Source organism: Pseudomonas reinekei (genome assembly GCF_001945365.1).
In the GTDB taxonomy this organism is placed as follows: Bacteria; Pseudomonadota; Gammaproteobacteria; order Pseudomonadales; family Pseudomonadaceae; genus Aquipseudomonas; species Aquipseudomonas reinekei.
The window spans coordinates 55,878-106,377 of record NZ_MSTQ01000019.1 but is presented as its reverse complement, the minus strand read 5'-3'; the positions used below and the strand labels follow the sequence as shown (position 1 = coordinate 106,377).

53 protein-coding genes (1 of these 53 running past the window's edge) are annotated in these 50,500 nt (G+C 59.2%); 13 read left to right on the top strand and 40 right to left on the bottom strand.

Features of this window, described 5'->3' with window-relative positions:
• Both BVK86_RS24195 and BVK86_RS24190 read right to left on the bottom strand, forming a co-directional pair.
• Positions 1-1,682: bifunctional diguanylate cyclase/phosphodiesterase (locus tag BVK86_RS24195; RefSeq protein ID WP_075948779.1), on the bottom strand; the 1,682-nt coding region annotated here is incomplete at its 3' end.
• Between the two features lie 146 nt (positions 1,683-1,828).
• Positions 1,829-3,910: a carboxy terminal-processing peptidase gene (locus tag BVK86_RS24190; protein ID WP_162279052.1), complete on the bottom strand. Its 2,082-nt coding sequence runs from the start codon at positions 3,908-3,910 to the stop codon at positions 1,829-1,831.
• A 138-nt stretch (positions 3,911-4,048) separates the two neighbouring features.
• Between BVK86_RS24190 and BVK86_RS24185 the strand changes: the two genes are divergently transcribed.
• A complete protein-coding gene (locus tag BVK86_RS24185) occupies positions 4,049-5,011 on the top strand; it encodes a zinc-binding dehydrogenase (protein WP_075948777.1) in 963 nt (320 codons plus the stop codon).
• Between the two features lie 64 nt (positions 5,012-5,075).
• Here BVK86_RS24185 and BVK86_RS24180 read toward each other — a convergent pair whose 3' ends face one another.
• The 6 genes from BVK86_RS24180 to BVK86_RS24155 form a co-directional block, all read right to left on the bottom strand.
• Entirely contained in the window at positions 5,076-5,729 is a 654-nt protein-coding gene (locus BVK86_RS24180; RefSeq protein WP_075948776.1) for an HAD family hydrolase, read from the bottom strand.
• Between the two features lie 34 nt (positions 5,730-5,763).
• Positions 5,764-6,753 (bottom strand): ABC transporter ATP-binding protein, encoded by a 990-nt coding sequence (locus BVK86_RS24175; protein WP_075948775.1) that lies wholly within the window; start codon positions 6,751-6,753, stop codon positions 5,764-5,766.
• Positions 6,750-7,550 (bottom strand): ABC transporter permease, encoded by an 801-nt coding sequence (locus BVK86_RS24170; protein ID WP_075948774.1) that lies wholly within the window; start codon positions 7,548-7,550, stop codon positions 6,750-6,752. The genes BVK86_RS24175 and BVK86_RS24170 overlap by 4 nt, the downstream gene beginning before the upstream one ends.
• Positions 7,537-8,400, bottom strand: coding sequence for an ABC transporter permease (locus BVK86_RS24165; RefSeq protein ID WP_167371519.1), 864 nt, complete (start codon positions 8,398-8,400; stop codon positions 7,537-7,539). The genes BVK86_RS24170 and BVK86_RS24165 overlap by 14 nt, the downstream gene beginning before the upstream one ends.
• Positions 8,379-9,185, bottom strand: coding sequence for an alkaline phosphatase family protein (locus tag BVK86_RS24160; RefSeq protein WP_075948772.1), 807 nt, complete (start codon positions 9,183-9,185; stop codon positions 8,379-8,381). Before BVK86_RS24160 ends, BVK86_RS24165 begins: the two co-directional genes overlap by 22 nt.
• Before the next feature lie 126 nt (positions 9,186-9,311).
• Complete coding sequence (locus BVK86_RS24155; protein ID WP_075948771.1) at positions 9,312-10,376, bottom strand: ABC transporter substrate-binding protein; 1,065 nt, start codon at positions 10,374-10,376, stop codon at positions 9,312-9,314.
• 362 nt (positions 10,377-10,738) lie between these two features.
• Here BVK86_RS24155 and BVK86_RS24150 point away from each other — a divergent pair, with 362 nt between their 5' ends.
• Positions 10,739-11,452 carry a UTRA domain-containing protein gene (locus BVK86_RS24150; protein ID WP_075948770.1) on the top strand — a complete coding sequence of 238 codons (714 nt, stop codon included), beginning with the start codon at positions 10,739-10,741 and terminating at the stop codon, positions 11,450-11,452.
• A 711-nt stretch (positions 11,453-12,163) separates the two neighbouring features.
• Here the strand turns inward: BVK86_RS24150 and BVK86_RS24140 are convergent.
• The 8 genes from BVK86_RS24140 to minC all read right to left on the bottom strand — a co-directional run bounded on the left by BVK86_RS24140 (position 12,164) and on the right by minC (position 19,847).
• Entirely contained in the window at positions 12,164-14,320 is a 2,157-nt protein-coding gene (locus tag BVK86_RS24140; RefSeq protein WP_075948769.1) for a mechanosensitive ion channel family protein, read from the bottom strand.
• Between the two features lie 78 nt (positions 14,321-14,398).
• Positions 14,399-14,575 carry a hypothetical protein gene (locus BVK86_RS29870; protein WP_167371518.1) on the bottom strand — a complete coding sequence of 59 codons (177 nt, stop codon included), beginning with the start codon at positions 14,573-14,575 and terminating at the stop codon, positions 14,399-14,401.
• Between the two features lie 164 nt (positions 14,576-14,739).
• Positions 14,740-16,029: a M18 family aminopeptidase gene (locus BVK86_RS24135; RefSeq protein ID WP_075948768.1), complete on the bottom strand. Its 1,290-nt coding sequence runs from the start codon at positions 16,027-16,029 to the stop codon at positions 14,740-14,742.
• An 85-nt stretch (positions 16,030-16,114) separates the two neighbouring features.
• Positions 16,115-16,957: a lipopolysaccharide kinase InaA family protein gene (locus tag BVK86_RS24130; protein ID WP_075948767.1), complete on the bottom strand. Its 843-nt coding sequence runs from the start codon at positions 16,955-16,957 to the stop codon at positions 16,115-16,117.
• Positions 16,958-17,111: 154 nt separating this feature from the next.
• Positions 17,112-17,747, bottom strand: coding sequence for an RluA family pseudouridine synthase (locus BVK86_RS24125; RefSeq protein WP_060541534.1), 636 nt, complete (start codon positions 17,745-17,747; stop codon positions 17,112-17,114).
• A gap of 91 nt (positions 17,748-17,838) precedes the next feature.
• Positions 17,839-18,093: a cell division topological specificity factor MinE gene (minE, locus tag BVK86_RS24120; protein WP_007974947.1), complete on the bottom strand. Its 255-nt coding sequence runs from the start codon at positions 18,091-18,093 to the stop codon at positions 17,839-17,841.
• 3 nt (positions 18,094-18,096) lie between these two features.
• A complete protein-coding gene (gene minD, locus BVK86_RS24115) occupies positions 18,097-18,909 on the bottom strand; it encodes a septum site-determining protein MinD (protein WP_060541535.1) in 813 nt (270 codons plus the stop codon).
• Positions 18,910-19,109: 200 nt separating this feature from the next.
• Positions 19,110-19,847, bottom strand: a complete 738-nt coding sequence (minC, locus tag BVK86_RS24110) for a septum site-determining protein MinC (protein WP_075948782.1) — start codon at positions 19,845-19,847, stop codon at positions 19,110-19,112.
• A gap of 118 nt (positions 19,848-19,965) precedes the next feature.
• Between minC and BVK86_RS24105 the strand changes: the two genes are divergently transcribed.
• Positions 19,966-20,898 carry a lipid A biosynthesis lauroyl acyltransferase gene (locus BVK86_RS24105; protein ID WP_075948766.1) on the top strand — a complete coding sequence of 311 codons (933 nt, stop codon included), beginning with the start codon at positions 19,966-19,968 and terminating at the stop codon, positions 20,896-20,898.
• 35 nt (positions 20,899-20,933) lie between these two features.
• Entirely contained in the window at positions 20,934-22,088 is a 1,155-nt protein-coding gene (locus tag BVK86_RS24100; protein ID WP_075948765.1) for a patatin-like phospholipase family protein, read from the top strand.
• A 98-nt stretch (positions 22,089-22,186) separates the two neighbouring features.
• Here the strand turns inward: BVK86_RS24100 and BVK86_RS24095 are convergent, their stop codons facing one another.
• The 8 genes from BVK86_RS24095 to puuE form a co-directional block, all read right to left on the bottom strand.
• On the bottom strand, positions 22,187-22,972 hold the full coding sequence (locus tag BVK86_RS24095) for an outer membrane protein OmpK (protein WP_075948764.1): 786 nt from the start codon (positions 22,970-22,972) through the stop codon (positions 22,187-22,189).
• A 372-nt stretch (positions 22,973-23,344) separates the two neighbouring features.
• Positions 23,345-24,130, bottom strand: coding sequence for an outer membrane protein OmpK (locus BVK86_RS24090; protein WP_075948763.1), 786 nt, complete (start codon positions 24,128-24,130; stop codon positions 23,345-23,347).
• 160 nt (positions 24,131-24,290) lie between these two features.
• A complete protein-coding gene (locus BVK86_RS24085) occupies positions 24,291-25,643 on the bottom strand; it encodes a nucleobase:cation symporter-2 family protein (protein WP_075948762.1) in 1,353 nt (450 codons plus the stop codon).
• Between the two features lie 150 nt (positions 25,644-25,793).
• Positions 25,794-27,098, bottom strand: coding sequence for a urate hydroxylase PuuD (locus tag BVK86_RS24080; protein ID WP_075948761.1), 1,305 nt, complete (start codon positions 27,096-27,098; stop codon positions 25,794-25,796).
• A 50-nt stretch (positions 27,099-27,148) separates the two neighbouring features.
• On the bottom strand, positions 27,149-27,652 hold the full coding sequence (locus tag BVK86_RS24075; RefSeq protein ID WP_075948760.1) for an ureidoglycolate lyase: 504 nt from the start codon (positions 27,650-27,652) through the stop codon (positions 27,149-27,151).
• A 122-nt stretch (positions 27,653-27,774) separates the two neighbouring features.
• Entirely contained in the window at positions 27,775-28,770 is a 996-nt protein-coding gene (gene alc, locus BVK86_RS24070) for an allantoicase (RefSeq protein ID WP_075948759.1), read from the bottom strand.
• 88 nt (positions 28,771-28,858) lie between these two features.
• Entirely contained in the window at positions 28,859-29,374 is a 516-nt protein-coding gene (gene uraD / locus BVK86_RS24065) for a 2-oxo-4-hydroxy-4-carboxy-5-ureidoimidazoline decarboxylase (RefSeq protein WP_075948758.1), read from the bottom strand.
• Positions 29,371-30,297, bottom strand: a complete 927-nt coding sequence (puuE, locus tag BVK86_RS24060) for an allantoinase PuuE (protein ID WP_075948757.1) — start codon at positions 30,295-30,297, stop codon at positions 29,371-29,373. Before puuE ends, uraD begins: the two co-directional genes overlap by 4 nt.
• A gap of 435 nt (positions 30,298-30,732) precedes the next feature.
• Here puuE and uraH point away from each other — a divergent pair, with 435 nt between their 5' ends.
• The gene (gene uraH / locus BVK86_RS24055) at positions 30,733-31,086 is read left to right on the top strand and encodes a hydroxyisourate hydrolase (protein WP_075948756.1); all 354 of its coding nucleotides are present in this window, start codon (positions 30,733-30,735) and stop codon (positions 31,084-31,086) included.
• A gap of 212 nt (positions 31,087-31,298) precedes the next feature.
• Here the strand turns inward: uraH and BVK86_RS24050 are convergent, their stop codons facing one another.
• The 3 genes from BVK86_RS24050 to BVK86_RS24040 form a co-directional block, all read right to left on the bottom strand.
• Positions 31,299-31,925, bottom strand: a complete 627-nt coding sequence (locus BVK86_RS24050; protein WP_075948755.1) for a LysE family translocator — start codon at positions 31,923-31,925, stop codon at positions 31,299-31,301.
• Positions 31,926-31,997: 72 nt separating this feature from the next.
• Entirely contained in the window at positions 31,998-33,347 is a 1,350-nt protein-coding gene (locus BVK86_RS24045; RefSeq protein ID WP_075948754.1) for an NCS2 family permease, read from the bottom strand.
• 256 nt (positions 33,348-33,603) lie between these two features.
• Positions 33,604-34,038 carry a MarR family winged helix-turn-helix transcriptional regulator gene (locus BVK86_RS24040; protein WP_075948753.1) on the bottom strand — a complete coding sequence of 145 codons (435 nt, stop codon included), beginning with the start codon at positions 34,036-34,038 and terminating at the stop codon, positions 33,604-33,606.
• A gap of 82 nt (positions 34,039-34,120) precedes the next feature.
• On the opposite strand from BVK86_RS24040, the gene BVK86_RS24035 reads away from it, so the two are divergent.
• A complete protein-coding gene (locus BVK86_RS24035) occupies positions 34,121-35,287 on the top strand; it encodes an aminotransferase-like domain-containing protein (protein ID WP_075948752.1) in 1,167 nt (388 codons plus the stop codon).
• A gap of 182 nt (positions 35,288-35,469) precedes the next feature.
• On the opposite strand, the gene BVK86_RS24030 is transcribed toward BVK86_RS24035, so the two are convergent.
• The 10 genes from BVK86_RS24030 to BVK86_RS23985 all read right to left on the bottom strand — a co-directional run bounded on the left by BVK86_RS24030 (position 35,470) and on the right by BVK86_RS23985 (position 41,042).
• Positions 35,470-35,841 (bottom strand): glutathione S-transferase N-terminal domain-containing protein, encoded by a 372-nt coding sequence (locus tag BVK86_RS24030; protein ID WP_075948751.1) that lies wholly within the window; start codon positions 35,839-35,841, stop codon positions 35,470-35,472.
• Between the two features lie 104 nt (positions 35,842-35,945).
• Complete coding sequence (gene folE / locus BVK86_RS24025) at positions 35,946-36,491, bottom strand: GTP cyclohydrolase I FolE (RefSeq protein WP_010456659.1); 546 nt, start codon at positions 36,489-36,491, stop codon at positions 35,946-35,948.
• Between the two features lie 22 nt (positions 36,492-36,513).
• Positions 36,514-37,662, bottom strand: coding sequence for a tyrosine-type recombinase/integrase (locus BVK86_RS24020; RefSeq protein WP_231977986.1), 1,149 nt, complete (start codon positions 37,660-37,662; stop codon positions 36,514-36,516).
• Positions 37,563-38,204: a hypothetical protein gene (locus BVK86_RS30220; protein WP_231977856.1), complete on the bottom strand. Its 642-nt coding sequence runs from the start codon at positions 38,202-38,204 to the stop codon at positions 37,563-37,565. The genes BVK86_RS24020 and BVK86_RS30220 overlap by 100 nt, the downstream gene beginning before the upstream one ends.
• Positions 38,201-38,623 carry a hypothetical protein gene (locus tag BVK86_RS24015; protein ID WP_075948749.1) on the bottom strand — a complete coding sequence of 141 codons (423 nt, stop codon included), beginning with the start codon at positions 38,621-38,623 and terminating at the stop codon, positions 38,201-38,203. Before BVK86_RS24015 ends, BVK86_RS30220 begins: the two co-directional genes overlap by 4 nt.
• Positions 38,624-38,642: 19 nt before the next feature.
• On the bottom strand, positions 38,643-38,999 hold the full coding sequence (locus BVK86_RS24010) for a pyocin activator PrtN family protein (protein ID WP_075948748.1): 357 nt from the start codon (positions 38,997-38,999) through the stop codon (positions 38,643-38,645).
• Positions 38,992-39,171, bottom strand: coding sequence for a hypothetical protein (locus BVK86_RS24005; RefSeq protein WP_139315800.1), 180 nt, complete (start codon positions 39,169-39,171; stop codon positions 38,992-38,994). The genes BVK86_RS24010 and BVK86_RS24005 overlap by 8 nt, the downstream gene beginning before the upstream one ends.
• Positions 39,158-39,439, bottom strand: a complete 282-nt coding sequence (locus BVK86_RS24000) for a phage antirepressor KilAC domain-containing protein (RefSeq protein WP_075948746.1) — start codon at positions 39,437-39,439, stop codon at positions 39,158-39,160. Before BVK86_RS24000 ends, BVK86_RS24005 begins: the two co-directional genes overlap by 14 nt.
• A gap of 9 nt (positions 39,440-39,448) precedes the next feature.
• The gene (locus tag BVK86_RS23995) at positions 39,449-40,039 is read right to left on the bottom strand and encodes a hypothetical protein (protein WP_075948745.1); all 591 of its coding nucleotides are present in this window, start codon (positions 40,037-40,039) and stop codon (positions 39,449-39,451) included.
• A gap of 253 nt (positions 40,040-40,292) precedes the next feature.
• Positions 40,293-41,042 carry an XRE family transcriptional regulator gene (locus tag BVK86_RS23985; protein ID WP_075948743.1) on the bottom strand — a complete coding sequence of 250 codons (750 nt, stop codon included), beginning with the start codon at positions 41,040-41,042 and terminating at the stop codon, positions 40,293-40,295.
• A gap of 100 nt (positions 41,043-41,142) precedes the next feature.
• On the opposite strand from BVK86_RS23985, the gene BVK86_RS23980 reads away from it, so the two are divergent.
• The 7 genes from BVK86_RS23980 to BVK86_RS23950 all read left to right on the top strand — a co-directional run bounded on the left by BVK86_RS23980 (position 41,143) and on the right by BVK86_RS23950 (position 46,765).
• Positions 41,143-41,367: a helix-turn-helix transcriptional regulator gene (locus BVK86_RS23980; RefSeq protein ID WP_045123078.1), complete on the top strand. Its 225-nt coding sequence runs from the start codon at positions 41,143-41,145 to the stop codon at positions 41,365-41,367.
• Positions 41,368-41,686: 319 nt separating this feature from the next.
• Entirely contained in the window at positions 41,687-42,205 is a 519-nt protein-coding gene (locus BVK86_RS23975; RefSeq protein WP_019649393.1) for a phage regulatory CII family protein, read from the top strand.
• The gene (locus BVK86_RS23970; RefSeq protein WP_075948742.1) at positions 42,198-42,422 is read left to right on the top strand and encodes a TraR/DksA family transcriptional regulator; all 225 of its coding nucleotides are present in this window, start codon (positions 42,198-42,200) and stop codon (positions 42,420-42,422) included. The genes BVK86_RS23975 and BVK86_RS23970 overlap by 8 nt, the downstream gene beginning before the upstream one ends.
• Positions 42,412-44,631, top strand: coding sequence for a VapE domain-containing protein (locus tag BVK86_RS23965; protein WP_075948741.1), 2,220 nt, complete (start codon positions 42,412-42,414; stop codon positions 44,629-44,631). The genes BVK86_RS23970 and BVK86_RS23965 overlap by 11 nt, the downstream gene beginning before the upstream one ends.
• Positions 44,624-44,983: a PA0613 family protein gene (locus BVK86_RS23960; RefSeq protein ID WP_075948740.1), complete on the top strand. Its 360-nt coding sequence runs from the start codon at positions 44,624-44,626 to the stop codon at positions 44,981-44,983. Before BVK86_RS23965 ends, BVK86_RS23960 begins: the two co-directional genes overlap by 8 nt.
• Before the next feature lie 529 nt (positions 44,984-45,512).
• On the top strand, positions 45,513-45,845 hold the full coding sequence (locus BVK86_RS23955) for a phage holin family protein (protein WP_008080174.1): 333 nt from the start codon (positions 45,513-45,515) through the stop codon (positions 45,843-45,845).
• A 317-nt stretch (positions 45,846-46,162) separates the two neighbouring features.
• On the top strand, positions 46,163-46,765 hold the full coding sequence (locus BVK86_RS23950) for a terminase small subunit (protein WP_075948739.1): 603 nt from the start codon (positions 46,163-46,165) through the stop codon (positions 46,763-46,765).
• Between the two features lie 36 nt (positions 46,766-46,801).
• Here the strand turns inward: BVK86_RS23950 and BVK86_RS23945 are convergent, their stop codons facing one another.
• The 3 genes in view from BVK86_RS23945 to BVK86_RS23935 are tightly spaced (at most 17 nt apart) and all read right to left on the bottom strand, a layout consistent with a single transcriptional unit that may run on beyond the window.
• Positions 46,802-47,824, bottom strand: coding sequence for an XdhC family protein (locus BVK86_RS23945; protein ID WP_075948738.1), 1,023 nt, complete (start codon positions 47,822-47,824; stop codon positions 46,802-46,804).
• Positions 47,825-47,835: 11 nt separating this feature from the next.
• Complete coding sequence (locus BVK86_RS23940) at positions 47,836-49,188, bottom strand: c-type cytochrome (RefSeq protein WP_075948737.1); 1,353 nt, start codon at positions 49,186-49,188, stop codon at positions 47,836-47,838.
• A gap of 17 nt (positions 49,189-49,205) precedes the next feature.
• Positions 49,206-50,500, bottom strand: the 3' portion of a protein-coding gene (locus BVK86_RS23935) for a xanthine dehydrogenase family protein molybdopterin-binding subunit (RefSeq protein ID WP_075948736.1). The gene runs 949 nt beyond the window's last position; only the last 1,295 of its 2,244 coding nucleotides appear in the window; the start codon falls outside the window, past its right edge; the stop codon is at positions 49,206-49,208.

The window sequence follows — 50,500 nt, the reverse complement described above, 5'->3', positions numbered from 1 at the left end:
GCCATTTCCGCCAACTGGCTGGCATCGATTTCCCCGCAGGCTTCTGGATGCAGGTGCACCACGCCGATGGACAGCGAAAGCAACGGGAATTCCTGGCGCACGCCCTGGCGATTGGGGGCGATGAAGCAGCCGGCTTCGAGGTGTTCGGGGCGATAGAAGCGGCGGCACTGGCTCTGGAAGTCGTCCAATAGCTGATTCAGACGTTTACCCCAGTCTTCCGGGCCGAGTACCAGCAGGAAGTCATCACCACCGATGTGGCCAACGAAGTCGCGGGACGGATCGACGCGGTCGTTCAGGCATTGCGCCAGACACAGCAGGACTTCGTCGCCGCGGCCGTAGCCGTAGATGTCGTTGAAGGGTTTGAAGCTGTCGATGTCGACGTAGCAGATCACCGATTCGCGCTTCTGCTGCAACAGCCGCGTGAGGCATTGCTGGATCGGCACGTTGCCCGGTAACAGGGTCAGCGGGTTGGCGTAGCGAGCCTGCTGAATCTTCAACTCGGTAATCAGCTTGAGCACATCGATCACCCGTCCCAGGCCCAGATAGCCGCCGTTGAGGGTGATGATGAAATCTTCTTCGATACGTTGCCGGGCCCGGCTGGTGATCAGGCGGCTGACCTGTTGCAGCGACTGGCTCATCTCGACGGCCAGGAAGTCATCGTTCATCAAGCGGCTGATGGGTTTGCGGGCGAACAGATCAGTTGCAAACGGCTTGAGCAGCGCGTCGGAGAGGGAGTGCCGATGGACAATGCCGCAGGGCTGGCCCTGTTCGTCCAGCACCGCCAGCGAGTTGAGATTGGCCTGGCGCCGGAAGGCTTCCAATACCGTGGCGGTGGGCGTGTTGCGGCCCACTGCAGGCTGGTCGTTGAGCAGGGCGCTGAGGTCGCTGACTTCATCATTCAACACCACAGCGGAACTGTCCTGTCTTGGCATCAAGGTCCGCGCATCCCTGGGTGGATGCTCCTGTGGGCGGCACAGCAGATAGCCCTGAACCAGATCGACGCCCATTTCGGTCAATACCGCCAGTTCTTCCGCCAATTCGATACCTTCGGCGATCACCTTCGCCCGCGAGGCCTTGGCGATTTGCAGGATCGAACCGACGAACTCGCGTTTGAGCGCATCCTGATGAATGCCGTCGATGAAGTGCCGGTCGATCTTGACGTAATCGGGCCGCAATTCCGACCACAGGCGCAAACTCGAATAGCCCGCCCCCAGGTCATCCAGGGCGATCGAAAAGCCCATCGCCCGATAGTGATGCAGGGCGGTTTGCAGCAACTGGAAGTCGTCGATGGGTGTTTGCTCGGTGAGTTCGATCACCACCTGACTCGGCGGGATACCGAAGTCCTGCAGCAATTGCAGGGTGCGTCCCGGTTGATGTGCGGCTTCGAGCAGGGATTCGGGGGAGACGTTGAGGAACAGCTTGCCGGGCAATTGCTGTTCATTGAAACGTCGGCAGGCACTCTGCCGGCAGGCGATTTCCAGTTCGCTCAAACGACCCGCCTGGCGGGCGACGGCAAACAGCGCGATGGGGGAGTGCAGCGGGCTGTTCGAGGGGCCACGGCTTAGGGCTTCATAGCCGAGTATTCGACGCTCAGAGAGGCTGATGATGGGCTGGAACAGGCTGTGCAGGCCGCCTTGAGTCAGAATTGAGCTCAACGCACTCAGCTGTTCGGTTGTGGTCATGGCGATCTCTGGCGATAAAAAAGGGCTGGGCATGTTCTCGGTAAAAGAGAGCACGCCCAGCCCTGTATTTCACGACAGATTGATGACTGTATGATGACGCTCCGGGGAGCGTCAGCATTAAATTGCCATCAGTTGCGGATAAAGTCTCAGTGCTTGGCCACCGCCGTGTTGAGCTTGAGGTAATCCAGCAGGATGCGCCCGGTTTCACTCAGGTAGGCATCGTCTTCCGGTTTGGTCTTGTCTTGCTCGGCCGCGATAGCGTCTTCGTCCTCTTTCTTCAGCTCTTTGAGCGGTTCTTCGCCCTTGGCCTTGCGACGGATGTTTTCCATGGTCAGTTGCTTGGCTTCGATGTCGGCGTGTTGGGCGCGACGCTCGGCTTCGTTGAGGCTGACGGTTTTTTCGTTCATCAGCTTCTGGGCGAGCGCCAGCTTGTCACGGATGAACACGAACTCGGCGTCTTTGGCCGTACGCACGTCATGATCGGACTTGAGCTGGGAGATGTACGGCTTGAACGGGTCGACCGCAGGCTTGATCGCCGCACGGATGGTGTCCCACGGCATGGCTTCGGGCAGGGCGCTCTCGCCGATTTCCTTGGTGTCGATGATCGACGGGTAATCGATGTCCGGCAGTACGCCCTGATGCTGGGTGCTCTGGCCGGAAACCCGGTAGAACTTGGCCAGCGTCAGCTTCAGCTCGCCATGATTCAGCGGCTGAATGGTCTGCACGGTGCCTTTACCGAAGGTCTGGCCGCCAATGATCAGCGCGCGGTGGTAGTCCTGCATGGCGCCGGCAAAAATCTCCGAAGCCGAGGCGGACAAGCGGTTGACCAGCAACGCCATCGGGCCTTTGTAGAACGCACCCGGGTTTTCATCTTCCAATACGTCAACGCGGCCGTCGGCATTACGCACGAGCACGGTCGGGCCTTTGTCGATGAACAGGCTGGTCAGCTCGGTAGCCTCTTGCAAGGAGCCACCGCCGTTGTTACGCAGGTCGATAACCACGCCGTCGACTTTGTCTTTCTGCAACTCGGTCAGCAGTTTCTTGACGTCGCGAGTGGTGCTCTTGTAGTCCGGGTCACCGGCGCGGAACGCCTTGAAGTCCAGGTAGAAGGCCGGAATTTCGATGACGCCGAGCTTGTAGTCCTTGCCATCCTGCTTGAGGTTGAGAACCGATTTTTTCACGGCCTGATCTTCAAGCTTCACCGCTTCACGGGTGATCGGCACGATCTTGCTGGTCTGGTCGTTCGGCGCATTGCTGGCCGGAATCACTTCCAGGCGCACCACGGTGCCTTTCGGACCACGGATCAGCTTGACCACTTCATCCAGGCGCCAGCCGACCACGTCGACCATTTCCTTGTTGCCTTGGGCGACGCCGATGATCTTGTCGGCCGGTGCCACCAGCTTGGTCTTGTCGGCAGGGCCTGCCGGCACCAGGCGCACGACTTTTACCTGGTCGTTATCGCTCTGCAACACGGCGCCGATGCCCTCGAGGGACAGGCTCATGTTGATGTCGAAGTTTTCCGCGTTATCCGGTGACAGATAATTGGTGTGCGGGTCGTAGGACATGGCGAAGGTGTTGATGTACGCCTGGAAGATGTCTTCCGCGCGGGTCTGGTCCAGACGCGCCAGCTGGTTCTTGTAGCGCTTGGTCAGGGTTTCCTGGATCTGCTTGGAATCCTTGCCGGCGATCTTTTGGCGCAGGACCTCGTCCTTGACGCGCTTGCGCCACAGGTCGTCGAGTTCTGCGGTGGACTTGAGCCAAGGGGCGTCCTTGCGGTCGATCAGCAAGGTTTCCTTGGTGGTGAAGTCCATTTTGTCGACACCCTTGTTCAACTCGGCAAGGGCAAAGTCCAGACGCGCTTTGACGCGGTCCAGATAGCGCTTGTAGATGGTGAACCCGGCGTTGAGGTCGCCGCTCTTGAGGAAGTCGTCGAACTGGGTCTTCCACTTGTCGAATTCGGTAATGTCGCTGGCCATGAAATAGCTGCGCGATGGGTCAAGCAATTTCAGGTAGCTGTCGTAGATGATCACCGAGCGCGCATCATCGAGCGGCGGTTTGCTGTAGTGGTGGCGCTTGAGCAGTTCCACGACATTCAGACTGGCGATGACTTCGTCACGATCAGGTTGAAGTTTGTCCCAGCTATTGGCTGCGAAAGTAGTGCCGGACATCGGCAGCAGGCCGATACCGATGAAAAGGGCGAGGGCGGTGCTGGGGAACAAACGCTTCATGTTGATTCGACGCGGGGACAATTGATAACGCATATTAGGCCGTCTTTGAAGTCGCCGGTTCCACAAGGGCCGGTCGCATAATGCAAAAAGCCCGGCGCTACAGCTTCGGGCTCAGTCCAGACTCACTATGGAGGCACTGTGAAAGCATTGCAAGGCGTTGACGGTCAAGTGGAGTGGGTTGAAGAGTCGAGTCCTACGTGTGATGTAGGACAAGTGCGCATTCGAGTGGCGGCAGCGGGTCTCAATCGCGCCGATTTATTACAGAAGGCAGGGCTGTATCCACCACCGCCAGGGGCCAGCCAGGTGCTCGGTCTAGAGTGTTCAGGGGTGATCAGCGAGGTCGGCGCCGGTTCGTCCTGGCACGTCGGCGATCGGGTTTGCGCCTTGCTGGCCGGGGGCGGGATGGCCGAGGAAGTGGTTGTCGACGGACGGCACGTGCTGCCAGTACCCGACGAAATGTCGCTCGCGGAAGCGGCTGCGTTGCCGGAAGTCTATGCAACGGTCTGGTTGAATTTGTTTCAACTCGCTGCGCTAAAACCGGGTGAGAAAGTTCTTCTGCACGCTGGAGCAAGTGGAATTGGTTCAGCTGCCATTCAGCTGTGCAAAGCGTTCGGTAATCCGTGCTGGGTCAGTGTCGGGTCCGCCGAACGGTTGGCCTATTGCGAAAAGCTTGGCGCTCAGGGTGGTGTGGTTCGCACTGGCGATTTGGAAAGCCTGAGGGATCTAGGGCCGTTCGATGTCATCCTCGACCCGGTAGGGGGCAACTACTCGGCGCTGAACCTCAAGTTGATGGCGCTCGATGGTCGTTGGGTGCTGATCGGGTTGATGGGCGGCCGTGAGGCCACGCTGGACCTGGCGCAGGTGTTGGCCAAGCGCGTGCAGCTGTTGGGTTCGACCTTGCGCAGCCGCGATGATCAGTTCAAGGCCGATCTGTTCAGCGATCTGAGCCAGCACGTATGGCCGTTATTTGCTGAAGGTCGATTGAGCCCGCAACTGGCCAGGACCTTCCCGATCAAGGATGCCGAAGCGGCGTTTGCGACGTTGGCGAGTAACACGGTGGCGGGGAAGTTGGTGTTGGTGATCGACGAGAACCTCACCTGACAACATTGAAACCTGCGATCCCCTGTGGCGAGGGAACTTGCTCCCTCGCCACAGGGGATCGCGGTTATTTCCAGATGTGGATCGGCCAGCCGGCTTTTTCGGCCTGCTCAAGCAGCACCGGGTCCGGGTTTACCACATGCGGGAAATCGACTTTCAGCAATAACGGCAGGTCGTTGCGTGAGTCGGAATAGAAACTTGCGCCCTCGAGATTTTCCTCTTGCGCATCCAGCCACTCCAGCAGGCGGGTGATCTTGCCTTCGCGGTAGGTCAGGGTGCCGACGGTTTTGCCGGTGTAAGCGCCGTGGGCCACTTCCAGTTCGATCCCGAGAATTTCGTCGATGCCCAGACGCTCGGCAATCGGTGCGACCAGGTGCGTGCCCGACGCGGAGATCACCAGAATACGATCACCGGCCTTGCGATGGGCGGCGATGGTTTTGGTCGCGTCGCTGAAGATGATCGGTTCGATGAAGTCTTCCACCCACGGGCCGACCAGATGCGCGACTTCTTCAGGCGTACGACCAATCAACGGCTCCAGGCTGAAGGCCATGTAGTCTTCCATCGCCAGATGGCCTCGGCCGTAGGCGTCCATCAATTCCTTGTCACGACGCAGGAAGGATTCGCCGTCGACCCAGCCGAGGCGGACCATTTGTTCGCTCCACAGCGAGGCGCAGTCGCCGTGGATCAGGGTTTCGTCCAGATCAAAAATTGCCAGGGCCATCAGTGCAGTTCTCTCTTCAACGTCAGCAAGGTCATCAGGCTACCTCACACAGGGCCGTCGGATCGATGGAAAGTGCCAAGCGCTGGCCATCGGGGTGTAGGTCGGAGGCTGAGCGGTTGAGCACATCCACCACCAGTTCCACGCCGCGGGCTTCGATGCGGTAGCGAATCACGTTGCCCAGCAGGCTGTGGCTGCGAATCTGTGCGTCGAGTTCACCGTTGAGGCTCAGTTCGATGGCTTCCGGGCGAATCGCAATTCGATGATTGATCGGCCGCTGCAACAATTTGCTCGCGCTCTCGGCGTCCAGCAGGTTGTAGTTACCGATGAAACCGGCAGCGAACACATCGACAGGCGCGGTGTAGAGGGTTTCGGCGTCGCCGCTTTGCACGATTTTTCCCTGATTCATCAGGAAAATCCGGTCGGACATGGTCAGGGCTTCTTCCTGATCGTGTGTGACGAAAATCGTGGTCAGGCCCAGTTCGCGCTGGATCTGACGAATCTGATCCCGCAGGTGCTTGCGAATTCGCGCATCCAGCGCCGACAGCGGTTCATCCAGCAGCAGCAGGCGAGGCCGGGTCACCAGCGAGCGGGCGAGGGCCACCCGCTGGCATTGGCCGCCGGACAGTTGATGCGGATAGCGGGCTGCAAAATCATGCAGCTCTACCAGTTTTAATACTTCGGCGACGCGTTTTTGGCTGTCGTCGGCGTTGACCTTCTGCATGCGCAATCCGAAGGCGACGTTCTGTTCCACGGTCATGTTGGGGAACAGTGCGTAACTCTGGAACACCATGCCGATCCCGCGTTTTTGTGGGCTCAGCGGTACGATGTCGATCCCGTCGAGCAGGATCTTGCCGCCATCCACCGGCGTCAGTCCGGCGATGCAGCGCAGCAGCGTGGATTTGCCACACCCGGATGGACCGAGCAGGGTGACGAATTCGCCTTTCTGGATTTCGCAGTTGATGTCGCTGAACACCGTGGTGCCCGCGTAGTTTTTTTGAAGATGTTGGACGCTGACATAGCTCATTCGCTTTTGTCCCTGTTCAAGATATTGGCGATCCAGGTCAAGACCAGCACAAAGAAGAAGTAGGAAATCACCAGCGCACTGGTGAAGTGACCGCTGCTGTTGCGCATGTTGTTGAGGTAGACCTGCAGGGTTTCGTAACGGGTGCCGACGAGGATGTTGGCGAACACGAACTCGCCGAACAGGAACGAGAACGACAGCAGCAACGCTACCATCAAGCCCTTGCGCAGGTTCGGCAGCACCACCAGGAACGCAGCCTGAAAGGTACTGGCGCCGAGCAGTTGGGCGGCGTCCATCAGGTCGCGCAAGTTGATCGCTTGCAGGTTGTTGGTGATCGCCCGGTACATGAAGGGCAGCGCCACGGTGAAGTAGCAACCGATCAGGATCCACGGTGTACCGACCATCGCGAACGGTCCGGAACCATAGAGCTGCAAGAGCCCCACCGACGACACCACGGGCGGCACTGCGAAGGGCAGCAAGATCAGGATGTTCATCAACGCGTCGAGTTTCGGGAAATGGTAATGCACCACGAACAGCAGCGGCAGAATCAGCACTACCGCCAATACCAGCGCGCCGACGCACACCAGCAACGATTGACCGAATGCGCTCAGAAAGCGTGGATCGCTCCATAGCTGCGCATACCACTTGATGCTGAAGCCGCTGGGCAAAATGGTTGCCGACCAACTGCTGGAAATCGAGTAGATAAACGTGCCGAGCAGCGGCATCAACATAATGGCAAACAGCAGGTAAACCACCACGCGATGGTAGATGCCGGCAGGCCCCAATTCAGCGCGAGACATGGTAGCTCCTCTTCAACAGCAGTTGATGGACGATGGTCACCAGGGTCATCAACGCCACCAGGACCACGGCCAGGGCACTGGCCAGGTTCGGGTCGAGGGAAATGTCCCCTGAGACCATCGCCGCGATACGGATCGGCAGCACGTTGAAGTTGCCGGTGGTCAGGGCGTACACCGTAGCGTAGGCGCCAAGGGCGTTGGCCAGCAGGATTACAAAAGTACCGAGCAGTGCCGGGGTCAGCACCGGCAACCCGATGTGCCGCCAGAACTGCCAACCGTTGGCGCCGAGCAGCGCGGCGGACTCGCGCCAGTCTTCGCGCAGGGCATCGAAAGCGGGGTAGAGCAGCAGCACGCCCAGTGGAATCTGGAAGTAGGTGTAGAGAATGATCAGCCCGGTTTTCGAGTACAGGTTGAAATCCTCAATGATCCCGGCCTGCTTGAGCATGATGGTGAAGCTGCCGTTGAAGCCCAGCAAAATGATGAAGGCAAAGGCCAGGGGCACGCCGGAGAAGTTGCTGGTCATGTTGGCGAATGCGTTGACGAAGTTGCGCAGCTTCGAGTCCACCCGACGCAGGGAATAGGCGCCGAGTACCGCGATGATGATGCCGAAGAAGCTGGACCAGAAACTGATCTCGAGGCTGTACTGGATCGCTTGCAAGTAGAACTTCGAATTGAAGATCCTGATGAAGTTGGCCACGCCCCAGCCGAACTCTTCAGACTCCAGGCTGTTGATCATCACCCACATCAGCGGGGCGATTTCGAACACGATAAAAAACAGTGCGAAGGGCACCAGGCACAAAGCCGCCAGCCATTTGCCGCGAGTGATGGAATTCACTTGAGCAGCTCCCGGCATACAGGTTTGTCGTGGGGGACGCCCAGCAGTTGGCACACGGTGCCGCAAATGTCCGTCTGTTTCGGTGCGGCATGGGCATCGAAACTGAAGGCGTCGCCAAGCACGAACAGCGGTACTTCGCGTTCTTCGGGCAGCAGGCCGTTGTGCGAGCGGTCGTTATTCATGCCGTGATCGGCAGTCACCAGCACCTGATAACCGGCATCCAGCCAGCGTTGCAGATAGTCGGCGAGGTAAATATCGGCAAAGCGTGCGCTGTTGCGGTACTGCGGGGTATCCAGGCCATGCTTGTGCCCGGCGTCATCGATGTTCATCGGGTGGATCAGCAAGAAATTCGGCGCATGGCGCAGACGCAGGTTTTCGGCGTCGGCGAACAGATGCGAATCCGGGTAGTGATCGCTCCAGTAGAAATGCCCGTACTGGATGGGTAGGTCGGGGTTGTCGGTGTGACGATCGCGGGCGTCCACGAACGGCGAACGGTTGTACAGCTCGCTGACCCAGTGATAGGCCGCCGCGGCGGTTTTCAGACCGGCATCCCTGGCGTAGTGGTAGATGCTGCGCTGGTTCGACAGGCGTGAAACGTTGTTGTGAACGATGCCGCTGTCGATCGGGGTGACGCCGGTCAGGATGCATTCGTAGAGTGGGCGGGACAGGGCGGGTAACTCGCACTCCAGTTTGTAGAGCGCTGCGCGTCCTGCGCCGACGTACGCCTGCAGGTGCCCCATGGCGTGTCGGGCGACTTCGTAGTTGAGGCCGTCGAGCACGACAAGGATGACGTTGTGTTTCATAGAGGAGGAACTCCGTGGGTTCTCTCAAACCTGCAGGAGCCGGCTTGCTGGCGATCCAGACACCTCGGTCTTTCCGAGCACCGTGGAGATCCAGTCGCCAGCGAGCCGGCTGCTACAGAACCAGCATCACTTCATTTCGACGAGGACTTCTTCGTTCCACTTCTGCGGCAAGGCCTTGGAAGTTTTCTCCCACGCATCCGCATCCTTGATCGGCGTGACCTTTTTGTACTGCTCGTTCGGCAACAACTTGGCTTTCACGTCATCTGGCAGCGTGATGTGTTCGGCGCGGATTGGACGGGCGTTACCTTTGGCCAGGTTGATCTGGCCGGCGTCGCTGAAGATGTACTCGCGGGTCAGCTTCGCAGCGTTCGGGTTCTTGGCGTATTTATTGATGATGGTGGTGTAGCCGGAGATCACCGAGCCATCAGACGGGATCAGCACTACGTAGTCATCCGGATTGGCCATCTTCGCTTTGTAGCTCAAGCCGTTGAAGTCCCAAACCACACCGACTTCGATCTCGCCTTTTTCCATGGTGGCGATGGTCGGGTTAGCCATCGACAGACGACCCTGCTTGGCGATATCGGCAAACAACAGCAACGCGGGTTGCAGGTTTTTCTCGTCACCGCCATTGGCCAGTGCTGCCGCCAGGACACCGTTGGCCGCCTGGGCCGCAGTGCTCACGTCACCGATGGACACTTTGTACTTGCCGGACTTGAGGTCAGCCCACTTGGTTGGCACTTCGGAGCCGTGCAGCAGCTTCTTGTTGACGATAAAGGCGATGGTGCCGGTGTAGGCCAGCGCCCAATTGCCGTCCTTGTCTTTCGCCCAGTCCGGTACTTGATCCCAGGTGGACGGTTTGTACGGTTGCACCACGCCTTGCTTGACCGCGATCGGGCCGAAAGCGGCACCGACGTCGCCGATGTCGGCGCTGGCGTTGTCTTTTTCCGCGGCGAACTTGGCGATTTCCTGAGCGGAGCTCATGTCGGTGTCGATGTGCTTCAGGCCGTATTTCTTGGCCAGGTCTTCCCACGTACCTTTCCAGTTGGCCCAATCATCGGGCATGCCGACGCTGTTGACTGCGCCTTCCGCTTTGGCCGCGGCTTCCAGGGTTTTCAAATCATCAGCCGCCATGGCGGTGGTGCACATGGCAATGGTCGAGCCTAACAGTGATGCCAGGAAAAACTGTTTCATTCCGAAGCTCCTTGGGTCGTGTTCAACGCTGCGATTGCGGTTTGTGTTGGTCTAGGTCAGCAATACCTGAGCCAATTTAAGAGGGCTGGATGACACTTTGATGTCGTTCGTCGCCCGACAGGCGTTTTATTTGCCCGGTACTGACGGCTGCCAACTAAGCGTAGACCATACTAAAAGGCCCGCTGCGTAAGGACTTGGCCGGTGTATTGCAGCGTTTTTGATGCACGGCCGAGATGACCGTCTGGAGACTTGTCATCTATCAGTCATCTGCACTGCCTACGCTTGTAGAACGTAGATTGAGCCGATTTTCAGTGCGGTTCTGCCCCGAAACAGTGCTGGTCTAGTCCAGATAGGTAACGCTGATGCGCGACGAGGCAACAAAAGCGGTGACAGCGATTGGTCAGGTGCTTCAGGAACAGCTTGACCATGGGCTGCTGGCCCCAGGGAGCAAGCTGCCGGCCGAGCGCAAGCTCAGTGAGTTGTTTGGAACAACGCGCATCACTGTGCGCGAGGCGTTATTGCAGTTGGAGGCTCAGGGGCAGATTTATCGCGAGGAGCGCCGGGGCTGGTTTGTCTCGCCACCGCGCCTGGCCTACAACCTGATGCAGCGCAGCCACTTTCACGCGATGGTCAGTGCCCAGGGGCGAGTGCCTTCTACCGAAGTGATTTCGGCGCGTTTGCAGCCGGCGTCGGCGGCGGTCTGTGCCTGGTTGCAGTTGCCGGCGCTGTCGAGCGTGATTCAGATCTGCCGGTCGCGGCGTATCGACGGGCGCCTGGTCTTGTACGTGGAGCATTATCTGAATCCGCAGTACTTTCCGGGGATTCTGGAGTTTGATCTGAACCAGTCGATCACCGAGCTTTATGCCCGGCATTACGATTTGCACTACGGGCGGGTGCGCTTCGAAATCGTGCCGACGGCATTGTCGGCGGATGCCGCGGCGGCTTTGCGGGTGTCGGTGGGGAGTCCGGGGTTACGGATTGCTCGGGTTAATTATGATCAGTATGAGCGGTTGATTGACTGTGATTTGGAGTTTTGGCGGCATGATGCGATTCATGTCGGGGTTGATGTGGTTTGAGCTTTTGAGCTTTTGAGCTTTTGAGCTTTTGAGCTTTTGAGCTTTTGAGCTTTTGACCTTGGCGGCCTCTGGGCCGACCATGCGCTGGGGTGGTTGAGTACATATCCGTTGCTGCGGTAACGGCGGCTTATGGTTTCGCCCTTACGGCGACTCACTTTTTTACAAGCGCCTAAAAAAGTAAGCAAAAAACGCTCGCCCCTTTCGTACGGCCCCTCGCTGGGGCTCGGGGTTCCTTCGCTCCGGCATTCATCCGGGGGCATCGCCTCCGGTCTGCTTCGCGACGACCTCCTCTCGATGTGTGCGGCTTCGCCGCACGGCGCTGCGCGCCCACCCCCGGATAAACGCCTCCACTCAGCCTGCCGAGGGGGCGGGTGAATCAAGATCAAAAGCTGCAGGCGAGCTAACGCTCGGCCTGTTGAGTGGGGGAAAGCGGTGGGTGTGCGCCGATCATCTGTGGGAACCGGCTTGCTGGCGATGGCGGCCTGATAGCCGACCAATTTCCGGGGTGTATGTATTCCAGCTGTAGGAGCCGGCTTGCTGGCGATGGCGGCCTGACAGCCGACCAATTTCCCGGGTGTATGTATTCCTGTTGTAGGAGCTGGCTTGCTGGCGATTACGCTCTCCCAAGCAACCAATCTCTATCGAATGTACCCACCCCTTTAGGAACTGCCGAAGGCTGCGAAAGCTCCTACAGGTAACCAGGCCGGCCGCTTATTCCTTCGGCTCCCCACCCCCGGCGGTTATCACCTGCACACTCATTCGCGGCATTGCTAAATCCATCCCGGCCTCATCCAGATGCCGTTTCAGCGACAGGTTGAACGCCCGTGAAACCTCCCACTGTTTGATCGGTGCTGTCTTGAAGCGCGCGCGCAGGATCGCATTGCCTGACTCGAAACTTTCAACGCCCTGAAACTCCAGCGGCGACCAGATATTGCGTCGTTGCAGTGGGTCGGTGCGCATTTTCTGGCCGACTTCGCGCATCAACTTGATCGCGCTGTCGATGTCCATGCTCGCGGGCACCGCCACCCGGAAGATCGCGTAGCCGAATTCCCGGGAGTAGTTCTTGATGCTTTTTATTTCACTGAACGGGATGGTGTGGACGATGCCGTCGATGTCCCGCAGGCGCACGGTACGGATGGTCAGGCCTTCGACGGTGCCGAGGTGGCCGCCGACGTCGACGTAGTCGTCGATGGCCAGGGAGTCTTCGATGATGATGAACAACCCGGTAATCAGATCGGCCACCAGCGATTGCGCGCCGAAGCCGATGGCCAGGCCGATCACGCCGGCACCGGCCAGCAGTGGCGTGACGTTCATGCCCATGTTCGCCAGCGCGACGATCAGCGCGATGATGAAAATCGCCACGAACAGCACGTTGCGGATCAGCGGCATCATTGTTTGCGCGCGGGCGTTGGCCAGGCCTTTGCGGGAGCGGGTGAGGGCGTGGTGTACGGCGGTGTCGCTGAGGATCCAGATCAGCCAGGCAAAGATCAGTGTCCCCGCGAGGCTGAACAGTTTGACGCTGACTTCATGGCCTTCGCCTTCGGTGAACGCAATCAGCGACATGCCCCAGACCCGCAGGCCGAGCTCGATGAAGGCCAGCCATACCAGCAGATGGGCGAGGGTGTAGAAGAAGCTCTTCAGGCGTTCGGAATACAGCGCGTGGCGTTTGACTCCGCGTTGCGGTTTGAGTGAATGGCGGCGTACCAGGCCGTTGATCACCATGCACAACACCAACAACACCGTGCAGATCAGCGACTGGCGCAAGGCCGTGCTGGTATCGCCTGCCGAAACAAAAGTGGCGAACAGTGAAATGCCTACCAGCACCAGTGCCGGGACGTACCAGAAGGTGCCGAGGATTTCGATGGTGTCGCTGAGCGCGCGGCGGGTCAGGCGGCGGGACAATGGCTGGTTGCGAATCAGGTGCGCTATCGGGCGACGGAATCGCAGGATGAACAAACCGGTGGACAGCGCCGCCAGGACGTTGGCCACCGTTGCGGCGGTGTGCGCCAGATGTGCACCGAGGCTTTCGATCAGGCGCGGATCGTTCAGGGCTTCACCAAAAGCGGCGAAGCTGCCGATCAGCCACAGTGGACGAAACGCCTGATGCCGCAAGATGTACAAAGCGCGGTGACGGTGCGGGCCGTCGAGCAGGGAGAAGGCGATCACGCAGATTGCGGAGAAACAGGTGCCGACCACCAGCGCATAGGCCAGCACCATGGCCAGGCTTTTGCCTAATGAGGACGGCAGGGCGTAGCTCATGTAGACGGTGATGACCAAGGCAATCAGCCAGGGCCCGAGCTTGCGCAACGCGAAGCGCAACATGTCCAGGGCCCTGGGGTGTTGCGGCAGTTCTTCGGTCAGCCCGAACCGCATGCGCACCCGGTGGCTGATCCAGATCAGCGCCGCTGCCAGCAGGCTCCAGACCATCAGAATCATGGCGAACGCGAAGATGATCGGCAGCCATTCGTTGGCCGGCAATATCAGTGCTGTGAGTTCGTCCTTGGCCTGGTCGAACTCTTTGGACCAGCGCGTAAGCGGGCTGTCAGGGCCGGTAAACTGTTTTTCGAAGCTGGTGAGCGTACCCCCAATCAGGCCGAGTACACCCTCTTCGGTGACGGGTTGCGCTTTTTTCGTGGCGTCGCGCAGCTTCTTCAGGTCCGCCAGCAATTTGGTTCGTTGCTGATCGTTTTCCAGAGACTTGATCACTTCGTCCAGCGATTGCCCCAGTGGCTCTTGCGCCTCTGGTTGGGCTTTAGAGGAGCTGTTGAGCAGGCTCGGCAAACCGACGGCCTGGGCAGACGCCATTGGCAGCAGCGTCATGAGGCAGATAAGTAGGAAGCACGGCAGAGCTAAAAGACGAGCGGACACCAGGCGGTCAACCTCAGAGTGAGCGGGTCGATTGAGTGTACGAGTCCGTCAAAATCAAAGCGAGTCGGGGTGAGGGGTTTATTCGTTGAGTTTGGCGAGGATCTTGAAAATCACCGTGGCGAGGATCAGCAGCATGCCGAGCCACATGGCGAGTACGCCGGCGTTTTTGTCACGAAAGTTGAAGCCGACTGCCAGCATGAGCATCCCGATAAGAATGGGGATCAGCATGGCGTGGAATGAGGACATCGTGATCATGGCGACTGCCTTGTCGAAGGGGATAATTAAAGTCTAGTGCGCTTTTGGGCGACCGGTGGTCGGTGCATGCATGAACCTTATAGGGCAGGCATGCTGGCGATTACATCACCGCGGTGCTCAGCAAGACCGCGGTGCGGATCGCCAGCAAGCCAGCTCCTACAAGTTTATGGCAGCTCGCGGCAGGCGTAGAACGCGCTCAGCACTTTGACCAGATGCGCCAGGTCATGGCTGCCGCACAGTTCGCGGATCGAGTGCATGGCGAACGTCGGCAGGCCGATGTCCACGGTGCGCACACCCAGATGGCTGGCGGTGATCGGGCCGATGGTCGAGCCGCAGCCCATGTCGCTGCGCACCACGAAGCTCTGCACCGGCACTTCTTCGGCCATGCACAGGTGACGGAAGAACCCGGCGGTTTCGCTGTTGGTGGCGTAGCGCTGGTTGCTGTTGACCTTGATCACCGGGCCGGCGTTGAGTTTCGGCCCGTGGTTGGCATCGTGCTTGTCGGCGTAGTTCGGGTGTACGCCGTGGGCATTGTCAGCCGAAACCAGCAGGGATTTCTGAATGGTGCGTACGAATTCATCACCCTCGGGCAGCAGGCGACGCAGGGTTTGTTCCAGCATCGGGCCGTCGGCGCCGCAGGCCGAGCACGAACCGACTTCTTCGTGATCGTTGCAAACCAATACGCAGGTTTCGTCGGTGTCGGCAGTCAGCAGTGCTTGCAGGCCGGCATAGCACGACAGCAGGTTGTCCAGGCGAGCACCGGCGATGAAGTCACCGTGCAGACCGATGACGGCGGCGCTTTGGGTGTCATAGAAGCTCAGCTCGTAGTCGAGCACCACATCGGCGTTCAAACCGTGCTCGCGGGCGAGTTGGTCGGTGATCACGGCGCGGAAGTCCACGCGCTCGTCACCGGCAAATTGTGCCAGGACGGGCGGCAACTCGGTCTGGGCGTTGATTGCCCAACCCATGTTGGCTTCGCGATTGAGGTGGATGGCCAGGTTTGGAATGATCGCGATGGGGGCCTTGAAGTCGATCAGCTGGCTCTCGACCTTGCCGTCGCGGCGGAAGGTCACGCGGCCGGCCAGGGACAGGTCACGGTCGAACCACGGTGCCAGCAGCGCGCCGCCATAGACTTCGACGCCCAACTGCCAGAATCCCTGGCGTTGCAGTTCCGGTTGCGGCTTGACCCGCAGGCACGGGCTGTCGGTGTGGGCGCCGACCAGACGGATGCCGCCGTGCAGCGGCGAGTGGCGGCCCATTTTGATGGCGACGATCGATGAGTCGTTACGGGTGACGTAGTAGCGTCCGTTGGCTTCGGTGGTCCAGGGCTCGCGCTCGTCGAGGCGCTGATAGCCCGCCGCTTCCAGTCGCTGAACAAGGCTGGCGGTGGCATGGAACGGGGTAGGGGAGGCCTTGAGGAAGTCGATCAGGCCTTGGTTCAACTCTTCGCGCATAAGTAGCTCCAGACAGCAATGGCGCCAGTTTAACGTATTGGCCCACAGCATTGCAGACACAATGCCGTTTAGCGCGCGCGTGGAATCAACCGGTGATCAGTGTGCCGCTGAGAAACACCTCGCGACGTTGCTTGCGGCCAACATATTCATGCTTGCTCGCAAAATAGACTGCGTCGAATTTTGCACGGGAGATGCCGCACAGCTGTTCGACATACCCATACACCAGTCGATCGTAATCGGCTTCGGTGATGAGTTTGTAGATGTCCCGGCGGTAGAAGAAACCCAACTGGAATCCGAGGGTTTCGCTCAGGTGAGCGGTTTTCCCGGCGAAGCAGTTTTCGAAGTCGATGGCTTTGAGCGGCTCGTGCGAGGCATGCGGGATCATGATGTTGCCGATCCAGAAATCCATGTGGGTGATGTTCTTGCGGGCCAGTGAGCTCAGCAGTTCGAATGCATCGAGAATGAACGCCTCGACCTTGTCCGGATTGCGTTGGAGCCAGCGAACGCCGTCAATATGATCGTCGAGCAACTGCGTGATGATGAAATACTCCTGGGCGAGCCCGAGCCGATCCCGCGTGTAGCCGAAGCCTTGCAGCGGCGGCATCCGTATGCCTCGACGTTGCGCTTCAAGGGTGTTTTTCAGCTCTTCGAGTGGCCAGTCGTATCGACCGTTGCGCTGGGGTTTGCCCAGGGTAACCCGCACTTTTGCCTTGAATGTATCCAGTGGCTGGACTTTGGCAAACAGTGGGGTAGAACCCGAGGCCAAGGGTGCGCTGGCCCGTGTGAGTTTGCTTGAGCGGCGTTTCTCAATCAGCTGTTCCAGGGCCCGACGCGCTTCGACGCTAGGCTGTTCCGTCAGGTACAGGGTGGTGTTGCCGACAACAAAGGTGATGGGGTAATCGCATTGGAGCGCTTTACTGCTGAGCACGAGGGCATCCTGCCTACTATCAAAGTGCTAGCATTTTACGGTTTTTTACAAATTTATGACAATATTTTCACGCCATTTATATGTCGCATTATTTGTAACATGAAATAAAAAAGCCCTTAAATTCAAGGACTTTTTATTGTTCGTCGCACGCTGGTCAAAAGGGTGCCGGGCACTCGAAGCGCAGGCGCTCGCCACTTTGCGGGTGGGTGAAGCTGAGCATGCTCGCGTGCAGGCACAGACGCGGCCAGGCGGCCAGGGCTTGCTCGTGAGCGTAGAGCCCGTCGCCCAGCAGAGGATGGCCGATCGAAAGCATGTGCACACGCAACTGGTGCGAGCGCCCGGTGATCGGGGTGAGCTCCACGCGGCACCAGTCGCCGCAGCGTTCCAGTACACGCCAGAAGGTCAGGGCGTTCTTGCCGAACTCATGATCGACCACATGGCGCGGCTTGGTCGGCGGGTCATAGCGCAACGGCAAATCGATGCTGCCGCTGTCCAGTTCGGGTTGGCCCCAGCACAGTGCGGTGTAGGCTTTTTCGGTCTCGCGGTCGTGAAACTGGCGGGACAGTTCGCGGTGCGTATCGGGATCGCGGGCCAGCAGGATGATGCCAGAGGTTTCCCAGTCCAGGCGATGGACGATGCGGGCTTCCGGGTAACCGTTTTCCTGCAGGCGGGTAATCAGGCAGTCCTTGTTGTCATCGGCCCGGCCCGGGACGGAGAGCAGCAAGGTGGGTTTGTTCACCACCAGTACGGCGGCGTCCTGATGAATAATGTGGACGTTGGACAGCGGCATTAAAACAGCCTCGTAACAAACGCCAACGGCGATTCAGGCCCCCCGCACTCGTGCATGGGACCTGAACCGCCGTGGCTCCAGCCGGATCGACTCAGCGATCTGGCAAGGTGATATTGAGTTCCAGAATCGAGCAGCTGCCCTGGCTTTCCAGTGCGACGTGCACGTCATCGGACCCGATATTGACGTACTTGCGAATCACCTCGACCAGTTCCTTCTGCAAGGCTGGCAGGTAGTCCGGGGTACTGCGTTGGCCGCGTTCGTGCGCCACGATAATCTGTAGACGCTCTTTCGCTACCGACGCGGTGCTTTGCTTTTTGTTGGCACGAAAGAAGTCAAAAAGGTTCATTGCTTAGTTGCCTCCAAACAGGCGCTCGAAGAATCCCTTCTTCTGTACATCGAGGAATCGATGATCGACGGTCTTGCCCAGCAGGCGATCTACGGTATCGCTGTAGGCCTGGCCGGCATCGCTCTGGTCGTCGAGGATCACAGGAACGCCCTGGTTGGATGCCTTGAGCACCGCCTGGGATTCCGGGATCACGCCGAGCAGGGCAACCGAGAGGATTTCCTTGACGTCTTCTACGCCGAGCATTTCGCCTTTGCTCACACGCTCCGGGTGGTAACGGGTAATCAGCAGGTGTTCCTTGATCGGGTCTTCGCCACGCTCGGCGCGACGGGACTTGCTGGCCAGCAGGCCGAGCATGCGATCGGAGTCACGTACCGAGGACACTTCCGGGTTGGTCACGACGATCGCTTCATCAGCGAAGTACATGGCCAGGTGGGCGCCTTTCTCGATGCCGGCCGGGGAGTCGCAGACCACGAACTCAAAGTCTTCCTTGAGTTGCATCAGGACTTTTTCCACGCCTTCGACGGTCAGTGCGTCTTTGTCGCGGGTCTGGCTGGCAGCCAACACATAGAGGTTTTCCAGGCGCTTGTCTTTGATCAGGGCCTGTTGCAGGTTGGCTTCGCCGTTGACCACGTTGACGAAGTCATACACCACGCGGCGCTCGCAACCCATGATCAGGTCGAGGTTACGCAAACCCACGTCGAAGTCGACGATCACTGTTTTGTGGCCGCGCAGAGCGAGGCCGGTACCGATAGCGGCGCTGGTGGTGGTCTTACCCACACCACCCTTGCCGGATGTAACCACGAGAATCTTGGCCAAGGTGTTTCACCCCTAAGGAAAAAGGACTTTTAGCCCCTGAAAAACATCTCTTGAAAACTACTGCAGTCGGACAGCCTTGGCTGGAGTTCGGTTTTGAGCGGCGTTTACCCCCGGTAAACACTGCTTTCGGCCTGTTTCCTACTTCGTTTGAGCCGTTTTCGCTACGTTTTAGAGATGCTTGGAAAATGCGGCAGTATCCGTTAAAGCCGAATGATGTTCAACACATCGCCCGACAGGCTGACCTGGACGCCCGAACCCCACAAAGGATCGCGGCGCAGATCTTCGGAGACCTTGTAATGTCCTGCGATGGAGACCAGTTCAGCGCTCATCTGCTGACAGAAAATCCTGGCTTTCGTGTCGCCTTTGACCCCGGCCAACACTCGACCACGCATGGGGCCGTATACATGGATGTTGCCATCGGCGAGAAGTTCCGCCCCCGGGCTGACCGAGGAGATCACCACCAGGTCGCTGCCTTGTGCATAGATCTGCTGGCCACCCCGTACTGGCGAAGTGATGATTTTCGTGGGTTTGATCGTCGGCTCCGGTGGTTTCTCCGGTTTTTTGGCGACGACGCCTTCGTTCAGGTCCAGCGCACGCTCACGGGCGCCGGACGGCGGCAGCACCGGGAGATCGACTGCGATGGCAGCGGCGATGTCTTCAATACGGCTGGCACGGATCGCCAGGGTGCGCAGACCATGCTGGCGGCAGACACGCATCAGGCCCGGCAAATCGACCGCGCCTTCGCTGGCCGGAAGTTTGTCCAGGGCCAGGACCAGCGGCGCATTGCTGAAAAAACCAGGCGCCTGTGCGACTTTGGCGGCCAATTGCCGGTCGAGGCCTTCAAGGTCGTTACGGGCCAGTTCCAACACCGTAATGGCGAGCATGCTGCCCTTAAGCTGGAACACGGGATCTTGGTCTAGCGGTTCGGTTTGGCTCATGGTCGGCATACAACGACTTGTCACTAAAAGTGCCGAGACTTATAACGAGAACGCCCGCAGGCCGCAAGCCGGGTCGAACGATGTAGAATGCGCGGCCATTGTCTTTACGGATGTATTAATGGATCGCCCGCGTTTTCAAAAAGCTTTTCTATCTCCACGTTTCTGGCCGCTGTGGTGTGGCTTGGGGCTGTTGTGGCTGATTGTGCAACTGCCATACCCGGCGTTGCTGTGGCTGGGTCGCGTGCTCGGGGCCTTGATGTATCGCGCGGCGGGCGACCGACGGCGTATTGCCAAGCGCAATCTGGAGCTGTGTTTCCCGGAAAAGTCCGCGGCTGAGCGCAAGCGCCTGCTCAAGGAAAATTTCGCCTCCACCGGTATCGCGTTTTTCGAAATGGCGATGAGCTGGTGGTGGTCCCGCGAGCGATTGGCGAAGCTGGCCCATATTGAAGGGCTCGAGCATTTGCAGCAGGCCCAACGCGAAGGCAAGGGCGTGATCCTGATGGCCGTGCATTTCACCACCCTGGAAATTGGTGCGGCGCTGCTGGGCCAACATCACACCATCGACGGCATGTACCGCGAGCACAAGAATCCGTTGTTCGACTATGTCCAGCGCCAGGGGCGCGAGCGCCACAACCTCGATTCGCTGGCGGTGGAGCGTGAAGACGTACGCGGCATGCTCAAGTTGCTGCGTTCGGGCCGCGCGATCTGGTACGCGCCGGATCAGGACTACGGCGCCAAGCAAAGCATTTTCGTGCCGCTGTTCGGCATTCCGGCCGCGACCGTCACCGCCACCAGCAAGTTTGCACGGCTGGGCAAGGCGCTGGTGGTGCCCTTCACTCAGGAGCGTCTGGCGGATGGCAGCGGTTATCGCCTGGTGATTCATGCGCCGCTCGAAGGCTTCCCCGGCGAAACCGAAGAGGCCGACTGCTTGCGCATCAACCAGTGGATCGAAGGCGTGCTGCGCGATTGTCCGGAGCAATACCTGTGGGCGCATCGCCGTTTCAAGAGTCGTCCGCCCGGTGAGCCGAAGCTGTACGCAAAACGCGGCTGAACGGCCGACACCGACATGCACCATGGAGCGTTGCGATGAGTCCTGCTGAACCGGTAACAGGTTTGATTCTTTCCGGTGGCGGGGCTCGGGCGGCCTATCAGGTGGGCGTGCTGGCGGCGATTGCCGAGCTCTTGCCCTTGGGCGCGGACAATCCTTTTCCAGTGATCGTCGGCACCTCGGCCGGGGCGATCAACGCAGTCAGTCTTGCCAGCGGGGCCACGGACTTTCGCGCCGCCATCGAGCGGTTGACCGCTTTCTGGCAAGCCTTTCGCAGTCATCTGGTGCTGCGCAGCGACTGGCCTGGCGTGATCCGTCAGGCCAGTCGCTTTGTCAGCCACAGCTTGCTGGGTCTCGGTGCTCAAGTGCCGGTGGCGCTGCTCGACAGCTCGCCACTGCGAGGTTTGCTCGACGACAAGTTGCTGATGAACGGTATCGCCGACGCCATCGCGCAAAAGCAGTTGCAGGCGGTGGCGGTGACGGCGTTCGGCTACGAGTCGGGGCAGGCGGTGACCTTCTATCAGGGCGGTGGCACCATTGATGCGTGGTTGCGCCACCGTCGGATTGGCGAGCCGACGCAATTGTCCGTTGATCACCTGCTCGCCAGTTCGGCGATTCCACTGTTGTTCGCACCGGTAAAGATCGGTGAAGAATATTTCGGCGATGGCGCGGTGCGGCAGTCCGCACCGATCAGCCCGGCGCTGCACCTGGGCGCCAGTCGTGTACTGGTGGTGGGCGTGAGTGGCAACCCGCGTGGCTTTGACCCCGCGCAACCCCTGCAACGCGCCTACACCGGGCAACAGCCGACACTGGCGCAGATCGGCGGGCACATGCTCAACAGTACGTTCATCGACAGCCTGGAAAGCGACATCGAGTTGTTGCAGCGCTTGAATCAGTTCAGCCACCTGATGCCCGACGGTACGCCCAAACGCACTTTGGGCGTGGCGCCTGTGGAGGTCCTGGTGATTTCGCCGAGTCAGCCGATCGACGAGATCGCGGCACGCCATCGCCAGGAACTGCCGGCGGCACTGCGCCTGTTTCTGCGCGGACCGGGAGCGACCAAGACCAGCGGGGCGGGGGTGTTGAGTTATCTGCTGTTCGAGGCGGGATATTGCAGCGAATTGATTGATTTGGGGCGGCGGGACGCGTTGGCCAAGAAGGAAGAGCTGAGCCGGTTTTTGGGCTTGCAGTAGGAGCGAGTCAGCTCGCGATGGACGTTAACGATAACGCTGGGAACCTGATGCTCCGTGGCGCTCTCTGGTCCATCGCGAGCAGGCTCGCTCCTATAGGGTCAGAAGTGAACCTTGACCAGGAAGCTGGTCACGCTCTGATCGGTCTTGAAGCCCTGGCTGTCTTCGATACCGTACTTGTTTTTCCAGTAGTCATACTCGACACCGACGTACAGCTGCTTGGCGCCCAGGTTCAGCGCCTTGCCCAAGTCGTATTTGACCTGTGGGTTGAAGTGCAGGTTGGCGTGGTATTCGCCTTTGTCGTTCACGTCGTTGTCGACAACCCAATCCATGAAACCGTCGATCAGCACGTCCGAGTCACCCACCGGGATGGTGTAGGACCAGACCGGAGTGATCTGCCAGATATCATCACCCGCGCGGCTTCCTTCGGTGTGGCGGTTGTAGAAGTTCAGCTGGAAGTAGTCGAAACCGGGAATGGCCAGGTCGAAACCGGGACCGATCAGGTAGGACTCTGTATCGTTTTCACCGAACTCATAGGTCATGGCCAGCAGCACGTCTTTGATCGGGCCGAATTCCAGCTTCTGATCGAAGATCTTGTTGAACGACAAACGCGGGCTGAACTCGCCGTAATAGGTGTTCTCACCCGCGAAAGCGTCTTCCTTGCCGTTGTAGAAGATCTTGTCGAAGAAGAAGAAGTTGTCGCCGTATTTCCAGCCATCGGCGTGTTCGAAGGTCACCGTCTGCTGAATGCGCGGATTGACCTGGAAGTCCTTGCCGTAGAGGTAGGTCAGGCTGTTGTTTTGCCATTGCAGCAGATCGCCCGCCATGGCCTGGCCCCCAGCCAGCATCGAACCCGCCAGCATCAGGCTAGTGCACGTACGTTTCATTCGGTTGCTCCCAAAAAGTAAGTGTTCCACGTGTTTTTTAAGATCGGCGCTCTGGTGTGGCGCCTTTTTCTGTTGAGGTAAAAATCGTCCATTCGGTCAGCTTTCATGCTGTTAGCAAGAGCTGCGCCAAGGCATGTAAAAAACAAAAAAACTCCCGCTCGGCTGCTCAAAAACAGTCGATTGAGAGTGGTTTGGGGATGCCTTGGTACCGTCCAGAGCCGGGATAAGTTGGCTTTCTGGTCAGGAATTAAATCCGGGCTTTTTTTTAAAGCGGATTCAGGCGGTCGCGGAGAATACTGACTCCTCGGCCAGGTCTCAAGTGCCCCGCAACAGCGCACCGACGACAGGTTTGGGGCACGGTTGCGGGTCATCTTAGAAATGCACCTTCACCAGCAGGCTGGTGGTGTTTTCATTGGTGTCGAAGCGGGTGGTGTTTTCGATGCCGTACTTGTCTTTCCAGTAGCTGTACTCGGCACCGACGTACACTTGCTTCTCCCGCCAGCCGAGGGCTTTGCCCAGGTCGTATTTGATCTGCGGATTGACATGTACGTTGGCGTGGTAGGTACCGCGCGAGTTCTCGTCGTTGTCCACAACCCAGTCGATGTAGCCGTCGATCAGCAGGCTCGAATTGCCCAATGGAATGGTGTAGGACCAGGCCGGGCTGATCTGCCAGACATCGTCGCCGGGGCGCGAGCCTTCGGTCTGGCGGTGATAGAAGTTCAGGGTAAAAAAGTTGAAGCCGGGGATCGCGAGGTCGAAGCCGGGGCCGATCAGGTAGGCTTCGGTGTCGTCTTCGCCATTCTCGTAAGTCATGGCCAGCAGCACGTCCTTGATCGGGCCGAATTCGAAACGGCGGTCGAGGATTTTGCCGAAAGAGAGGCGTGGGCTGAACTCGCCGTAGTAAGCGTGAGAGCCTTTGTTGCGGTCTTTCTCACCGTTGTAGTAGGTGCTGTCGACGAACAGGAAGTTGTCGCCGTACTTCCAGCGGTCGGCGTGTTCGAAGGTGATCGTCTGCTGGATCGACGGGTTGACCGCGAAATCCTTGCCGTACAAATAGCTCAGGCTGTTGGTTTGCCACAGCAGTAAATCGCCGGCCATGGCTTGGCTCGCCGCCAGAAGTCCACCGCCCAACAGCATGCTGGTTTGTGTACGAATCATCTGTTGCTCCCTCTTGTTTTTATTATATGTGGCGCAGGTGTCCCCACCCGAGGGAGCGAGAGAGCTCGTGAAGGGGCCATCGGCTTCAACATCACTGTTGGCTGATATACCGCTTTCGCGAGCAGGCTCGCTCCCACAGGGGGAGGGTGGTCGTGATCTGTTAGTGGGCGTGGCAGTCGTTGATGGCCGCGCGTTCGGCGCCACCGAGGATGTTGAACAGCAGGTTCAGGGTCAGCGCGCTGAGGGTGGCCATGGCGATCCCGCTGTGGGTGATCGGGCTCATCCACAGGGGCAGGTGGGCGAAAAACTCCGGACGCACCACCGGGATCAGACCCATGCCGATGCTCACCGCTACCAGCAACTGGTTGCGACGGTCACCGATGTCGGCTTCCTGAAGAATCTTGATGCCGGTGGCGGCAACCATGCCGAACATCGCAATGGCTGCGCCGCCCAGTACTGCCGGCGGAATCGACGCCACCAGGAACGCAGCTTTGGGCAACAGGCTCAGGACGATCAGCAAACCGCCGGCGACGATGGTTACCGAGCGGCACCGCACGCCGGTCATCTGCACCAGGCCGATGTTCTGGGCGAAGGAGGAATGAGTGAAGGTGTTGAAGAACCCGGCAAAAAACGAGGCGCCGGCATCGCACAGCAAACCGCGACGCAGCATCCGTGGGCAGACTTCCTGGCCGGTGATTTTGCCGAGCGCGAGGAACATTCCGGTGGACTCGACGAAAATGATCACCACCACCAGGCACATCGAAAGGATCGGTGCGAGTTCGAACTTCGGCATGCCGAAGTGCAGCGGGGTAACGAACTGAACCCAGGGCGCGTTGGCCATGCCGCTCAGGTCAACCATGCCGATAATGCCGCAGAGCACGTAACCCAGGCACATGCCGATCAGCACGGAAATGTTGACCCAGAAACCGCGCATGAAACGATGGACCAACAGGATGGTACCCAGCACCAGCGCGGCGATGGTCAGATAAATCGGTGAGCCGAATTGAGTGGCAGCCGCTCCGCCGCCGGCCCAGTTCACGGCCACGGGAAACAGCGACAAACCGATCGAGGTGATGACCGTGCCGGTCACCAGGGGCGGGAAGAAACGCACGACCTTGGACATGAACGGGGCGATGATCATGCCGAAGAACCCGGCGGCGATGGTCGCACCGAAGATCCCTTGCAGGCCGATGCCAGGCATGCCGGCCATCGCGACCATGCTGCCGACCGCAGCGAAACTGGCGCCCATCATCACCGGCATGCGGATGCCCATAGGCCCGATACCTAGCGACTGAACGATGGTGGCGATGCCGGCGACCAGCAGGTCGGCGTTGATCAGGAAGGCGATTTCTTCACGACTCAGGTCAGCGGCCTGGCCGATGATCAGCGGCACCGCGATGGCACCACCGTACATCAGCAGAACATGTTGCAGACCGACCAGGATCAGTTGCAAAAGGGGCAAACGCTGAATGGCGGGTGCGTCGGGGATGCGTGCTTGGGAGAGCTCGGACATGCAACACCTCGGATCTTTTTTATTCTTGTGATTTTGTGCATCAGGTAGACCGCGGCGCGGCCAATCGCGAGCAGGCTCGCTCCCACATTGATTTTGTGTCGATCACAAATCCCCTGTGGGAGCGAGCCTGCTCGCGATGCTTTTCAACAATTAATTGGTCTGTGCTCCCTGAACAATCCAGGCGCCAATCAGATCACGTTCCTGCTGGGTCATCTGCGTGATGTTGCCCAGTGGCATGATCTGGCTGGCGACGGCTTGAGCCTGGATGCGCGCGGCGTTCTGGCGGATTTGCTCGGGGGTGTCGAGCATCACGCCGGCCGGGGCTGCGCTGAACAGGGGGCTGGTCGGTTTGGACGAGTGGCAAACCGTGCAGCGTTCCTGAATCACGCTGTGGACCTTGTCGAAACCAGGACCGGCATTGGACGCTTGCGCCGGGGCGGCGGCAGGCGCTTGTGCAGGTTTGGCTTCGGCCGGTTTCAAGCCACCGCCCACGGCTGTTTCCGGCAGTGGCTGGTACTCAATGGCGGCAGGAGCCTTGGCCACTTCAGGGGCGCTGGACATCGGCTTCGGACCGGACACGTACGCCAGGCAAATCATGCCGACCGCTGCCACTGGCAGGGTCCAGGCAAACTTGTGGCTGTCGTGACGGGTGTTGAAGTAGTGGCGCACCAACACCGCCAGCACCGCGATCCCGGCCAGGATCAACCAGTTGTACTGGCTGCCATAGGTGCTCGGGAAGTGGTTGCTGATCATGATAAACAGCACTGGCAAGGTGAAGTAGTTGTTGTGACGCGAACGCAGCAAGCCTTTGGCCGGCAGCGCCGGATCCGGCGTGCGGTTTTCGGCAATTGCCGCCACCAGTGCACGTTGCGCCGGCATGATGATGCGGAACACGTTGCCGACCATGATGGTGCCGATGATCGCGCCGACGTGCAGGTACGCACCACGACCGCTGAACACTTTGCTGAAGCCGTAGGCCGCGCCAATGATCAGCACGAACAGGATGAAGCCTAGCAGGGCAGGGCGTTTGCCCAGGGCCGAGTCGCAAAGGAAGGAGTAGACGAACCAGCCGATGAACAGCGAGCCGATACCGATGGCCACGCCTTCAGGACCGCTCAGGCTGCTGCCCGGAGCCAGCAGGTAGAGCGTCGGGTTGGAATAGAACACCACGCACAGCAGCGCGATCCCCGACAACCAGGTGAAGTAGGCTTCCCATTTGAACCAATGCAGGTTGTCCGGCATGGTCGGTGGAGCCAGTTTGTATTTTTCCAGGTGGTAGATACCGCCGCCGTGGATCGCCCACAAATCACCGGCCAGACCGCTTTTCGGATTGACCCGATTGAGGTTGTTTTCCAGCCAGACGAAATAGAACGAAGCGCCGATCCAGGCCACGCCAGTAATCATGTGAACCCAGCGCACGCTCAGGTTCAGCCATTCCAACAGATGTGCTTCCACAGTCTTTACCTCTCGCCTGTCACTCTGTTGTCGAGTGATCAGGCCTTCTCTTATTGGTGGGGGGCGAGGATCAAACGCTCATCCTCTTTGAAAAAATGCTCATCGCAGTTATTGCCTGTGCCACTGCGATCAACCACCAGGAAGTCATCCCGCTTTTCGATCGTCAGCACCGGATGGTGCCAAACGCCGCGATGGTAATTAATGCCCTGCCTGCCGTTGGTGACGAAGGCGCGGACCAAGCCTGATACAGGTACATCGCCAAGTGGCGCGACCACGATCAGAAAGGGGTTGCCGAGCAGCGGAATGAACGCCTGGCTGCCCAGCGGATGACGCTCCAGCATGCTCACGGTCAGCGGCATGTCCTGCGCGTCGGCGCGGAAAATGCTGATGATCGCGTTGTCTTCTGGCTTGGCGGTTTCTACCGTCGCCAGTTTATGAAAGCGCATGGTCGAACCGTTGTTGATCATGAAGTGATCGCTGCCGTCGGTTTCGATCACGTCACCGAAAGGGGCGAAGGCTTCTTTGGTCAGCGGTTCAATCTGTAGTGTGCGCATGCTGTTCTTCTTAATCTCAAATGTGTTGGTGTGTTGCTTTTGTGGGAGCCCGGCTTGCCGGCGATGGCGTCGGTGAGGGCGCCATCGCCGGCAAGCCGGCTCCTACAGGTTTTCATCAACCCTTATTTAGCGACCTTGCCCAATACGCGCAGGCGACTCACACCACCATCCGGGAACACGTTCAGGCGGATGTGGGTGATCGGGCCCAGCGCCTTGATCTGCTCGGCGAAGGTGTGTTCGGCGTGCATTTCCAGCTTCTGGCTTGGCAGCAGTTCGCGCCAGAACAGCGACTGGGTTTCGATCTGGCTGTCGGTACCGCCCTTGACGAATGCGCCCTGGATCGAGCAAGTGTCCGGGTAGTTGCCTTTGAAGTGCAGGGTGTCGACGATGATTTTCTCGATCTCGCCCGGGTGACCCAGCGCGACGATCACCCAGTCATTGCCCGGCGTACGACGACGTGCGGTTTCCCAGCCGTCGCCCATGTTGATGCCACGGCCCGGGTTGAGGATGTTGCTCATGCGACCGAAGTGTTCGTCGGAGCAGGCGAGGGCGCGGCCACCGTTGAGGGCGGCAGCCAGGTCGACTTGCTCGTTGTCGCCAACAGCCGACCAGTCGCGGAACGGAATGCCGTACACGCGCAGACGGGCAACACCACCGTCCGGGTAAATGTTGAAGCGCAGGTGGCTGAAGGCCTGGTCGTTGCTGATTTCGTGGTAGTGGTGGCTGTTGCCTTGCAACTCGACGGCAGACAGTACTTCAGTCCACTGGGTGTTTTCGTTCGGTTCGCCTTCAGCCAGGAAGCAGGCTTCCAGAGAGGCCGACGGCGGGAAGTTGCCGGTGAAGAATGAAGTGTCGATGTCGACGCCCTTGATCGAACCCGGTACGCCGAGGCGGATCACAGCGCTGTCGTAGCCCTCGAAGCGCTTGCGGCGCGACTCCCAGCCGTCCATCCACTTGCCGTTGTCATCGAACACGCCCTCCTTCCACACGGCCGGGGTCGGTTGGAACAGACGGTTGGCGTCTGCGAACCAGTCATCGGTGACCGAGATTATTTTGGTGCCCAGGCGGGCGTCGGCCAGGTTGACGAACTTCTCGAAAGGTACGGCGTAAGCTTTCATTCTTCTTGTCTGCCTTTAAATAAGTGGCTTGGGATGCTCTCAGGGCCCTGGGTGTTTTTCGCGTTTAAGGACACTCGGGCCAGGATCGCTATAGGGTCAGTAAACGGAACAGGGCGATCTTGTTGATCTCTGCCAGCGCGCATTTGAATTCGGTGTCTGCCGAGTTGTGAATGCGCGTTTCGAACGCTGCGAGGATCTGATGCCGGTTGCTGCCTTTTACCGCCATGATGAAGGGAAACTTGAACTTGGCTTTGTAGGCGTCGTTCAGCTCGGTGAAGCGCTGGAACTCTTCGGCCGTGCATTGGTGAATACCGGCGCCAGCCTGTTCATGGGTGCTGGCTTCGGTCAGTTGGCCCTGGACGGCGGCTTTGCCGGCCAGGTCCGGGTGAGCGTTGATCAGGGCCAGTTGGCTTTCACGATCGGCGCTCAACAGGATGTCGCTCATGCGCTGGTGCAGGGTTTCGATTTCGTCGATCGAAGAATCCTGGCCCAGGTCGAAGGCCTTCTCGGCGACCCATGGCGAATGTTCGTAGATGTCGGCAAAGGCTTTGACGAAGGCGTCGCGGCTCAATGTCGACGGTTTCAATGTTTGAAAGGCGCTCATTTCGCGGCCCCTTGGTACGGGTGGGTTTCTTGCCAGTGGCGAGCGATGTCGACGCGACGGCTAAACCACACCTGTTGATGACTTTTAGCGTATTCGATAAAGCGCTTGAGCGAAGCCAGACGCGCCGGACGGCCGATCAGGCGGCAGTGCAGGCCGATCGACAGCATTTTCGGGGCTTCGGCGCCTTCGGCATACAGCACGTCGAACGCATCCTTGAGGTATTCGAAGAAGTCGTCGCCCTTGTTGAAACCCTGGACCTGGGTGAAACGCATGTCGTTGGTGTCCAGGGTGTACGGGATCACCAGGTGCGGCTTGCCGGTCGGGTTGTTCGGTTCCCAGTAGGGCAGATCGTCGTCGTAGGTGTCGCTGTCGTAGAGGAAACCGCCTTCTTCCATCACCAGGCGACGGGTGTTCGGACCGGTGCGGCCGGTGTACCAACCCAGCGGACGTTCACCGGTGATTTCGGTGAGGACGCGGATCGCTTCGAGCATGTGCTCGCGTTCCTGCGCTTCGTCCATGTACTGGTAGTCGATCCAGCGGTAGCCGTGGCTGCAGATCTCGTGGCCGGCATCGACCATCGCACGGATCACGTCCGGGTGGCGCTGGGCGGCCATGGCGACGGCGAAGATGGTCAGCGGGATGTCGAATTCCTTGAACAGTTTGAGAATCCGCCAGACGCCGGCGCGGCTGCCATACTCGTAAAGGGATTCCATGCTCATGTTGCGCGCGCCTTGCAGCGGCTGGGCGGACACCATTTCCGAGAGGAATGCTTCGGACTCTTTATCGCCGTGGAGGATATTGCGCTCGCCGCCTTCTTCGTAATTGAGTACGAACGACAGGGCGATGCGGGCATTGCCCGGCCAGTGTGGGTGCGGAGGGTTACTGCCGTAACCGATCAGGTCGCGAGGGTAGTCAGCGCTCACTGCAGTCTTCCTTCTTATAGGCGTGGTGACAGTTGGTGTGACGCGACTAAAGGATGGATCACTGGCTGGCGTCACAGCGATGGGTTGATTGTATACAACTTTATATTCAATTTGTAAGCCTGATTTTTTGCATTTTTCGTTAACGGTCATCTTTACGTGGTATCCACACGCACCTGCAAGAAACCTGCCTGACTGGTCAGTTAATGATTGCACGGTCCAGAGCGTAGAAGGATTCCCAGGAAACCGGCGAAATTTACTGCGAGGGCGCTGTCAGTCGCAAAAATGTCGTTTTTATTGTGTACAATTTTTATTGGAAATGTCTTAATCAATCGCTCGCCGCAGCTTTTCGTGCTCCGAATCGGTGCGGTCTCCTTTTCACCTGACTTCGGGAGGCGCGAAGTCTGACTGCTCCACGCAGGCAGGCGCGCAGAATCAATGGGACGTTTGACTACACACGTTTTGGACGCTGCACATGGTTGCCCGGGCAGCTCGATCAAGGTCGAGCTGTACCGCGTTGAAGGCTCGCAACTGGAATTGGTCGCCAGTGCGATAACCAACAGCGATGGCCGTGTCGATGCACCGCTGCTGCAGGGCGATGATTACCGTACCGGGGTTTACCAGGTGCAGTTCGATGCGGGCGACTACTACCGCGCCCGTGGCGTTCAGCTGCCGGAGCCTGCGTTCCTCGATGTCGTGGTGCTGCGTTTTGGCATCTCCGCCGAGCAGGATCACTACCATGTTCCGCTGCTGATCTCGCCTTACAGCTACTCGACGTACCGCGGCAGCTGATCCCCCAAGCAGCTGCCACCACCTGGAAGCGACTGCGCATATAGCTTCTTTGGTCTTTCGCCCGCTCACACTGCGGGCTTTTTTTCGTCTGGAGATAAGTGGTGCCTGTGTTGACGCCATCGCGGGCAAGCCAATTCCCACAGGTTCAGGGGGGGGACACATGTTCTATGTACGACCCGAACTCTGTGGGAGCTGGTTTGCCAGCGATGCTTTTAACGGCTCAGCAGGGAGGCCGCACCCGCGCCACTGAACAACCCGGCACTGACCCGGTTAAACCAGCTCTGCCCCTGACCGCTTCGCAGATATCGCGCCGCGCCATGGGCTCCGAGGCCATAGGCCAATTTGCACAGCAGGTCCAGTACGGTCCAGGTGGCAATCATCACCAGCAACTGTGGCAGGAACGGTTGTTCGGCACTCAAGAACTGCGGTAGAAACGCAGCGAAGAACAGGATGTCTTTCGGGTTGCTGGCACCGAGCATGAACGCGCGACCGAACAGTGCGCGAAAGCGGGGCACAGGTGCTGCCAACGGCACTTCAGCGCCATGGGACGGTTGGCGCGATTGTTGCCAGCTCTGCCAGGCGAGGTAGAACAGGTACAGCGCGCCGACGATTTTCAAGGCGCTGAACAGCTGTTCTGACGCCAGCAACAACGCGCCCAGTCCCAGTGCCGAGGCACTCAACAGACAGATCGAGGCAATGACGCCACCGAGAAATGCCGGGTAGGACCGGCGCAGGCCGTAGTTCAGGCTGTTGCTGATCATCAACAGCGACAGTGGCCCCGGGATCAGGATCACTACCAGCGCAGCGCCGCTGAACAGCAGCCAGGTTTCCAGACTCATCACTTTCCTCCATTTGCACAAAAGCCTCACCCGACGGGGTGAGGCTGTTTTGAAACGTGTCCCGCGCAAGGCTTACAAGAAGATGAACTTGGCGATGAAGATCGCGCAGAGCACCCACAGGCTGACGGAAATTTCCTTGTACTTGCCGGTACCGGCCTTCAGCGCCACGTAGGTGATGAAGCCCAGTGCGATGCCGTCAGCGACCGAAAAGGTCAGCGGCATCATGATGGCGGTGACAATCGCCGGAATGCTGTCAGTCGCTTCGTCCCATTCGATGTGGGCCATGCCACCCATCATCAACATCGCTACATAAATCAGCGCGCCAGCGGTGGCATAGGCAGGGATCATGCCGGCCAGCGGAGCGAAGAACATGGCTGCAATAAATAGCACACCTACCGTCACCGCGGTAAGACCAGTCCGACCACCTGCTGCAACACCGGCAGCACTTTCCACGTAGCTGGTAACGGGTGGCACGCCGACCACGGCACCGAATACGCTGGATGCGCTGTCAGCTTTCATGGCGCGGGAGAGGTTTTCGATCTTGCCATCAGCACCGACCAGATTGGCGCGTTGAGCCACCCCCATCAGGGTGCCGGCGGTGTCGAACATGTGCACGAAGAGGAACGCCAGTACCACGCTGATCATGCTGACGTTGAACACGCCGGCCACATTCATGGCCATCCAGGTCGGAGCCAGGCTCGGCGGTGCCGACATGATCCCTTCGTAATGCACCAGGCCCAGGCCCCAACCGGCGAGGGTGACGGTGACGATGCTGATGAGTATCGCGCCGAACACTCGGTGGTAGCTGAGGATGGCAATCATCAGGAAGCACACGGCCGCCAACAGCGGACCTGGCTCGTGCAGGGAGCCGAGTTTGATCAGGGTAGCCGGGCTATCGACAACGATGCCGGCGGTTTTCAGGCCAATCAGACCGAGGAACAAACCGACGCCCGCGCCCATGGCGTAGCGCAGGCTCACCGGAATGCTGTTGAGCAGCCATTCACGAATCCGGGAGAACGTCAGGATCATGAACAGGACACCGGAGACAAACACCGCACCGAGTGCGGTTTCCCAGTTGTAGCCCATGGTGCCGACGACGGTGTAAGTGAAGAAAGCGTTCAACCCCATGCCCGGTGCCAGACCGACCGGCCAGTTGGCGTAAAGGCCCATTAGCAGGCAGCCCAGGGCGGCGGCGATACAGGTGGCGACGAAGGCTGCGCCGTGGTCAATCCCTGCGTCGGCCATGATGTTCGGGTTGACGAAGATGATGTAGGCCATCGTGATGAAGGTAGTCAGACCGGCAATCAGCTCGGTCTTCACCGTGGTGCCATGCAAGCTGAGTTTGAACAGGCGTTCCAGCAAGCCATTGCGTAATGGCGGCGAGAGATCCAGCGTCGATGCTTCGGATTTGCGGCTTTCCACAGCGAGTACTCCTCAAGAGTTTTATTTTTATTTCCAGGGCCGGACCCATGAGGGTGGCAGCGGCCCTTTGAGGCACTTGCGAATTTGTTGACTGTCTGGTCAGGAACTCGCACGAAGTGGATTATGCTTTTGTATACAAATAAAGCAAATAATGTTTTTGGTTTTGTCGACGAAAAATTTGGCTTTAGGGATATATCGCCTGTTAAGACGCCCTCGCGGGCAAGCCACGATGACTGACGTGAGGACAGCTAGGTCCTTACTGACTTTTCCCCAGCGCCAGATTCACCGCCAACCACCCATTCACCGCCGTCTCCCCGGCCTCGGCAAACACCCGCTCCAACAATTTCACCTGCTCGCGACGCAGCAACTGCTCGAACCGCGCCCCGTCATCGGTCAGCTCCAGCAAGCGTTTACGCTTGTCCCTTTCGGAAGCAACGCTGTTCACCAAATGCATTTCCACCAATTGCCGCAGCGGCATGTTCAGCGCCTGTTTGCTCACGCCGAGCAACCCCAGCAGCTCCTTGACGCTGAGGTTCGGGTATCGGGCGATGAAAAACACGATGCGTTGATGGACCCGACTCAAGCCTCGCCGCTCAAGCATTTCATCGGCCTTGGCCGTGAACGCCTGGTAACCGAAGAAAAACGCTTCCATGGCCTGTTGCTGGGAAATCGGGTTTTTAAGGTCAATCATGTTGACGTATCCGCTTGAGCTATCGTAATTTCGGTCAACCAGTTTGACTCATTTTCTTCACGCCTCGCTACCGGTGACCTCCATGGCTTTTTCCGAACGTGTCTCGCGCCTTAAAAGTTCTTTGATCCGTGAAATCCTTGCCGCCGCCCAGCGACCGCAGGTGATGTCGTTCGCCGGAGGCCTGCCCGCTGAAGCCATGCTGCCCAAGGTCGATTGGGCCGACATGCCGGTGTCCATTGGCCAATACGGCATGAGCGAAGGTGAGCCGGCATTGCGCGAAGCGTTGGCGATGGAGGCCCGGAAGTTGGGCGTGCCGTGTGAGGCGAGCCAGGTGTTGGTGGTCAGCGGTTCCCAGCAGACGCTGGACCTGGCCGCCAAGCTGTACATCGACAAAGGCACCGAGGTGTTTCTCGAGGCGCCGACTTACCTGGCGGCCCTGCAAATCTTCCAGTTGTTCGGCGCGAACTGCATTACCGTGCCGCTGGAGGCCGACGGCCCGGACCTGATGCAGTTGCGTACTCGCCTGGAACAACATCGTCCGGCGTTCATCTACCTGATCCCGACTTTTCAGAATCCATCGGCCGTGCGTTACAGCGAGGCCAAGCGCGATGCCGTGGCGGCACTGCTGGATGAATTCGGTGTGACCTTGATTGAAGACGAGCCCTACTGCGAACTGACTTTCGATGGCGGCAGCGCCACGCCCATCGTCAGTCGCTTGCAAAAATCCAGCTGGATCAACACCGGTACCGTGTCGAAAACCCTGATGCCCGGTTTGCGTGTCGGCTACCTGATCGCCAGCCCGGATTTGTTCCCACATCTGCTCAAGCTCAAGCAATCGGCGGATTTGCACACCAATCGCGTTGGCCAGTGGCAAGCCTTGCAATGGATCGGCAGCGAGCGGTATCAGCAGCATCGCAGTGAGTTGCGGGATTTTTACCGGGGGCGTCGGGATGCGTTTCAGGTGGCGCTGCACGCTCATTTTGCTGATCTTGCGGAGTGGAACGAGCCGCAGGGCGGGCTGTTTTTCTGGTTGAAACTGAAGCAGCCGCTGGACACGCGAACCTTGCTCAATGCCGCGCTGGCCAACGATGTGGCGTTCATGCCGGGCGAGCCGTTCTTCCCTGAACCGGACAAGCATCCCGGGTATCTGCGGCTGAACTTCAGCCATATCGATCCGGCGCGGCTGGATGAGGGGCTTGGGCGATTGGCAGCGGTAGTGCGAGAGGCTCAGGCGGCGCAAGCGGCCTGAAACGAATAAACCGGCTCATGGGCCGGTTTATTTTGGTCCGGGTTTTGTAGTGTCTGGACGGACCCTATCAACAGCAAGCCGGCTCCTACAAATAGGCAGCGCAAACAAGATCTGTTCACGCCGCACAACCTGTAGGAGCCGGCTTGCTGGCGATGGCGTCCGTCAGAACGCCACAAAAAACATCAGGCCGCAGCGAACCGCTTATCCAGATAATCAATAATCACCTTGGACTCGTACATCCAAGTGGTCTCGCCATTCTCTTCAATCCGCAGGCACGGCACTTTGATCTTGCCGCCTTGCTCCAGCAAAGCCTGGCGGTCCTGCTCGTTGTTCTTCGCGTCACGCAATGCCACCGGCACATTCAGGCGGCGCAGGGTGCGGCGGGTTTTCACGCAGAACGGGCAGGCGTGGAATTGATACAGGGTCAGGCCCTTGGCGGCGGATTCGACCTGAGCCTGAGCAGCGGCGGAGCGCTTCTTTTTGCTGGGGCGGGTGATGATGTCGATGAAGATGATCAGTTGGCCAAGGCCGACACGAAGCGCTTTTACGAACACGTTGAAAGCCTCACGGTGTGAACAAAGAAAGGCGCGCAGCTTACCTGATTTTTTTCAGGCGAAAAAAAACCGGCGATGAATGCCGGTTTTCTTTGTGTTGCCAATTACTTGATGAGGCTGAGGAATTCGCTGCGGGTCGCGGCGTTCTCGCGGAACTCACCGAGCATCACCGACGTGATCATCGACGAATTCTGCTTTTCCACACCGCGCATCATCATGCACATGTGCTTGGCCTCGATCACCACCGCAACGCCCAGGGCGCCGGTGACCTGCTGGACCGCATCGGCGATCTGGCGGCTGAGGTTTTCCTGGATCTGCAGGCGGCGAGCGTACATATCGACGATTCGTGCGACCTTCGACAGGCCCAGCACCTTGCCGCTCGGGATGTAGGCAACATGCGCCTTGCCGATGAACGGCAGCAGGTGGTGTTCGCACAACGAGTACAGCTCGATGTCCTTGACCAGCACCATCTCGCTGTTGTCGGAGCTGAACAAGGCACCGTTGGTGACTTCTTCGAGCGTCTGTTCATAACCGCGGCAGAGATACTGCATGGCTTTGGCGGCACGTTTTGGCGTGTCGAGCAGGCCTTCGCGGGACACGTCCTCGCCCAATTGGCCGAGAATCGCGGTGTAGTTCTGTTCCAGTGTCACAGGGGCTGATTCCATAAGGGTTTCAGAGGGGTACTGTTTCAGTCTGTACCAATTTTGTACCAATCAGGCTGTTTTCGAGCTTCCCGAGTTCGCGCCAGTCGGTACTGGAGTTAATCCATCGGGCGTAGGTCGATAGCAGCATCTGAACGCTATGACCGAGCTGAGTGGCAATAAATGCAGGGTTCATACCCGCCATGAGGCACATGGTAGCGTAAGTGTGCCGGCAGTTGTATTGCCGACGGGCGCGAATCTTCAGGGCGGTCAGCGCGGCCCGGAAATGTTTGTCGGTGACGCTCGATTGTTGAATGAACTCGAAGTTCTTGGTCGGAGGGAACACGAAAGGCGATTCCGCCTGCTTGCGGCGGCCTTGCTTGGCACGTTCCTGAGCCATGCGCTCAGCCTCGTTGACGGCGTGCAAGGCGCGACTGTTGAGCATGACCTGTCGGCTGTTGCGGGTTTTAGTGCGCTCCTCGATCTTGTAGTCCGCGACAATCCGACACACGTTGACCAGTCGCTTCTCCTTGTCGACTTCTTCCCAGCGCAGCGCAGCAATCTCGCTGGGACGCATGCCGGTATAGAAGGCGAACTCAAAGTACGCCGCGTAGATCCGCATCGAATGGGTCAGCGTCTTATATAGGTGATCGATAATCTGGTTGGCCTCACCCACGGTGAAGGGATCGATGGGTTTCTTGGCCTTCACCGGCAGTTCGATGGACTCCACCGGGTTACGGTTGATCAGGCCGTCTTTCACTGCGGTACCGAACACCGTGGTCAGACGCTGGATCGCCGCGCGCTTCACGCCCGGCGTCGGCCATTCGGTATTGGCCACCACCTTGCGCAGCATCACCGACGTGATGCTGTCGATGGGCAGCATTGCCAGATACGGCATCCAGTACAGATTGAGCGAGCCGAGGTAATTTTTGCGTGTGCCTGCCACGATCTCGCGACTGTTGAGCCATTCCTGGGCGTACTCCCCGAAACGGGGAGTCGCCGAGTAGTTGGCATAGGTGGAGTTGGGGAACAGTTCGGCGTAGCGTTCATCATCGAGCACGCCGTGCTTGATCAGGCTGGTTACGTTAGCGCGTAGGTCGGCGGCAGCCTTAATCCCCTTCGGCGTTTGGGGATAGGGGAGGGTTTCGCAACGGCGTTGCCCGTTCCAGGTGAAGCGAATGCGGACGGACTGTCCAGCAAATTCAACTCCGGTGGGCAATCCCATTGGCTCTCGAGCCATGCTTCGTATCTCCTTAGACTGTAATAAATGCGGCTATCGATGCTGTTCCAAACCCCTTTGGGAATGACGCCTCGGGCGCGCTTGCCTTGCAATGCCCGGCGCGTGGTACCGACCAGTTCGGCCATCTTGTCTTCTGGAATCTTGTCGAGGAGATAGGTCGGCAGCGATGGTTCTGCCGCCTCATTACACTGCGTATACCCCTCGGCAAGCTGTGCGGGCGAGCGTTTCTGAGCGTTCAGCGTTGCATTGGGAGGCGCTGCCCGGCGCAGCTTTTGGTGTGGGGTAGATGCCTCGGTAGCGGCTTGAGGAAAAGCATTAATGCCTGCTGCTGCGCAGCAGAGGCTTTTAATTTCGTGGGTATCGACTCGCGTGTCGTCGAAGAGCAAAGCGGTCGACATTCGTGCTCGCAGGCGAGATTGTTCGCCGCATTGCTCTGAGATCCGATAATGAGTTGGTCCGAAGTAGGAGAGCGTGCCGTTCATGCTGCTTCTCCTTCACTTGCTGCGTCCAGAGAGCAGGCCATGGCGAGAGCTAGTTGGCGCAAGGCTCTGGTTTCGCGTTCCAGTTTTTTTTTCCTGGTACGGAGTGCGGCGAATGTCTCGGCTGCGATCCTGAGCTTCTCGGCGATATCCAGCAGTGTTGGACGCGCTAATTCGCCGAGGCGCGGATCCTTATCCTGTTGCTTGCATCGCTGTACCAGGCGCTGATGGTCTGGCTGGAAGAAGTCGAGCTTTGCTTGTAGTTCACGAATGGGCTTGACGCTTTCGGCGCGCTGAATTTCGTCTCTTTCTTTTAGTCCCGCAGATTTTCCGTCGATGTGGCCCATCTTGTAACCAGCCCAAATGAGTAGTCCGGCGAAAGCGATCAGGGTGATGAGTGCGCAAATTTGAATTGCTGTCATGTTATGTGCTCCTCGTAAGTCATTGGCTGGTGGTGACAACCGTCAATGGTGTGGGTGCCGTTTGGCGTTGGCCGTCCTGCTGCCGCTGCATATCTTCATCAGCCTTGTAGGCGCGGATGTCGATCAGCGAGGCAACGTGGCGGATGTGCGCGTACTTCAGCGCCTTGCGGCTGGTGTCCAGCGTGGTGATCGGGAGCTGGATCCGGCCGCTGTTGATTTCTGTCACGAACGACTGCTCGTTGAGATTGCGAAAGTACTGCTCGCGGATTTTTTCCAGCGGGATCAGGACGTCACCGAAGATTCGATACAGCAGTTCGACGGTGGCCGATTCGGGCGCCGGATGCAGGCGAAGCGGATTCTGTGCAGCGTTACTCATGGGCTTGTCGAGCCTCCTTGCGTTGTTGTCGTGCCGGGTGGTTCCAGGCGTTCAGGCAGTGGCGTCTGGTCAGCTCGCGCAGATGTTCGGGCACTTCGAGGAGCGCGGCGTTGCGCTCCTCGCGTGTGCGCATGGCAACGATCTGGCGGGCGTACTCCCTAGGCCACGTCACGGCGATCTGCCGGGATTGCAGGAAGATCGATGTCCAACTGCTCGGCCAGCCAGCCGATACCGGCCTGCTTCACCCGAGTCGACTGGCTGTACTGCATTCCGTGTTTCTCGTCATACCAGGGACTGTCCTTGACCCGCAGGTACGCTTTGTCGCGCTTCGGGTCCGCCGGCAAGTTTCCCTTGAGCAAACCTTTTTCCCGCATGAGAGTGATCAGTTTGGGGCGAGTGAGGCCGAGTTGAGCGGCTGCTTGGGCGAGGGTGCGTTCCATGGCGTCCTCCTATGCAGCGTGCGCAGCTGGAGTGGCTGCTGCAGCAAGATGGTTGATGGACTCAGTGAGCTTTGCGTAGATCTCGGCATCGGAGTCGTACAAGGTGAAGCAGCGCGTATGCGGGCTCTTGTTGCCGATGCTCAAGATGGCGGTGACGCCGCGGCGCGAATGGGTGCGATGCAGCGCCACATGCAGGGGAAGTTCAAAACCCATGTCGAGGCTCAGCACGCCCCCGGTGTGCACCAGTTCGAACACACGCTGCTTGTCCTGGACATCAAAATGGCCGTATTGACGATCGGCATGCGGGAGATGCACCAGGTCGCTGGAGTTGCTCGCGTCGAACGGACCGTTGGCAATCTCTTCAATAAAGCCGGCCAGTTTGAGGTGCATCGTCTTGTCGTTCTGCAGGGTCAGCGTGTGGCGTTCGCTGCCCAGCTCCACGACAAAAGTGCTTTCCACTGCGCCGCGCTCAACCTTGAGACGGAATGCCAGGCATTCACGCTTCTGTGCTGTGCGCAGGACGTGGTTGAAGGTCTCGGTCAGGTTGACCTGGGCGTTTAGCAACTGCAGGGTGCGGTTGTCGATTTTGTACTTGGTCATGCCGCGTGCCCTCCACCGTTTGGATCGATAGGAGAGGGCTGGCAGGACTTGGCAACAAGCTTGGGTTTGCTGTTATGAATGACGACCATACAGCCCGTGGCGAGCTGCAGCTGTTCGATCAGTTTGCGATTGCTGACGCATGCCGGATGGACATGCAAGGTTGCGGTGGTACGCATTGGTATTGCCTCGCTCTGTGGTAAAGAGTGAGGCAAATATCACGTAATGTGCTTGCTTGTGTCAACACATAGTGTGATTAAATTGGTGCGGCACTGTGTAGAAATCGTGATGACTTCAATATTCCGCCTACGAGATGGATTTCCTCCACCTCTTGTTCTGCAATGTGAAGAGTTTCGTAATCGGTATTGACGCTATCCAACCGGTACATTCCGTCTCGGAGATAAATAAACTCTTTGATCATCGCTTTGCCGGAGGACGTTCGGACTATGACCTCGTCACCGCTACTGAAGCGTTTGTTCGGCTCTATAAGAACGAACTCGCCATTTTTTATGCGGGGCATCAGGCTATCGCCCATGACTCTTATGCCATAGGCATCTGGGTCATCGCTATGAATGTTTAGATAACCTTCACCTTGCCCTGGTGGCGGTTCTACCGTGTCGAAGAAGCCCTGATTCCCAAGCTGCGCGTTTGATAGCACAGGCACCTTTCCATCCTTAGCCCAGCCTACAAGGCTGCTAACAGGTTGGTCTTTGTCTTTCGATCTTCCGTAGTCCCTCACAAGACGGTCTTCAGACCGAATCCGACCTTGAATGGCGTCTGAGTACGACTCAACGTCGGAACGATTTTTTCCTGCTACCAAGTCTGGAAAAGATACTCCCAGTGCTGTCGCTATCTTTTGCAAGTCGTGGAGATTGGGCTGACGAGCCCCTTTCTCGTAATTGCCTATCCGAGACTGGGATTCCCAACCGCAAGCGAAAGCAAGGGCTTGTTGGCTCATGCCCTTGGCTTTGCGGTATTGCTTAATACGTTCGCCGAGTGTGTTCATGTGCTTTTTTTACCACGCTCTGAAATTATTTATCATCACTTTGCGTGTTGAAATATCTGCGATTCGTGATTAAGATGGCTCCGGCTAATTGGAGGGCATCATGAATCTGATCGCTGAACATCGAGAGAAAGCCGGAATCAAGCAAAAGGAACTCGTTGTAGCTCTTGGATGGACTCAGGCACGTATAAGCAATTACGAAGCAGGACGTCGAATCGCAGGGCTTACGGAGTGCAGAGCCATAGTCAGAGCGCTCAATAAGCTAGGAGCGCCATGCAGTCTTGATGACGTATTTCCTCCGGAAATGGAAGAGTCCCAAGCCGCATAGAAAAAAGGCGACCCAAGGGTCGCCCAGTTTCTCCCGATAGCATCACCACAATGCGGTCGGGTCGCGATGTCGGAAGGCGAGCACACCACATGCCGCCGACCTTCACCGCGTTTCCAAGGCTCGGAAGCCTTGGTGTTGCTGCCGTTCTTACCACAGAGCTGGCAGCTGTTGCGCCAGGGGTGAACAACGGATTGTTCGCCCCGGCACGGTGCCGGTGTTGGTCTTACGAACCTAGCCGGCTTTGGGCCTCTCCAGACCACGCGGCAAATGTATCACCAACTTCTGTCGTGCGGCACTGGCAACTTTTAGGATTAATGCCATGAGCCGAATTGCTCTGAGTTCTCTGGAACGGGCGCAGCGGGAAATCCTGCCGCTCGATTTAGCGCTGTACCACGCTGCTCGCGATTACCCGGGCGGTGCTGCTGCCATCGCTGCCACGACCGGTCGTAACCCGACCACGCTGCAGCACAAACTGTCGCCGACCCACCCGAGCCACTCCATTAACATTCAGGAGTTCGGCGAGATCCTCGAACTGACCAAGGACCGCCGCATTCTCGATGCGGTGCATGCGCTGGTCGGCGACACGATTTGGCAGGAACTGGCCGACACCTATACCCACGACATGCCCGAAACGCTCACGACGGGCATCGCCGAATACTTCCGCCAGGTTGCTGATCTGGCCGAGACCTGGGCCAAGAGCATCGGCGACGGTGTGGTCACCGATCAGGAACTCGCGGCGATTCGCCTGCAGGTGTTCCGGGGCATTCAAGGGCTGCTCGGGTTGTTCAACCGCGCCACCTACGTCAACCAGACGACGCGAGGTGCTGACCGTGGCTGACATCGCCGATTTCGCTAACGATCTGGTGCAGGAACGCATCGATCAGGCCATGGCTGCGCGCAGCGCTGCCAAAGCAGAAAGCGCTTCCCATTCCTTGCTGTTCTGTGAAGCGTGTGACGATCCGATTCCGGAAGCCCGTCGCCTGGCCTCACCGGGTTGCTCGCAGTGCATCAGTTGCCAATCCCTCTCTGAGCGGGGGATTCAGCATGCTCGATGAGGTATTGGGCCAATTCGCCGATTACGGTCTGGAGCCAGCGCAACCACTGGTGTTCGGCAAGCTGACCCGCTGCAAGACATCGCAGGACAAGGGCAAGGAAAAGAACGGCTGGTACGTGGTCCACGAGCAGCGCACGGCGAAGGGCGACACGCTGATCTTCGGCGCCTTCGGTGATTGGCGTTCGGGGGAGACGCAGAGGATCAAGGTCAAGGCCGGGCGCATGTCGCCGGAAGAACGCGAAGTGATGCGCGCTCGCCAGGAAGAGGCCAAGCGCCGCGCCGCCGAAATCGCAAGTAACGCTGCGCGGCGGGCCGCGAAAAGGGCGCAGGGTTTGTTCGAGCGTATGCCGACCACCGGGCGCAGCGACTATCTGGACCGTAAACAGATCGTTGGCATCAACGTGCGTTACGCGCCGCGCACCGGTGCCGTGTTGGTCCCAATGAAGAACGCCCGTGATCAGATCATGGGCCTGCAGGTGATCTTCCCGAACAAGCAGGAAGACACCGGTCGCGACAAATCCTACTGGCCTTACGGGATGGCAAAGGAGGGCACCTTTCTTCTGCTCGGTCCGCATCCGGTACCGGGCGAACCGGTGCTGGTCTGTGAGGGTTACGCCACCGGCGCCAGCCTGCACATGGCGACGTCGCTCGCCGTAGCGGTGGCCTTCGATGCGGGCAACCTGCTGGCCGTGTGCAAGGTCATGCGCGAACGCTTCGCCGGTTGCCCGCTGATCATCTGCCGCGATGACGACTGGAAGACCACCAAGCCTAATGGCGATGCCTGGAACCCAGGTGAAGAGAAGGCCAGCAATGCTGCTCTGATCGTCGGCGCCCAAGTCGTTGCGCCGATCTTCTCCGTCGAGCGCCAGGACAAGTGGACCGACTTCAACGACCTGCACGTCGCCGAAGGTTTGGAGGCCGTGCGTCGTCAGGTGCTGGCCGTGGTCCGTCCACCGGCGGCTGGTGGCTGGAAAGATCAACTCGCCCGCAGTGAAAGCGGCGCCTTGATCGCGCACATGCAGAACGTCGAACTGATCCTGGCTCATGACGAACGCTGGGCCGGGGTGATCAGCTACTGCGCTTTCAGCTCGAAGATCGTCAAGTTACGCGCCGCCCCTTATGGCGGTGGTACCGGCGAGTGGGCCGACATCGACGACGTGCGCGTGATGAAGTGGCTTGCGCAGCAGTACAACCTGCGCGTGAAGTCCTCGCACGTCATCGAGGCTGTCAGCGTCGTGGCCCACGACCACGCGTTTCACCCGGTGCGCGAGTACCTGAAAAAACTCGAATGGGATCGTGTACCGCGCCTGGAGCGTTGGCTGACGGATGTCATGGGTGTGAAGACAACCGACTACACGTCCAAGGTCGGCAAACGCTGGATGATCTCGGCCGTGGCGCGAGTCATGAAGCCCGGTTGCAAGGCTGACTCGGTGATGATCCTCGAAGGCGTACAAGGCGCCGGTAAGTCGACTGCCATGAGCGTGCTCGGCGGTGAGTGGTTCATGGACACGCCGTTTGCCCTCGGCGACAAGGACGGCTTTCAGGCAATCCGTGGCAAGTGGATTGTTGAGCTGGGCGAGCTGGACAGCTTCAACAAGGCCGAGAGCACCAAGGCCAAGCAGTTTTTCTCGGCATCGACTGACACCTACCGCGAAAGCTATGGCCGCAGAACGCTGGACGTGCCACGCCAGTGTGTTTTCGTCGGCACCACCAACCAGGACGAGTACCTCAAGGACGCCACCGGCAACCGACGTTATTGGCCGGTGGCCTGTACCAAGGTCGACGTGGCGTTGTTGCGCGAGATCCGCGACCAACTCTGGGCTGAAGCGATGTTCTGCTTTGAGGCCGGTGACCTCTGGTGGGTAACGCGAGAGGAGGCGCCGATGTTCAGCGAGGAACAGGACGAACGCTTTGTGGTGGACGAATGGGAAACGCCAATCCTGACCTGGCTGGAAGAGTCGCAGATCGGCGAGACCACCACCGGCAGTGAGGTGATGAGTCAGGCGCTCAAGCTCGATCCCGCTCATTGGGGCAAACCCGAGCAGATGCGTGTGGGAGCGATCCTCCATCGACTGGGCTGGCGACGGTTCCGTTTGGGCGCCTTGAGCAAGAGCGGCCAGCGGCCTTGGGCGTACAAGAAACCTGAGGGTTGGGGCAGGGCGCCGGCGCTGGAACAACCTGAGTTCGAGGAGCCGTGCTTCGATGATTAAAGCGATCGATATGGCTCTCAAGCAATGGGCGCAGGAGCTGCACAGCGACGAAGTGGCCGCTGGATACTCAGGTGGCAACATGGTCGCCATGATGATGGAGAGCGGTGGTCAGCTGGTGCGAGGCAGGCGTGGGAGCAGGGTGCCGCTGGAGGCTTCTCTGGACATCGAGCGGATCGTGAAGAAACGCCTGGATCCCGAGCTGATGACGGTGGTCCAGGTGCATTACTTCCAGCCTGATGCGCCTTTGACTGCGCGTCTGGCTCAGAGTGGTTGCACCCGTAATCTCTACTACCAGCGCCTGCATGACGCCCACATCGTGGTCGAGCACTTCCTCCTGGGGGAAGCGGCTTGATCGTGGGCATTACTCTGGCTTACGCCGTCCCACCGGCCTGCCTCCGTCCCACTGCTTTTTGCAGTGGTGGGACGGGCGCAGGCCTCGTCGTTGTTGGGCTGTCCCACCGTCCCACCTTTTTCATGCCTCCCGCCCGTGTATGCGTAGCGGGCATCAATGCGCGTGTTCACGCGCACGCGTGTTTTTAAATATTCTCTCTATACACGAGAAAAGAGAGATAAAAGTAGGACGGTGGGGCAAAGTCCCAATCTACGGGGCTTTCAGACGTCCCACCTAGTTTCGGAGAGGTGGGACGCATGGGACGCCGGAAAAGCAAAAGACAGCCGGGATAGATATTCACCGACATTCGCCAGCCGTTCACCGGGCGTCACCCACACATTCACCGGATGGCATTAAACCGGTCTTGCTGCCACCAGAATCGACCTGTAAAAAGGGGCCATCTTCGATGGGTGCGACCGCAAAGCGCGGTAGGCCACCCACCACCTGACCCGGCCATTGCGCCGGGTCTTTTTGTTTAAGGGGCAGGGCAATGACGAACGAGCAACAGGCGCTGGCAGAGATGCCGATCTGGTTGGTGATTGCCCTGTCATTGGTGGGCGGCGTGTCCGGCGAGATGTGGCGCGCTGACAAGGACGGGGCACGAGGCTGGGCGTTACTGCGCCGCCTCGCACTTCGGTCCGGCGCCTGCATCGTCTGCGGCGTGTCAGCGATGATGTTGCTGTTCGGTGCGGGCCTGTCGATCTGGACAGCGGGCGCCCTGGGTTGCCTGACCGCGATGGCCGGCGCGGATGTCGCCATCGGTTTGTACGAACGCTGGGTGGCCAAGCGGCTGGACCTGAGCGAGGCCGAGCCGAAAGCATGAGCCGGGCAGGCCGGGTAGGGGGCAGATTTCACGGGTCCTCCCCGAGGGCCGCCCCCTACACGGGTTATCGAACTCGCGGAATCTCTCTAGCTGAAACCTTTGCAGGGATGTCCGTCTTTCCAAGGGGATGGGGGCAGGGCATGGCACTCGACGGACCGGACCGGGCGGAAAACCGCCGGGGACCCTGGGGACTTCCAAAGGACACGGGGTCGGAAACCCGCGGGATCTTGTTAGTGGGAGGCCCGCCAGCTTACTGAAATTTCAATCCATTGAAATCTTGAAAGGATTCATTGAAAAGCCGCTGAAAAGGAGGGCCTATGAGCACAGCAACGTACCTGTCAAAGAGCGCCTTCGCCGCGCACATAGGCCGGTCACCCAGCTACATCACCTGGCTGAAAGAGAATGGCCGCCTGGTTCTGTCACCCAATGGCAAGCAGGTCGACGTGCTGGCCACTGAAGCGCTGATCCGCGATACCGCCGACCCGAGCAAGGCTGCCGTTGCTGCTCGCCACCAACAGGAGCGGCTTCAGCGTGATGTGTACAGTCACGTCGCAGCCCAATCTGAGCCGACTAAAATGGCTGCGCCGCCGCCCGCTGATCCTGCGCAAGGGCAGACTCCGGACTTTCAGAAAGCGCGTGCACATCGCGAGCACTACTTGGCGCGGATGGCTGAGATGGAGTTTCGCAAGGCGCAGGGCGAACTGGTGGAAATCAGCTTTGTGCAGAAAGCTGCTTTTGAAACGGCACGTGCGCTCAATCATTCTTTGATGAGCCTGTCGCCGCAGTTAGCGCCGCAACTCGCCGCCTTGTCGGATCCTTGGGAAGTGGAGCGGCAACTAACTACTGCGTTGCGCCAGCGACTCAACGAGGCGGCTCAAGTCTCCACTGACGACTATGGGCTTGCGCTGCCGGAGTGCTGATTAATATGCACCGGGCTTCGGCAACTAAGCATCGCTCTACGATGAGGAGGCCACAGACTCAATGGAGTGTTTTGCTTGGGCGACGCTGAGCCCACTCGGCAAGCTCGCACCATTCTTGGCCGCAAGGATCTCGGCCATCACGCTTACGGCGATTTCCGCAGGCGTCTTGCTACCGATGTAGAGGCCGATCGGTCCGTGCAGTCGCTCAAGCGACGCCTCGGTCTCAGCAAAATGTTCGATCAGGCGTTCGCGGCGCAGCTGGCTGTTCCGCCGAGAGCCGATGGCGCCGATGTAAAACGCCGGGCTGTGAAGTGCTTCGAGCAGGACCAGATCGTCGAGTTTGGGGTCATGACTCAAGGCGACAATGCAGGTGCGCAGATCGACCGCGAAGTCGCGGACCACGTCGTCCGGCATGCCGACAATCCGCTCCACGCCATCCACTGCCCAGGTCTCGATGTACTCGGGACGCGGATCGCACACCGCCACCTTGAAACCGTTGAACAGCGCCATAGTGGCCAGATACTCGGCTAGCGCGCCCGCACCGATCATCAGCATCCGATAGCCCGGCCCCAGGGTGTTGAGCATTTGCGTGCCATCGACGCTGAATTGTTCCGGCGTCGCGGTCCGTTCGAGCATGACCTTACCGGAGTCCAACTTCAGGCGACGACGGACCAGTTGTCCGGCGTCCAGTTGCACTAGCAACGAGTCGAGTGACTGCCACGCCGGGTTGAACTCCTGAATCAGTTCAAGCGTGCCACCGCAGGGCAGGCCAAAGCGATGCGCCTCATCGGTGCTGACGCCATAGCGCACCACTTGCGGCGCGCTGTCGCTAAAAGCGCTGCCGCCATGGGCCGTGGTATAGCGATGGATCAAATCGTCTTCGATGCAGCCACCGGACACGCTACCCACCACGCGACCATCCTCACGCAAAGCCATCATCGAACCCGTTGGCCGTGGTGATGAACCCCAGGTGCGCGCCACCGTGGCGAGCAACACACGCTCGCCGGCAACAAGCCAGTCCCGCACTGTGCGCAGAACCAGCAGGTCGATGTTCTCCATCAGGTTTTCCTCTAACGCATCTGCAGAATGATCGGGCTGCTGCTGGCCGGATCGGTGTGCTCACGCAGTTTGCCAACCGTCTGTGCATCAACAGCACCGCCCTGATTGCCCCATGTGCTGCGCATGAAGGTCAGTACTTCGGCGATCTGCTGATCCGACAGCTGCTCACGGAAGGCCGGCATGCGATAGGCATCCGGCACGCCGGCCGCCACCACACGTTGCGCGCCATTGAGGGTGATGTTGATCGCCGAGGCACTTTCCTTGGCCAGTGCAGACGTCGCGCCGGCCAGCGGTGGCATCCATTGCGCTTGACCCTTGCCGTCCAGACCGTGGCACGACGCACAGCGCGTCACGTAGGTATGAGCACCGGGCGAGTCCAGACGTTGCGCTGCCGAAACTGCTTGGTACTGCCACGGCGCGCCATCTCGTTCGCGATCCCCAGGAAGCGACTTCAGATAGTGGGCAATCGCGGTCAGATCGTCATCACTCATGAACTGCGTGGAGTTGTTGAACGCCTCGGTCATCGAGCCGTAGACCACCGCATGTTGGTTGCGCCCGGTCTTGAGGAACTGCACGATTTCCGACTCGCTCCAACGGCCCAGGCCGGTGTTGTGATCATCGCGCAGGCTCGGTGCATACCAGCCATCGAGCAAGGTGCCCGCGAGGAACGGTGTACCGGATTCATCCAGCGCTTTTTCGTTGAACGCCAAGCCACGCGGCGTATGGCAGCTGCCGCAGTGTCCGGCACCCTGGACGAGGTAAGCGCCACGGTTCCACTGTTCATCCTGCGACGGTTTGGCTACGTAGGGCTCGGCGTCGACAAACACACCGTTCCACAGTGCAATCGGCCAGCGCAGGTTCAGCGGGAACGGAATCGCACTCGGGATGTTCGCCTGTTTGACCGGCGCCACGCCTTTCATGAAGAACGCATACAGCGCACGCACGTCATCGTCACTGAGCTTGGAGTAGGACGGGTAGGGCATCGCCGGGTATAGCCGGCGACTGTCGGGAGCTACGCCGTGGCGCACGGCACGGTCGAAGTCCGCCAGGCTGTAGTGACCGATGCCGGTTTCCATGTCCGGGGTGATATTGGTCGCATGGATCGCGCCCAGCGGTGTGGCCATTTCCAGCCCACCGGCGAACGGCGCGCCATCCGGCACGCTGTGACAGGCCACGCAATCACTCAACCTGGCGACGTATTCGCCCCGAGCGACCAATGCCGGGTCGATGTCGGCCACGGCGATCTGGTGGTTTTCCAGGCGCGAGACGGGCTCGCGGGTGACATACCAGGCCAGCAGGCCTGCCGCGACCAGACACGGCACGGCCAGCCAGCCAGCGGTTCTTGCGAATCGGCTGTTATTCATGAACGCTCCGGCGCTGATCAAGTGAAAGTGTGTCGGCTCATGGGCAGGCTGCGCACCCGCTGCCCGGTTAGCGCTGCCACCGCGTTAGCGACAGCGGGCGCGACCGCAGGCAATGGCGGTTCACCGATGCCACCCATTTTTTCCCCGCTCTCGACCACACGCACATGAACCCGTGCCATCCGCGCAGGCGGCAGGATCGGATACAAGTCGTAGTTGCGCGCCCGGGGTTTACCATCCACCCACACGGCTTCCTCCACCAGCGTTTGCGACAGTCCCAACGCCACGGCACCATTCACCTGAGCCTCGACAATCGCCGGGTTGACGATGCTGCCCGGATCAATCGCTTGCCAGATGTCATGCACCGTGACCTGGCCGTTCTCGATGGACACCTCGGCGATCACCGCCGTCTCCGTACCAAACGGCGAAGCCATGGCCACGCCGCGTGCACGTTTGCTGCCATCCTCGGCGGTAAACGGCCCGCGCTTCCAGCCTCCGGACAGTTCACCCACCGCATGCAGCAGCGTGGTCAGGCGTTTGTTGTCACGCAGCAAATGCAGGCGCAGCTCGAATGGGTCTTTGCCCCCCTTGTCGGCCAGTTCATCGAGGAACGATTCATAGAAGAAGTCGTTGAGCGAATTACCCACCGAGCGCCAGTAACCGAGCATGGCCGGGCCTTTGACGTAGATCTGCGCGATGCGCTTGTTGGGGATCGCGTAAGACTTGCCCGACAAGCCTTCAAGCGCCGTCGGGTCGAGCTTTTCACCTTGCTTGCCGGCGAGGGCTTCGGTCGGGCCTTCGGTGGCACTTATCGCTTCGATTGCCAGCGGCCAGCCGTCGGCGTCCAGAGCGCCACGGAAATTCACTGCGGCAACCGGACGGAGCACATCACGCAGGAACTCTTCTTCGCGACTCCAGATCAGTTTGACCGGACGGCCAACCGCTTTCGCCAGCGTGATCGCCTGAGGGTAGGGACTGGCCGAGTCGTAGAGAAAATGCCGGCCGAAGAACCCTCCAAGCAGCGGTGAGTGCAAGGTGATGCGCGAAAGATCGAGGCCCGTGCGTTTGGCGATGTCGGCACGGAACATGTCCGGCGCCTGATTCGGCAGCCAGACTTCCAGCGAACCGTCCGAATTGAATCGGGCCAATGCCGACGGAGGCTCCAGTTGGCCGTGGTTCAAATACTGGTTGTGGTAGGTGGCATCGATCAGGGTTTTGCTTCCCTTGAGCATCGCAGCCACGTCGCCTTCGTTTTCATCATCTTTGGCCGGGCCCTTGTCTTCGGCGAGGCGCTTGAACCAGGCATCGCTGGAAA

What these genes read in the sequence shown, in the direction of transcription:
- BVK86_RS24075 (WP_075948760.1), bottom strand. Translation starts at nt 27,652, where the DNA reads ATGCGCACACTACAGATTGAACCGCTGACCAAAGAAGCCTTCGCCCCT.
- BVK86_RS24150 (WP_075948770.1), top strand. Translation starts at nt 10,739, where the DNA reads ATGCGCGACGAGGCAACAAAAGCGGTGACAGCGATTGGTCAGGTGCTT.
- uraD (WP_075948758.1), bottom strand. Translation starts at nt 29,374, where the DNA reads ATGAGCGCCTTTCAAACATTGAAACCGTCGACATTGAGCCGCGACGCC.
- BVK86_RS24125 (WP_060541534.1), bottom strand. Translation starts at nt 17,747, where the DNA reads ATGCCGCTGTCCAACGTCCACATTATTCATCAGGACGCCGCCGTACTG.
- alc (WP_075948759.1), bottom strand. Translation starts at nt 28,770, where the DNA reads ATGAAAGCTTACGCCGTACCTTTCGAGAAGTTCGTCAACCTGGCCGAC.
- BVK86_RS23995 (WP_075948745.1), bottom strand. Translation starts at nt 40,039, where the DNA reads ATGACCAAGTACAAAATCGACAACCGCACCCTGCAGTTGCTAAACGCC.
- BVK86_RS24015 (WP_075948749.1), bottom strand. Translation starts at nt 38,623, where the DNA reads ATGACAGCAATTCAAATTTGCGCACTCATCACCCTGATCGCTTTCGCC.
- BVK86_RS23965 (WP_075948741.1), top strand. Translation starts at nt 42,412, where the DNA reads ATGCTCGATGAGGTATTGGGCCAATTCGCCGATTACGGTCTGGAGCCA.
- BVK86_RS24105 (WP_075948766.1), top strand. Translation starts at nt 19,966, where the DNA reads ATGGATCGCCCGCGTTTTCAAAAAGCTTTTCTATCTCCACGTTTCTGG.
- BVK86_RS23955 (WP_008080174.1), top strand. Translation starts at nt 45,513, where the DNA reads ATGACGAACGAGCAACAGGCGCTGGCAGAGATGCCGATCTGGTTGGTG.
- BVK86_RS24155 (WP_075948771.1), bottom strand. Translation starts at nt 10,376, where the DNA reads ATGAAACAGTTTTTCCTGGCATCACTGTTAGGCTCGACCATTGCCATG.
- BVK86_RS24180 (WP_075948776.1), bottom strand. Translation starts at nt 5,729, where the DNA reads ATGGCCCTGGCAATTTTTGATCTGGACGAAACCCTGATCCACGGCGAC.
- BVK86_RS30220 (WP_231977856.1), bottom strand. Translation starts at nt 38,204, where the DNA reads ATGAACGGCACGCTCTCCTACTTCGGACCAACTCATTATCGGATCTCA.
- BVK86_RS24170 (WP_075948774.1), bottom strand. Translation starts at nt 7,550, where the DNA reads ATGTCTCGCGCTGAATTGGGGCCTGCCGGCATCTACCATCGCGTGGTG.
- BVK86_RS23975 (WP_019649393.1), top strand. Translation starts at nt 41,687, where the DNA reads ATGAGCCGAATTGCTCTGAGTTCTCTGGAACGGGCGCAGCGGGAAATC.
- minC (WP_075948782.1), bottom strand. Translation starts at nt 19,847, where the DNA reads ATGAGCCAAACCGAACCGCTAGACCAAGATCCCGTGTTCCAGCTTAAG.
- BVK86_RS24085 (WP_075948762.1), bottom strand. Translation starts at nt 25,643, where the DNA reads ATGTCCGAGCTCTCCCAAGCACGCATCCCCGACGCACCCGCCATTCAG.
- BVK86_RS23945 (WP_075948738.1), bottom strand. Translation starts at nt 47,824, where the DNA reads ATGGAGAACATCGACCTGCTGGTTCTGCGCACAGTGCGGGACTGGCTT.
- BVK86_RS24100 (WP_075948765.1), top strand. Translation starts at nt 20,934, where the DNA reads ATGAGTCCTGCTGAACCGGTAACAGGTTTGATTCTTTCCGGTGGCGGG.
- BVK86_RS23980 (WP_045123078.1), top strand. Translation starts at nt 41,143, where the DNA reads ATGAATCTGATCGCTGAACATCGAGAGAAAGCCGGAATCAAGCAAAAG.
- uraH (WP_075948756.1), top strand. Translation starts at nt 30,733, where the DNA reads ATGGGACGTTTGACTACACACGTTTTGGACGCTGCACATGGTTGCCCG.
- BVK86_RS24095 (WP_075948764.1), bottom strand. Translation starts at nt 22,972, where the DNA reads ATGAAACGTACGTGCACTAGCCTGATGCTGGCGGGTTCGATGCTGGCT.
- BVK86_RS23950 (WP_075948739.1), top strand. Translation starts at nt 46,163, where the DNA reads ATGAGCACAGCAACGTACCTGTCAAAGAGCGCCTTCGCCGCGCACATA.
- BVK86_RS23985 (WP_075948743.1), bottom strand. Translation starts at nt 41,042, where the DNA reads ATGAACACACTCGGCGAACGTATTAAGCAATACCGCAAAGCCAAGGGC.
- BVK86_RS29870 (WP_167371518.1), bottom strand. Translation starts at nt 14,575, where the DNA reads ATGATCACGATGTCCTCATTCCACGCCATGCTGATCCCCATTCTTATC.
- BVK86_RS24190 (WP_162279052.1), bottom strand. Translation starts at nt 3,910, where the DNA reads ATGAAGCGTTTGTTCCCCAGCACCGCCCTCGCCCTTTTCATCGGTATC.
- BVK86_RS24175 (WP_075948775.1), bottom strand. Translation starts at nt 6,753, where the DNA reads ATGAGCTATGTCAGCGTCCAACATCTTCAAAAAAACTACGCGGGCACC.
- BVK86_RS24165 (WP_167371519.1), bottom strand. Translation starts at nt 8,400, where the DNA reads ATGCCGGGAGCTGCTCAAGTGAATTCCATCACTCGCGGCAAATGGCTG.
- BVK86_RS24090 (WP_075948763.1), bottom strand. Translation starts at nt 24,130, where the DNA reads ATGATTCGTACACAAACCAGCATGCTGTTGGGCGGTGGACTTCTGGCG.
- BVK86_RS23960 (WP_075948740.1), top strand. Translation starts at nt 44,624, where the DNA reads ATGATTAAAGCGATCGATATGGCTCTCAAGCAATGGGCGCAGGAGCTG.
- BVK86_RS24050 (WP_075948755.1), bottom strand. Translation starts at nt 31,925, where the DNA reads ATGAGTCTGGAAACCTGGCTGCTGTTCAGCGGCGCTGCGCTGGTAGTG.
- BVK86_RS24010 (WP_075948748.1), bottom strand. Translation starts at nt 38,999, where the DNA reads ATGAGTAACGCTGCACAGAATCCGCTTCGCCTGCATCCGGCGCCCGAA.
- minE (WP_007974947.1), bottom strand. Translation starts at nt 18,093, where the DNA reads ATGAACCTTTTTGACTTCTTTCGTGCCAACAAAAAGCAAAGCACCGCG.
- BVK86_RS24160 (WP_075948772.1), bottom strand. Translation starts at nt 9,185, where the DNA reads ATGAAACACAACGTCATCCTTGTCGTGCTCGACGGCCTCAACTACGAA.
- BVK86_RS24035 (WP_075948752.1), top strand. Translation starts at nt 34,121, where the DNA reads ATGGCTTTTTCCGAACGTGTCTCGCGCCTTAAAAGTTCTTTGATCCGT.
- BVK86_RS24040 (WP_075948753.1), bottom strand. Translation starts at nt 34,038, where the DNA reads ATGATTGACCTTAAAAACCCGATTTCCCAGCAACAGGCCATGGAAGCG.
- BVK86_RS23940 (WP_075948737.1), bottom strand. Translation starts at nt 49,188, where the DNA reads ATGAATAACAGCCGATTCGCAAGAACCGCTGGCTGGCTGGCCGTGCCG.
- BVK86_RS24135 (WP_075948768.1), bottom strand. Translation starts at nt 16,029, where the DNA reads ATGCGCGAAGAGTTGAACCAAGGCCTGATCGACTTCCTCAAGGCCTCC.
- BVK86_RS24000 (WP_075948746.1), bottom strand. Translation starts at nt 39,439, where the DNA reads ATGGAACGCACCCTCGCCCAAGCAGCCGCTCAACTCGGCCTCACTCGC.